This is a genomic window from Streptosporangium sp. NPDC006930, from assembly GCF_040635605.1.
Taxonomy (GTDB): Bacteria; Actinomycetota; Actinomycetes; order Streptosporangiales; family Streptosporangiaceae; genus Streptosporangium.
This window is the reverse complement of record NZ_JBEYID010000014.1, coordinates 1-57,671: the sequence shown is the minus strand read 5'-3', so window position 1 is coordinate 57,671 and position 57,671 is coordinate 1. Positions and strand designations below refer to the sequence as shown.

The window sequence follows — 57,671 nt, the reverse complement described above, 5'->3', positions numbered from 1 at the left end:
TACGCACGCCGCCCTCGGCCGCGAAAGGCATTTACCATGAAGCTGACACTAAAATGTCATCTTTCCCCGGGAGAGGCCGAGGCCGCGCACCCCGACCTCTCCCGGGGAGGACTGTGGTCCCACGGAGAAACCGAAAAGTGCGACCTCCCCGCTTCGGGACCCCTGAGCGATCTCGAAACGGGAAGGTCGCGTGATGGGGTTCAGCTCGGGGATGCCGTCGCCATCACGCCCACGGCCAGCCTGGCTTCCACCACGCCGGGGTCCTCGGTGTAGTTCAGGGTCGCGCCGAGCGAGACCAGGAGCCTGCGCATGCGGATGTTGTCGGACAGCAGCGTCGCCCTGACCTCGGCGAAGCCCAGGTCGCGGGCCTGGCGGACGAGCATTCCCGCCAGGGCCGTCCCCAGGCCCCTGCCCTGCCAGCGGTCCTCGATCAGGAACGCCATCTCGGCGGTGCCCGGGTCGGAGGTGAACATCAGGTTGGCGAGACCGACGACCTGGCCGTCGTGTCCGGCGACGATCGACTGGCCCCGGGCGCGGTCGCAGAGCCGCTCGAAGACCTTCGGCGGCAGCACCGGCGCCGAGGTGAAGTAGCGGAACCTGCGGGCCTCGGGCGAGCAGCGGTCGTGCAGGTCGCGTACGGCCTCGCGGTAGAGGCGGGTGAGCGGGCGGACGTTGACCTCGACGCCGTCGGAGAGCGTGATGTCGCGGTCGGCCCCGGACTCCTCGACGGGGGGCTGCGCCAGGCGGACGAAGGAGGCCGCGCGGGCGGCCTCGGTCAGGGTGAAGGGCAGCTCGGCCCTGCGGACCCTGATCGCGCGGCGCGGGGCCACGGGTACGGTCAGCAGGGTCGGGTCCGGAAGATCACTCATCTCCGAACCGTAGACCCAGCGGGAGTCGTCGGCGCGCAGCAGCTCTCCCAGCAGCTCCGGCAGGCGCCAGGGCGTCATGCGCAGCCGGGAGGCGAGCAGCAGGACGCGGGTGGGCTCGTCGGTCAGCTCGTGGGCGGTGGCGGCGACGACCTGGACCTGCCGTCCCCCGGCGGCCTCCAGCGCCTCGCGTACCGCCTCGGCTCCCGCGGGGATGTCCGTGACGAACTCGTCGACCGTGCCGTCCACGTCGGTCTGCACGCTCAGGCCCAGAATGTTGCCACCCTTGGCGGCGAGCGCGGCGGTCAGCGAGGCCAGCCGTCCCGGCCTCTCGTCAACGGTCGTACGAATCCTCAGAAACCCCATCAGAATGCCCCTTCCGTCAGGGCATAGCCTGTCCCGGAGCTGTTACGGGACTGCTACACATGAGTGAGCCCATCGTTACGTTTGAGAAGATCGCTCATTACGCGGCCGGACGGCGTTTCTACAACGGTTTCCGTTGACAGGTACACCCATATAGACGGATACAGCAGAATGTGAGGCCATGAGCACGCGCGTTCCCCTGGCCGGGGACTTCGTCAACGGAGACGTCTCCTTCTGGTACCGCTCCCTCGGCATCCCCTCCCCCGGCGCCCCTCTCACCGGAGACCTCGACGCCGACGTCGCCATCGTCGGCGCCGGATACACGGGCCTGTGGACCGCCTACTACCTGAAGAAGGCGAGCCCTGACCTGCGGATCGTCGTGCTGGAGAAGGAGTTCGCCGGATACGGCGCCTCCGGACGCAACGGCGGCTGGCTGGTCGGCGAGCTGGCCGGCACCCCCGAGCGCTACGCCAGGACGCACGGCGTGGACGCGGCCAGGCGGCTGCAGCGGGTGATGTTCGACACGATCGACGAGGTCGTCGCCGTCGCCCAGGACGAGAACATCGACGCCGAGATCGTCAAGGGCGGCGTCACCACGGTCGCCACCAACGCCGCCCAGGACCGGCGGCTGCACCGGCTGCTCGCCCACGAGCGCCACTGGGGCTGGACCGAGGAGGACGTGCGGCTGCTCGACCCCGCCGAGCGGGAGGGACGCCTGCGGGTGAACGGCGCGGTCAGCGCGATCTGGAGCCCGCACTGCGCCAGGATCCAGCCCGCCAAGCTGGCCAGGGGCCTGGCAGAGACCGTGCGAAACCTCGGGGTGGAGATCTTCGAGCGCACCCCGGTCACCGAGATCGCCCCTCGCGAGGCCCGCACGCCGCACGGGACAGTCCGCGCCGAATACGTCATCCGCGCCACCGAGGGCTTCACCGCCGAGCTGAGGCAGTATCACCGGACGTGGCTGCCGATGAACAGCTCCATGATCGTCACCGAGCCGCTGGGCGCGCTGTGGGACGAGATCGGCTGGGAGGGCAACGAGCTGCTCGGCGACATGGCGCACTACTACATGTACGCCCAGCGCACCGCCGACGGCCGGATCGCGTTCGGCGGGCGCGGCAAGCCCTACCTGTACGGATCCCGCGTGGACGACCGGGGCCGCACCCACGAGTGGACGATCGAGGCGCTCTGGGAGCTGCTCACCGGGATGTTCCCCGCGGTCAGGGCCTCCCGCGTGGCGCATGCCTGGTCCGGCGTACTCGGCGTGCCCCGCGACTGGTGCGCCACCGTGCACGTCGACCACGCCACCGGCATCGGCTGGGCGGGCGGCTACACCGGCCACGGGGTGACCACGACCAACCTCGCCGGCCGTACCCTGCGCGACCTCGTCCTGCGCGAGGACACCGACCTGACCTCCCTGCCCTGGGTGGACCGCAAGGTGCGCGGCTGGGAGGTGGAACCGCTGCGGTGGATCGGCGTGCACGCCATGTACGACCTCTACCGCCGGGCCGACGCCAGGGAGAAGGCCGGGCTCGGCCGCACCTCGGTGCTGGCCCGCGTCGCCGACTCCATCACCGGACGCTGAGCGCCGGGGAGAGGTCCCCGGACGGCACCGCCCGTCGAACGCCCGACGCCGGCGTACGGGCGATGGACGTCGGCGGACGTCGGCGAGTGTCGGCGGACGTCTCCGGGTCTCGGCCGACACCCGGGGAAAACTCACGCTGGACCTCGGCCGGTCGAGCGTGCAATGTAGGTGATCAAGCGGCATCTCGGGGCGCCAGCGGCCTCCGGGACATCGGCAGAAGGATGGTACGAAAGTGAGCGACCTGCTCTTCCGGGGCGGCCGGGCCTTCCTCGCCGCGGACGCCTTCGCCGAGGCGGTGCTGGTCCGTGACGGCCGGATCGCCGCCGTCGGCACGGAGGCCGACGTCATGCGGCTCGCCGCCCCCGGCCACGAGGTGGTCGACCTGGACGGCCGCCTGCTCACCCCGGCGTTCACCGACGCGCACATCCACCCGGTCCAGGCGGGCCTGGAGCGGGCCAGGTGCGACCTGTCCGGGGTCTACGGCCTGCCGGAGTATCTGGAGCGGATCACCACCTACGCCGCCTCCCACCCCGGCCACGAGTGGATCGACGGCGGCGGCTGGGACATGTCGGCCTTCCCCGGCGGCCTGCCGCACCGCTCCCAGCTCGACGTCGTCGACCGCCCGGTCTACCTGATCCAGCGCGACCACCACGCCGCCTGGGTGAACAGCCGGGCCCTGGAACTGGCCGGGATCACCCGCGACACCCCCGACCCCGCCGACGGCAGGATCGAGCGCGACGCCGACGGCACGCCGAGCGGCGTGCTGCACGAGGGCGCGATGGACCTGGTCGGCCTGCTCACCCCCCGCCCCAGCGCCCAGGACATGCACGAGGCACTGCTGACGGCCCAGGACCACCTGTTCTCCCTCGGCGTCACCGGCTGGCAGGACGCCATCGTCGGCTCCTACGCGGGCTACGACGACCAGCTGCCCACGTACGTCTCGGCGGCGGCCTCCGGCGCGCTGCGCGCCCGCGTCGTGGGCGCGCTGTGGTGGGACCGGGCGCGCGGCGCCGAGCAGATCCCCGAACTGCTGGAGCGGCGCCGCTCCGCCGAGGGCCTGGAGCGGTTCCGCGCGACCTCGGTGAAGATCATGCAGGACGGCATCGCCGAGAACTTCACCGCGGCGGTGATCGAGCCCTACTGCCGCTGCGGCGGTACCGGCCTGTCGTACGTGGACCCCGTGCTCTTGAAGGAGTGCGTCGCCGAGCTGGACCGGCACGGCTTCCAGGTGCACTTCCACGCCATCGGCGAGCGGGCCGTCCGCGAGGCGCTGGACAGCTTCGAGGGGACCGACCCGGCCAACCGGCACCACATCGCGCACCTGCAGATCGTCGAGCCGTCCGACGTGCCGCGCTTCGCCAAGCTCGGCGTGACCGCCAACCTGCAGCCGCTCTGGGCCACCCACCACGCCCAGATGGACGAGCTCACCCTCCCCTTCCTGGGCGAGGAGCGCTCCACCTGGCAGTACCCGTTCGCCGACCTGCTGCGCAACGGCACGCTGTTCTGCGCGGGCAGCGACTGGCCTGTCTCCGAGGCCGACCCGATCCAGGGCATGCACGTGGCCGTCAACCGCACCGAACCCGGCGGCTCACTGCACGCGGGCTACCCGACGGCGCAGACCCCGTTCCTGCCCGGCCAGAGACTCACCCTCGCCACCGCGCTCACCGCCTACACCGTGGGCTCGGCCAGGATCAACCGCGACGACGACGCCGGCACCATCGTTCCCGGCAACCGCGCCGACCTCGTCGTCCTTGACCGCGACCCGTTCACCGAGCCGGAGTCCGACATCTGGCGCACCAAGGTCGCGATGACCTTCCTCGACGGCGAACAGGTCTACCAGCGCTGACCTCGTCCGACGGCCAACGGTCCGGCTCCCGGCGCCCTCGGACCTTCCTGCGGGAACGATGCGCGCCGGACCGGAGGACACCTCCTCAGGAGACGAGCTCGCTGTCCAGGTAGGCGCCCCGGACCTGAACGGTGTCGTGCGGCTCAAGGCGGCCGGATAACGCGACACCCCTCCCCCGCGACACACGGAGCGGCGTAACGACGGCGGCTGTCACAGGAGGACGCCGTACCATTCCCGAACAGCCGGGTCGTACCACTCCCGAACAGCCGGTCGGCGGAGGACATCGTGAACGATCTGCCCATCTGCGTCACCTGCGGGGTCCAGTACGCCGAGGCGCGGGACGACTGCCCGATCTGCGAGGACGAGCGACAGTACGTCGGCTGGGAGGGCCAGCGCTGGACCTCCCTCAACGAGTTGCGCGAGAGCCGGCACAGGACGCACCTCGCCGAGGAGGGCACCGGGGTCGTCGGCATCGGCACCGATCCCGCCACCGCCATCGGGCAGCGCGCCCTGCTGGTCCGCACCCCCACGGGCAACGTGCTGTGGGACATGGTCACCCACCTCGACGACGACCTGATCAGGCAGGTCGGCGAGCTTGGCGGGATCGACGCCATCGCGATCAGCCACCCGCACTTCTACGGCTCCATGGTCGAGTGGGCCCACGCCTTCGACGCGCCGATCCACATCCACGCGGCCGACCGCGACTGGGTGGCCCGCCCCGACGAGTCGGTGCTCTTCTGGGAGGGCGACTCCCACGAGATCCTGGAAGGGGTGACGCTGGTCAACGCGGGCGTGCACTTCGACGGCGGCCAGGTCATGCACTGGCGCGACGCCGAGGACGGCCGGGGCGCCCTGTTCTCCGGCGACATCCTCCAGGTCGTCCAGGACCGCCGCTGGGTCAGCTTCATGTACAGCTATCCGAACCTGATCCCCGAGCGTCCGGCGACCATCCGCCGCGCCCTGTCGCTGCTGGAGCCGTACGCCTTCGACCGCGTCTACGGCGGCTGGTGGAAGCGGATCGTACGCGCCGACGGCGCCGAAGCCGTCCGCCGCTCCGCCGACCGCTACCTCTCCTACGCCCTGGACGACTCCCCTTAGCCCTGCGCTTCTGCAAGAGGTTCAGCCTCAAGCCGCACCTGCGGGAATCCTTCAACTCTCCACCGATCCATTGAGCCGGTACGACTCCGGCACTGCGGATGTGCATCGCAGCGCCAGGTGAGGAGCGGGTCCGCTCTACGGACCGTTCCTCGTCCGGACACGGTCAAAGGGCGGTGAAGAGCAAAGAGACGTTCTGGCCGCCGAACCCGAAGGAGTTGCACACCGCCGCGCCGAGATGCTGCTTGCGGGGCTCGCCACTGACGACCTCAAGCTCGACTTCGGGGGATTTCCGGTCAAGGTTGAGGGTGGGCGGGATGACGCTGTTGGCGACCGACAGCAGGGTGATGATCGCCTCGACCGCGCCTGCGGCGCCGACGAGGTGACCGAGGCCGGACTTGGGTGCGGTGAGGACGACGTCGTTCCCGAGCGCCCGCTGGATCGCGGAGGCTTCACCGACGTCGCCCACGACGGTGGACGTGGCGTGACAGTTGACGTGATCGACGTCCGCCGGTCGGAGTCCGGCGGACGAGACGGCCCTGAGAATCGCCCGGGTTTGGCCGGAGCCCGCCGGGTCCGGGCCGGTGATGTGATGGGCGTCCGAGGTGATGCCGAACCCGGCCAACCGGCCGATCGGGCGGGCGCCCCGCGCGGCCGCGAAGTCCGCCCGCTCCAGGATCATGACACCGGCGCCCTCACCGAGTACGAAGCCGTCACGGTCGACGTCGAACGGCCGTGAGGCGCGCTCGGGGTCGTCGTCGCGCTTCGACAGCGTGCGCACCTGGGCGAAACCGGCGATGGTCAACGGCGTGATGGCGGCTTCCGTGCCGCCGGCAATGACGACGTCGACCTCGCCGGATCGAATGAGCCGGGCGGCGAAGGCGAGGGCTTCGGCGCCCGACGCGCACGCCGAGACAGGTGTGTACGCACCGGCGCGGGCACCGTACTCCAGGCTGATCCAGGCGGCCGGTCCGTTCGGCATCAGCATGGGGACCGCGAGGGGAGAGATCCGCTGAGGCCCCTTCTCCTCGATCAGATCGTCCTGGTCCAGGAGGGTGTTGATGCCGCCGATGCCGGTGCCGATCACCACCGCGAGGCGGTCCGGATCGACCTCGGGCGTGGCGGCGTCGGCCCAGGCCTGCTGGGCGGCGACGAGCGCGGCCTGCTGGCAGCGGTCCATGCGCCGGGTCGTGACACGGGGCAGCACCTCGTCGGGGGAGACCGCCATGGGAGCGGCGATCTTCACGGGCAGTTCGCCAGCGTGGGCGAACGGAGCCACGAGGTCGTCGATCCGGCGGACACCGGAGCGCCCGGCGAGGAGCCCCTCCCACAGAGAGGCGACGTCCCCGCCGAGAGGTGTGGTCGCTCCCAGGCCGGTGACAACGATGTCCTGAACGCTCATGTCGATCTCCTCACCACGGAAACGGTGTCCGAGCTTGATCTCGCGGAGTTGTATCGCATACAAATATAGGGTGTCCACGAGCGATCCCCCCCGAAGCCGCGGTCGACGCACCCGGGCGCAGCTTCTCGAACAGGCCGTGACGATCTTCTCCGGACGGCACTTCGGCTCCGTGAGCGTGGCCGAGATCGCGGCCGCGGCCGGCGCCCACCCGAACCAGATCACCTACTACTTCGGTTCCAAGGACGCCTTGTTCGTCCACGCGGCGTTCCTGATGCTGCTCCGCGACGCCGAACGCCTCAAGCCGGTCGGACACCGGCAGCGCACCCCCAGGGCGTTCCGCGAGGCGATGGCACGCACCGCGCTGGCGCTGCCGGCCGTACCGATCGCCGTCCAGGCGATGTCGATCACACGGCATCGACCCGAGTTGCAGCCGCTGGCGCAGCACGACCTCGATCTGCTCTTCCGTCTGGCGGAGCGTTACCTCACCGCGGTCCTGGAGCGCCATGACTGGGTCATCGATCGCCCTGCCCTCGTGGAGGCACGGACCTTCTGGAGCGCCGTCCTGGGGGCTCGGCTGATCTCGGAGTCCGGTTTCGGCGGCCGCTCCAGCGACATCGATCTCGCCGGGGTCCTGACGGTTCGCACGAGGTAGACCCCGGGAAATCCACCGTTCACAACCACGAACATCACGTCACCCACCGAGGTGGAATGCGAGGGTGTCGCGCTGCCGATAGCGCTCCGGATCGAAGACGAGGAAACGACCGGATAGCCGCCACCGGCGGATACGGCTCGACCAACGCCCGCTCGGCATCCGTCACCTCAAGGCGCGCCACATCCGGGTTCCACCGGCCACGGCCGGATCGCCACCGGGCCTCACCCAGATCCACACCCAGGAACAGCTCCCAAATGATCCTTTAATCACTGGAAAGGCCCGCCCGAGATGAGCGATAGTCGCTTCGTGGCACAGGCAGGGGGGCCGGGGAGCGGGGGCGGGCGCCCGCTGTGGCGCGATCGCAACTTCAACGTCTTCTGGGTCTCGCAGACGCTCTCCGTCGCCGGGGACTCGTTCGCCTACATCGCCATCCCGCTGCTGGTGCTGAACGTGACCGGGTCGGTCGCGCAGATGGGCCTGCTGACCGGTGTGGCCGGTGCCGCGTCGGTCTTCGCCGGGATCTTCGCCGGCATCCTGGCCGACCGGCTCGACCGGCGGACCCTGCTCATCTGCTGCGATCTCGCCCGCCTGGCGCTGTACGGGCTCATCCCGCTCGTCTGGGCGTTCGGCCCGCAGGTCTGGCTGCTGTACGTGGTGCTGCCGCTCAGCGAGGCGATCGGGATGGTCTTCCAGGTCACCTACGTGACCGCGGTGCGCAACCTGGTCGAGGGCGACCGCATCACCGAGGCGAACGGGCGGCTCTACGCGACCGCGGCGGCGGCCGGTGTCGGCGGCCCGCTGCTCGCCGGCGTGGTCTCCGGACAGTTCGGTCCGACCGCGGCGATCGCCATCAACGCGGCGAGCTTCGCGCTGTCGGCGGCGGCCCTGTACTTCGTCCGGTTCAAGCGGCCCGAGGCCGGTGCGACGGCGCCGCCGCGCCAGCGGCCCTGGCAGGAGATGCTGGCCGGTGCCCGGTTCCTCTGGCGGCACCCGGTGCTGCGCTCCCTGACGATCCTGCTCTCCTTCTTCATCTTCTTCACGCTCGGCATGACCGATGTGCTGATCTACCACCTGAAGCACGACCTGGGCCGCTCCGACGGCACCGTCGGCACGGTCCTCGCGGTCGCCGCGGTGGGCACGATCGCCGGGGCCGTGCTCGTGGCGCCCGTCCGCCGCAGGCTCGGTTTCGGCGTCACCTGGATCGGCGCCCTCGCGACGAGCGGGCTCGCGATGGCGGGCGTCGGCCTCTCGGGCCGCGTCCCGGTGATCGCCGCCCTGATGGCCGTCTATCTCTGCGGCGTCAGCGTGGCCGGGATCTGCTCGATGTCCCTGCGCCAGCAGGTGACCCCCGACCATCTGCTCGGCCGCGTCACCTCGGCGTTCTGGACGATCCACTTCTCCCTGGGCCCGGTGGGCGCGGCCGTCCTGACCTGGGGTGCGGGCGGCTACGGCGTCACCGTGATCTGCCTGCTCGCGGGCACCGCCTGCCTCCTGCTCGCAACGGTCGCGCTCTTCACTCCCATCCGCCGGTCCGCCCCCGAACACCCGGGGCCCGCCACCTCATGAGGCATGCTCCCGTCGACAGGGCGGGCCGCCCTGTCGACGGGAGCGACGGATCAGCCGTTCGCCGCGGTGAACGAGGCCGCCCCGCCGACGAGCGGCAGCGTGACCGTGCTCTTCGTCGTGTCGAGGTGCAGCTTCGCCCCGGGGGTGGGCCGGATGGTGTACTCGTAGTCGCTCGACAGCAGCACGACGCCGATGCGGTGCCCCGCCGCGAACACGTAGTCGTGCGGCTGCATGTCGAAGTCGAGGCGGTACGGGCTGCCCGGCTTGACCGGCTCGGTCTTCGAGATCGACTTACGGTTCTGCGGGTCCGTCCAGCCGCGAGTGATGATCTTCGCCTTGCCGTTCTGGTCGTAGTCGACGAGCAGCGCCGTGACGTTGGCGGCCGGCTGGCCGAAGGACATCCGCAGTGACACCTGCGGCGTGCCGCTGAGCCGGACCGCGTCGGTCAGCGCCCCCGACTTGTAGGCCAGGCGGTTGGGGGACGTCACCGCGTCGGCGAGGGCCAGTGCCCGCTTCGAGGCGTCGTCGACGATCGTCTCGGTCACCGGCTTGCCCTGGCGGGTCTTGTCGGCGGTGAGGGCACCCGCGGTGCCGTCCGTGCTGGGCGCCAGGTTGAGCTCGGTGTCCGCCGCGGTCGGTTCCGGCCACTCGGGGTATTCCACCAGCGTCCTGTTCTCGCGCTGGATCAGCGCCCGCTGGTCGTTCTCCACGCCGTTCTGCTGGCCCCACAGGTAGCGGGTGAACCAGCGGTTGAGCACGTTGACGCTCGGGGAGCCGCCGTGCCCGCCCTGGTGCAGATAGATCTTGTGCGGCACTCCGCGCGCCTTGAGCGCCTCGTACCACTGCGCGGCGTGCTTGGTCTTGACGTTCCAGTCGTTGAGCCCGTGCGCGACCAGCGTCGCGGCGCGGACCTTGTCGACGTCGTTCAGGTAGTTGCGCTCGTCCCAGAAGGCGCTGTAGTCGCCGGTGACCCGGTCCTGCTCCTTGGCGAGCCCTTCGATGACGCTCCGGCAGACCTGCCTGTCCGCGCGGGTGTAGACGTACTCCGCGAGCACGTCGGCGTCCTCGCCCTGGTAGCCGCCTGGGGCGACGACGGCGCCGTTCGCGCGGTAGTAGTCGTACCAGCTGGAGATCGCCGAGATCGGCACGATCGCCTCAAGTCCCTCGACGCCGGTGCTCGCGACCGCGTTGGGCAGGGTGCCGTTGTACGACGTGCCGATCATGCCGACCTTGCCGGTCGTCCAGGTGGCGCTGACCTCCCTGCCCGCGGCGTCGTACGCCTTCGCGCGACCGTTCAGCCAGTCGACGACCGCTTTCGCGCCGATGGTCTCGTTGCGCCCACCGGTGGTGGGACAGCCGTCGGACTTACCGCTGCCCAGCGACTCGGCGTGTACCACCGCGAAACCGCGAGGCAGCCAGTTGGCCTCGTGGCTGGTGCTGATGACGGGCTGCGGCCCGGTGCCCGTGACGGCCTCGTCATCCCTGGCCGCCTCGGCCACACCGGCGGCGGCGAGCCGCTCGTCGGCCGCCGGATCCTTCACCGAACCACCGCGGTTCATCCAGCCCTTGCCGGGGCGGAGCGCCTCGTGGAGCTCGTGATCGACGTTGTGGTTCGCGACCGCGTTGCCGCCCGCGTAGTAGGGGCTCACCTCGTACACGACGGGCGATTTCAGACCCGCCGTCTCCGTCTCCCGCAGTCGGGTGACCTCGGCGTGTACCCGATCGTTCCGCCCGTCGCCGTCACTGTCGATCGAGGTCTCGACCCACATCTCCTCGCGGATCCAGTCGTTGCGGTTCGACGAGAACACCGGCTGGGCCATGCCGTCCACGAAGACCGGTCCGACGGAGGGGTCGGCGACCGCGCCGACGGAGACCGAGGGCGCCGCGACCCCGGCCAGGGTCATGGCGACGGCGAGACCCAACGCCGCCGCGCCGCGACGCACCGATCTCGAACTACGGAGGGTGGCCGGCGCCTCAGGGCCCGTCACCAGAGGTGGTACAGACATCAAAAACCTTCCAGAACGATCAGTTCGGGGCGGGAAAAAACCCCGACCAAAGTTCAAGGGACAGTAAAGACTGCCCCAAGAAGGCTTGATGTTATGGGCAGGAAGTACGAAATGTCTATGGATGGGCACCCTGTCTTGATCAAGATAATTTCGATACATATCGAGCTAGATATCAGCGAATCGGCCACCCCGTGGAGATCAGGAACCGAGCGCGCCCGAGGTTGAGCGGGCCGTCGCCTTCGAGGCGCCCGCGGCCCGTGCCGCGGCCGTGAGCTCCCGGGAGAACGAGGTCGCGCCGGCGGGAACGGGAGCGGCGGTGACCATCACCGCCGCCGCGATCCCGGTTACGCGCTTGAACATGAGATGCCCTTCCTGTCGCGTGAGGATCAGCGGGACGTGCCGCCCCGCCGTCACGCACACCGTCCTGCACACCACTCACCCGATGGCCACCTGACGATTACTCAGAGTTACGATCAACCTTCGCCGGAGCCCGTCCCGCCAAGCGATTGCCGCGCACCCAAGGCGCATTTGACGTACACCCCTGATCGCGAACAGCGATTTTATGATTACATTGAGTAATGGAAACGGGAGGCTCGGATCTCGAGTTCAGGATTCTGGGGCCGTTCGAGGTGCTGCGGGACGGCGTCCCGGTGCCGATCCGGGCGGCCAAGCTGCGGACGTTGCTCGTCTCGCTGTTGCTCGACGCCAACAAGACGGTCTCCGTCGAGACGTTGACGAACCATCTGTGGGGAGACGACCCGCCGGGCGGGGCGAGAAACACCCTGCAGAACTACGTGCTGCGGATCAGACGCCTGCTGGGGTGTGCCGGGGACGAGGGCCCGCTGCTCACCTGCCCGCGAGGTTATCTGCTCAAGGTGGCCGACGACCGGCTCGACCTGCACCGCTTCGAGACCCTCACCCTCCGCGCCAGAGCCGCCTCCGCCGCGGACGCGACGGAGCGGGCCGCCGCGCTGCTGGCCGAGGCACTGCGGTTGTGGCGCGGGGAGCCGCTGCAGGACGTGCCGTCCGAGACCCTGCGGCGAGAGGTCGCGCCCGTGCTGGCCGAGCGCGGGCTGGACGCGCTCCAGTCCCGCATCGAGGCCGACCTCGCACTGGGCCGCCACGAGGAGGTGCTCGCCGAGTTGCGCCGGCTGACCGCCGCGTATCCGCTCAGGGAGCGGTTCTGGGCGCAGCGGATGCTCGCGCTGTGCAGGTCGGGACGCCAGGCCGAGGCTCTGCGCTGCTACCACTCCCTCAGCGAGGTCCTCGTCGAGGAGCTCGGCGTCGACCCCGGCGCGGAGGTACGGAAACTGCATCAGCGGATTCTCGACAACGATCCCGCGCTCACCGCCAGGAGATCTTCCGGCAACCTCCCCGGCGAGATGACCACGTTCGTGGGCCGACAGCGGCAGCTCGACGACGCCGCGCGGCTGCTGGAGACCAGCCGCCTGGTCACGCTGACCGGGGTGGGCGGGGTGGGCAAGACCCGGCTGGCGCTGCGACTGGCCGCGCGGGTGTCGCCCGCCTTCCCCGACGGGGCGTGGATCGCCGACCTCGCCCCGCTGACCGACCCCGCTCTGCTCGACCGGACCGTGGCCCAGGCTCTCGGAATCCGCGACCAGTCCGCGCGCCCCTGTCTGGACATCCTCGTCGAGCACCTGAGCGACGGCAGGGCGCTGCTGGTGCTGGACAACTGCGAGCATCTGGTGAACGCCGCCGCGACACTGGTGACCGCGCTCCTGCGCGCGGCGCCCGGTCTGCGGGTGCTCGCCACCAGCCGACAGCGGCTCGGCGTCCAGGGCGAGCACGTCCTGCCGGTGCCGCCCCTCTCCGTACCGCCCATGACGCCGGCGGACGCGGACCCCGAGCCGGCGCTGACCCGCTACGAGGCGGTAAAGCTGCTCGCCGACCGCGCCGCGGCCTCGGCACCGGACTTCCGGATCACGCGGCACAACCGCGACGTCGTCGCACAGCTGTGCGGACGGCTGGACGGCGTGCCACTCGCGATCGAACTGGCCGCGGTCCGGCTGGGAACGCTCTCCGCCCAGGAGATACTCGACCGGCTGGACGACCGGTTCCGGCTGCTCGCCGACACCGACGCCGAGAGCTCCCCCCGCCACCACCGGACCCTGGGCGGCGTCGTCGACTGGAGCCACGACCTGTGCACCGAGCACGAACGGCTGCTGTGGGCCCGGCTGTCGGTCTTCGCCGGCGAGTTCGACCTGGAGGCGGCCGAGGCGGTGTGCTCGGGGACGGGCGTCGACCGCCACGAAGTCCTCGACATCCTCACGGGCCTGGCGAACAAGTCGATTCTCGTCGTGAACGGCCAGGACGGCAGCACGCGCTACAGCCTGCTGGAGACCATCCGCCAGTACGGCAGGCGGCGTCTCATCGACCTCGGCCAGGAGACCGTGATGCGACGGCGTCACCGTGACCACTACCGGAGCACCGCCGCACGGGCCGCGGCCGACTGGTGCGGCCCCCGCGAGGTCGGGTGGCTGTCGCGGCTGCGGCAGGAGCTCCCCAACCTGCGGGCCGCGCTGGATTTCTGCCTCACCGAGCCCGGCGAGGCGCGGAGCGGGCTGGAGATCACCGTCAACCTCACCCGGACCCGGTTCTGGTTCTTCAGCAGCACCATCGGCGAGGGCCGCCACTGGCTGGAGCGCGGGCTCGCGCTCTCTCCTCGCCGGCCGGACCCCCTCCAGGTCGGCGCGGTGGCCATGGTCGCCTGGATCGCCCTCTGCCAGGGCGACAGGCAGGGTGCCGACGCCTTCATGGCCCGCTGCCGCCGCCTCGCCACACAGCTTCCCGACACCGACGTCCCGGCCGCCGTCACCTGTGTCGAGGGCGCCCACGCGATGCTCGTCCACGGCAGCCCTCGCTCCATCCCGCTGCTGGCGCAGGCGAGAGACCGGTTCCTCGCCGACGGCGCGATCGGTGACGCCCACATGGCGACCATGCTCTGGGCGATGGCCTGCGCCTTCCTCGGAGACCGGGAGCTCGCCGTCACCGCCGCCGAGGCCTACCTCGCCGACGCCGAAGCCCTCGGCGGGACCTGGGCCCACTCCTGGGCATTGTGGGGCCTTGGTCTCGCCGAGTCGCGCCACGGCGACCCGGTACGTGCCGCCACCCTGTTCCGCGACTCGCTGCGCCGCCAGTACGACATCGACGACCGCTGGGGACCGGTGTGGGGCCTTGAGACACTCGCCTGGACCATCGCCGCCACCGGCCGTCACGACCGCGCCGCCGAACTACTCGGCGCCGCGCACCGGCTACGGCGCACGACCGGGGTGGCGCTCATCGGCCTGCGGCCGTTTCACGACGCCCACGCCGAGGCCGAACGGCTGATGAAGAACGCGCTCGGGGCGTGCGGATACTCCCTGGCCTTCGAACGGGGGGCGAGGAACACCGATGTCATCGGCCTCGCGTGCGCGTCCCCGTGAGCCGGCACGGCCGACGACCACCACGGTGATGAGCGGTGTCGTCTCCGCCCTGGATCGATGTACGACGAGCGGCGGGTCCTCCGCTCAGCCCTTCCGGACCGGTTTCGGCTCAGACGAGTCCGCCGTTGACCCGCAGCACCTGACCGTTGACCCAGCGGGCGGGGCCGGCGAGGAAGGCAACCGCCTCGGCGATGTCCGCAGGTCGGCCCAGCCGCTCCAGCGGCGGCTGGGCGGCCAGCCTGGCGACGGTCTCCTCGTCCTTGCCCTCCAGGAAGAGGTCGGTGGCGGTGGGCCCGGGGGCGACCGTGTTGACCGTGACGTCCCTGCCGCGCAGCTCGCGGGCGAGGATGAGGGTCAGCCCCTCGACGGCGCCCTTGGATGCGGCGTAGGCGCCGTAACCGGGAGCGGCCAGTCCGATCACCGAGGTGGAGAAGGTGATCAGCGCGCCGCCCTCGCGCAGCCTCCTGGCGGCCTGCTGGGCCACGGCGAAGGTGCCGCGTACGTTGACGCGGAGCACGCGGTCCAGCACGTCCAGGTCGAGTTCGGCGACCGGGGTGGGCGGGTTCATGATCCCGGCGGCGTGCACGACGACGTCGACGCCGCCGAAGGTCTGCTCGGCCGTGTCGAAGAGCTCCGCGACCGCCCGCTCGTCGCCGACGTCGGCTCGGACCGCGATCGCCTGGCCACCCTTGTCGGCGACCTCCGCGACGACGGCCTTGCCCTCGGTGTCGTTGCTCGCGTAGTTGACCACGACCGCGTAGCCGTCGGCGGCGAGCCTGCCCACGACCTGACGCCCGATGCCGCGTGAGCCTCCGGTGACGACGGCGACGCGGGCTGCTGTGCTGCTCATGATCGGTCACTCCTCCAAGAGTTTGTGTACACTATGTATATATATGGATATAAACACAATGTCCATATCTCGTGGAGGTAGATGGTGACGCAGCAATCCCCCGCACCCGCACGTCGCGGACGCGGACGCCGTCCGGCCGCCGAGGTTCGCCGCGAGATCCTGCGGGCGGCCGGCGAACTCCTGCTCACCGAGGGGATGGCCGCCTTCACCATCGAACGGGTCGCGGCGCTGGCGGGCGCGAGCAGGGTGACGCTCTACAAGTGGTGGCCCTCCAAGGGGGCGCTCGCGTTGGACGGCTACTTCGACGCCGTCGGCCCAACCCTGGCCTTCCCCGACACCGGCGACATCGCCGCCGACCTCACCGCGCAGTTGCGGGCCTTCGTCCACCTGATGCGCGAAACCCAGGCCGGGCGCGTGATGCCCGAGCTCGTCGGCCACGCCCAGACCGACCCCGAGCTGTCGGCGCTCCTTCGCGAGCGCTACTCGGCACCGCGCAGAGCACTCGCCGTCGAGGCGCTGGAGCGCGCCAAGCGGCGCGGGCAACTCCGCGAGGACGTCGACCCCGAGGTGGTCGTCGACCAGCTCTGGGGCGCCTGCTACCACCGTCTCCTCATCCCCGACCAGCCCCTTACCGACGAGTTCGCCGAGGCCCTCGTCCGGAACCTGCTGGCCGGGATCGGTGGTGCCCGATAAAACGACTTACAGGAAACATCAGCCCGATAATGTACGTTTTGCGGCCCCGATAATGAGTCCAGGCAACCGAGCGGCATGGGCGCTTCAGCGGGCTGACCCGCCATCCGCAAGTGTGTGACAAGTGGGGACCGTCAGGCTGGGCACCGGTCGCAGGCGGAAGAGGGGCATATGTTTGGAATCGTTCGCCCATGCAGGCACGGGATGTGCGGCGGGCTGTTCAAGGAGTGGATGGCGCACCTGTGCGGGCTCTGCCTGGCCCTGCGGGATGAGCACGGGCACGCCTCCCGGCTGGTGACCAACTACGACGGTCTGCTGGTGTCCGTACTCACCGAGGCACAGGCACCGGCCCCCTCACCGTACCGACGTGCGGCCGCCTGCGCGCTGCGCGGGTTCAAGGGCGCGGACGTCGCCCAGGCCGAGGGGGTACGGCTGGCCGCCGCGGTCTCGCTGATCCTGGCCGCGGGAAAGGTCAAAGACCACGTCGAGGACGGCGACGGCATCTACGCCCGCCGGTTGGTGGCGGCCGGTGCGGGGCGGGTGGCCGCCCGCTGGTCGGCCGCCGGATCGGGTACGGCCGCCGCCCTCGGATTCGATCCCACCCCACTCCTCACCGCGGTCGAGGAGCAGACCCGGCTGGAGCGCCTGCCGAACCCGAGCCTGCTCCAGCTCACCGCCCCCACCGAGGCCGCGGTCGCCGCCGCCTTCGGGCACACCGCCGTACTGGCCGGCAAGCCGCACAACCGGGAGACCCTGGAGGAGGCCGGACGCTACTTCGGCCGCCTGGCACACCTGCTGGACGCCGTCGAGGACCTCGCCCGCGATCGCGAGCGCGGAGCCTACAACCCGCTGACGGCCTCGGGCACCGACCTGGCCGCCGCGCGGCGGCACTGCGACGACGCCGCGCACGGACTGCGCCTCGCGGTGGCCGAACTGGACCTGGAACGACGTCGCCTCGTCAACGCCCTGCTGGTCGCCGAGACCGGCCGTGCCGTCGACCGGGTCTTCGGCGAGGCCGAGCGGGAGAGCCCCGAGGCACCCCCTCGCGACCCGCGGCTGAAGCCGGATCCCGGCGGGTTGCTGTCGCTGCTGTGCATGTCGGCGGCCTGCTGCACCTGCGGACTGTACCGGCCGCCGTGGGACGAGGACCGCTACAGGTCGTGCGGCGAGCGCTGCGACGGCAGCGGCTGCGACGCCTGCGGGCAGTGTTGCAACGGCTGCTCCGGGTGCTGCGAGTGCTGCAACTGCAGTTGCGACTGCTGACAGACGCCTCCACCCGCTCGGTCCGCCAGACCGGCGCGCTGCTTTCTGGACCCGGGGCGGTGTTTTAGCCGTCCCGGTCGTGTCCGGTTGCGGCAGAGGGGTCCGTCAGCAGGAGACGGGCTGAGTGGCGGCCCAGGCGGAGGAGGGGCGGGCAGGTCAGGCGAGTTCCCGCAGGGGTGGGGAGGGCGAAGGCGATGGCCTTGGCGGGGGTGTTGGCGATGAAGGTCGTGGTGGCGAAGGAGTTCCACGCTTATCTAAACAGCGAACTCATCTCCTGAACGGTTCCTTAAAATACCGTTTGGATCCCTCTCGGAGGCGACGAGGACAGGCCAAGCCAGGTCACCTCCTTCGCTTCGCCTGCGGAGTCCTGATCTCCCCAGGAGGGGTCACAACGTGCTTCCCAGGGCCATGTACTCGTTGTACTCGTTCAGCTTCGGCCAGGGTCCTCATCGCCCCTGAGAGGGGTCGCAACGTCGGTTCCCGGAGCGCCGCCGATACCCGGTCCATGGGTGTAAGACCGGAACAGCGCGCCTGAGGACTACTTCGGATCTCCGTAACCTAAGGATTTCATTATCTAGATTTGTAGCCATTTGGGCTGTTTGGAGCTTATGTCGGGTATATCGGTAGGAGTTCGCTTTCACAGCGGATCGTATTTCGCGTGAAACCGGAAGGGGGCATGGGTCATGACGAGACCCGCAAGCCTGGAACATCACCCCGATCTCATCGAGATGCGGGAGAGGTACGAACGAGCGGGCTCCAGTTCGGTGGCCCAGGCCATCGAAGGACTGGGCCTTCTGGCGGGCCTGTATCTGGCGATCTCACCCTGGGTGGTCGGCTTCAACGGCCTGTCCAGGCTCTCCGTGAGCAACCTCGTCACCGGTATCGTGGTCGCCGCGCTGGCCCTGGCCTTCGCGTCCGCCTACGGCCGGACCTACGGGGTCAGCTGGGTCGCGCCGGTCATCGGAATCTGGACCATCATCGCTCCCTGGATCACCGGCTCGGCGACGAGGGGGAGCATCTGGAACAACGTCGTCACCGGCATCGTCATCCTCCTGCTCGGCCTGGGAGCGGTGGCGATGGGTACCAAGAAGATGGCCGGAATGTCACACAAGGGAAACACCTCCCACCGAGGAGACACCTCCCACAGGACAGACATGCCCGGTCGGGCGGACATGCCCAACAGGCCGGACTTCCCCAACAGGCCATAAACAGATGGATGTGAGATCAGCGCGACGGCTGCTCAACCCGGCCAGGGACCGGGTTGAGAGCACCGTCTCCGGATAAGCCCGGCCTCGGCCGGGCTTCCGTCGTCTTCGGGCTCATCCGTCCCCGGCCGCGAACCCACCAAGAAGGCCCACCAAGAAGGCGGGGAGCCCGGCGAAAAGGCCGGGGCGGACGGTTCACTCGAACAGAGTGTGCCGCTCACCGCGTCGGCGCCTGCGGACGATCCTGATCCCGACCACCACGATGTCCACCACCGCGACGGCCGCCAGGACGGCGAGGGCCACGGTGAGCAGGGTGAATCCGCCCTGTGCCGCGAACACCGCCAGAACCGTGCAGACCACCAGGCCGAAGATCGCCAGAATGAGCCGCAGGTTCAGCGCGCTCTTCGGATGGTCGTGCGTACCTGGCTGCTCCTTCATGGGACCACCTCCGGGGCGATGTCGACCCCCCCACCTGCCCATATCTGCGCAAGGGGGTATCTCTTTCAGGCCCTACCCAGGACATCCCTGACCATCCACGGCACCAGAGCTCGCCGAGAAAACGCGGCGGCCGGCCCGGCAGCCGGTTTCCGGCGATCGTGAAAGCCACCCGGAACGCAAAAAGACCTCCGCGGGTGATTTCACCCGCGGAGGTCTTTCCGCGTGCTCGCCGTCGAGCCGTACCCGAGGGTCCGGCTAGTAGATCGGGCGTGAGGAGGAGCGCAGCCGCTCCAGGGCCTCGGCGAGGATCTGCGCACCATCCTTGTCGCTGCGGCGTTCCTTCACGTACGCGAGGTGCGTCTTGTAAGGCTCGTTACGCGGCGGGGCGGGCGGGTTCGCCTCGTCCTGACCGGCGGGGAGACCACACCGGGGGCAGTCCCAGAACTCGGGGACGGCCGCGTCGCTGGCGAAACTGGGGCGCGTCTCGTGCATGTTCGCGCACCAGAAAGGCACCCGCACACGGGGGGCCGCCTCGCCGCGCTCCGCCTCCCCCATCGGGCCGGCACCGACACGGCTGCCACGGATCGCGTTGCCACTACCCACGGATGAACTCCTTGCTCGATGGCCCCGCCGCTTGGGGATGCGGGGACTGAACCACTGTCACGCCTGTCGAAGCCAGGTCAGGGCCGCAGAAGCAGGCCCAGCGCGATGATGCAGACGAACCAGACGACACCGGTGATGACGGTGAGTCTGTCAAGGTTGCGCTCCACCACCGAGGAGCCTCCGAACGACGACGAGAAACCGCCACCGAACAGATCCGAGAGGCCACCGCCCTTGCCCTTGTGGAGCAGGACGAGCAGCATCATCAGCAAGCTCGACAGGATGAGGGCGATGGAGATTCCGATTGTCACCGTTGACCTGTTCCCTATGTGCGCGTGACCCGCGTCCGGGCACGACCCTTGTGTACGCCGATGGCGTGACGATTCAAACCTGCTCTAAGAGGGTATGACGTGCTGTCAAGTCGCACCCACCGAATGGCTCAGTCAGTTCGACAATTCGCCAAAACGGCAAATCTTGACGAACTCCCCGGGGTCGAGGCTCGCGCCACCGATCAGGGCACCGTCGACATCAGGCTGCGCCATGATGCCCGCGATGTTGTCAGACTTGACCGACCCACCGTAAAGGATACGGACACCGGCGGCCACTTCTGCGTCGTACAGCTCGGCGAGTCGCGCCCGGAGTGCCCCGCAGACCTCCTGCGCGTCGTCCGGGGTGGCCACCTCGCCGGTGCCGATCGCCCACACCGGCTCGTAGGCGAGCACGATGGAGGCGACCTGCTCGGCGCTCACCTTGCGGAGCGCGCCGTCGAGCTGCGCGACGCTGTGGGCCACCTGGTCGCCCGCCCTGCGCACCTCCAGGCCCTCACCCACGCACAGAATGGGGGTGAGCGAGTGCCGGTAGGCCGCCTGCACCTTGGCGTTGACGACGTCGTCGTCCTCGCGGTGATACTGGCGGCGCTCGGAGTGACCGGCGAGCACGAAGGTGCAGCCGATCTTGGAGAGCATCGCCCCGGAGATCTCGCCGGTGTAGGCGCCGCCGTCGTACTGCGACAGGTCCTGCGCACCGTAGACGATCCGCAGCTTGTCGCCGTCCACCAGGGTCTGCACGCTGCGCAGGTCGGTGAACGGCGGCAGCACGGCCACCTCGACCCGGTCGAAGTCCTTGTCGTTCAGCGCGAAGGCGAGCTTCTGGGTGTGCGCGATGGCCTCAAGGTGGTTGAGGTTCATCTTCCAGTTGCCGGCCATGAGCGGCTTACGAGGTGTGCTCATCGTTCGCTCACCACTCCTTGTTCACTGGGCGGGCGGCGTCGGTCGTCGACCGGCCGCTCCGCTCGTCGCGTGGGTTCACTTTCTACCGCTCCAGCGCCACGAGTCCGGGGAGGGTCTTGCCCTCCAGGTATTCGAGGCTGGCCCCGCCACCGGTGGAGATGTGGGAGAACCCGTCCTCCGCCAGGCCGAGCCTGCGCACGGCCGCGGCCGAGTCTCCCCCGCCGACGACGGTGAAGGCCTCAGAGGCGATCAACGCCTCGGCGACCGCGCGAGTTCCCCCGGAGAAGGCCTCGAACTCGAAGACGCCCATCGGGCCGTTCCAGAACACCGTCCTGGCGTCGGCCAGCCTGCCCGCGAACAGCTCGCGGGTGCGCGGGCCGATGTCGAGCCCCTCGCGGTCGGCCGGGATCGCGGTGGCGTCGACCACCTCGTACTCGGCGTCCTCGGCGAACTCGACGGCCGCGAGCACGTCGACCGGCAGGACGATCTCGACCTCGCGCTTGCGCGCCTCGTCGAGGAAGCCCCGCACCTTGTCGAGCTGGTCCTCCTGGAGCAGCGACCTGCCGACCTCGTAGCCCTGGGCCTTGAGGAAGGTGTAGGCCATGCCGCCGCCGATGAGGAGCCGGTCGACCTTGGTGAGCAGGTTGCCGATCACGCCGAGCTTGTCGGAGACCTTGGCGCCGCCGAGCACCACGGCGTACGGCCGCTCGGTCTCGTCGGTCAGCTTCCTGAGCACCTCGACCTCGGCCAGGACGAGCCGGCCCGCGGCGTGCGGCAGCAGGCCGGGCACGTCGTAGACGCTGGCGTGCTTGCGGTGCACCGCGCCGAAGCCGTCGCCCACGTAGACGTCGGCGAAGGCGGCGAGCTTGGCGGCGAAGGCGGCCCGCTCCTCGTCGTCCTTGGACTCCTCGCCCGGCTCGAAGCGCAGATTCTCCAGAAGGGCCACCTGACCGTCCTGGAGGGCCTCCACGACGGCCTGGGCGGACTCGCCGACCACGTCGGTCGCGAAGGCGACGTCGGCACCCAGGAGCTCACCCAGCCGCTTGGCGACCGGGGCGAGGGAGTATTCCGGGTTCGGCTTGCCCTTGGGGCGTCCCAGGTGCGCGACGACGACCACGCGGGCCCCCCGGCCCGCGAGCTCCTTGATCGTCGGCACCGAGGCGCGGATGCGGCCGTCGTCGGTGATGACGTCCCCCTCCAGGGGGACGTTGAGGTCGGCGCGCACCAGGACGCGCCGGCCGTCCACGTCGAACTCGGAGATGTCCTTCATCAGAGGTCGGCGCCGACCAGCTCGATGAGGTCGACGAGGCGGTTGGAGTAACCCCACTCGTTGTCGTACCAGCCGACGACCTTGACCTGGTTGCCGATCACCTTGGTGAGGGGCGCGTCGAAGATGCAGGACGCCGGGTCGGTCACGATGTCGGAGGAGACGATCGGGTCCTCGTTGTAGGTGAGGTAGCCCTTGAGCTCGCCCTCGGCCGCGGCCTTGAGCGCGGCGTTGACCTCCTCGACGGTGGTCTCGCGGCCGACCTCGACGGTGAGGTCGGTGGCCGAGCCCGTGGGGATCGGCACGCGCAGCGCGAAGCCGTCGAGCTTGCCCTTGAGCTCGGGCAGCACCAGGCCGATGGCCTTGGCGGCGCCGGTCGAGGTCGGCACGATGTTGATCGCGGCGGCGCGGGCGCGACGCAGGTCGCTGTGCGGGGCGTCCTGCAGGTTCTGGTCCTGCGTGTAGGCGTGGATCGTGGTCATCAGACCCTTCTCGATACCGAAGGTGTCGTTGAGGACCTTGGCCATCGGCGCCAGGCAGTTGGTGGTGCAGGAGGCGTTGGAGATGACCGTGTGGTTCGCCGGGTCGTACTTGTCGTGGTTGACGCCCATCACGACGGTGACGTCCTCGTTCTTGGCCGGAGCCGAGATGATGACCTTCTTCGCGCCGTTCTCGGCGTGCACGCGGGCCTTGTTGGCGTCGGTGAAGAAGCCGGTCGACTCGACGACGACGTCCACGCCCAGGTCGCCCCAGGGCAGCTTGGCGGGGTCGCGCTCGGCGAACGCCTTGATGGTCTTGCCGTCGACGATGATCTCGTCGGCGGTGCTCTTGACCTCGTACGGCAGACGGCCGAGGATGCTGTCGTACTTCAGCAGGTGGGCGAGCGTGGCGTTGTCGGTCAGGTCGTTGACCGCCACGATCTCGATGTCCTTGCCGCTGGCAGCGACCGCGCGCCAGAAGTTGCGGCCGATGCGGCCAAATCCGTTGACGCCTACGCGGATGGTCACGGTGCCGATCTCCTCGTACATCGATGCGCCGGTCTCTCGGATCCGGCGACTTGGTGCTGGCTGAAACCTCAACCACGAACCTTATCGGACCCAAATTGGCCTAGACCACTTGAGGGGGTGCTCCGTTATTCGCTAACCCACGAACAGGTATCGCACCATTCAAGTAAAGTGCCCGACTCGTCACTACAAACACCACAACCCCGGGAGAACCCGCTGTGACAGATAACGACCCACACCTGGCGAACGGGCTTCTACCCGGCATCCTCACCGGTCTGCTGGGCACCGCCGTCGGCGCCGCGGCCTACGGCGCGCTCATCGCCTTCAGCGGGTACGAGATCGGCTTCGCCGCCATCGGCGTCGGTCTCCTCGTCGGCCTCGCCATGATCGCGGTGAAGCCGACCAGCCCGGTACTGCCGCCGCTCGCCGCCTTCTTCTCCCTCGCCGGCGCCGCGCTCGGCCAGGTCGTCGGATCCACCATCGCCTGGGCGCAGGTGTCCGGCGAGGACTACGGCCCCGCCCTCGCCCGGGTGCTCGACGCCTTCCCCGAGCTTCTGCGCCAGGACCCCATCTCGCTGCTGTTCTGGGTGGTCGCCGCCTACGCGGGCTTCAGCTTCGTGAACAGGCGCGTCAAGGCCGCCCGAGAGGCCCACGACGCCCGCGCCGCCTCGCCCGTCCCGCAGCCGGGCGAGGCCGCCGACCACACGAACTACTTCGAGCCCAGGAAGCAGCCCTGAGCCACGGGCCTTCCGGCCGAACGACCGCTGCCGCCGGCGCGATCCCGACGACCTAGGGGGCCAGCATGTCGACGGTGAGATTGGCCTCGGTGTTGGGAACGCCGATGTCCTGGGCCCGCTTGTCGGCCATGGCCAGCAGGCGGCGGATGCGACCGGCGATGGCGTCCTTGGTCAGGGGCGGGTCGGCGAGCTGACCCAGTTCCTCCAGGGACGCCTGCTTGTGCTCCACCCTCAGGCGACCGGCGATCACCAGATGCTCGGGGGCCTCCTCCCCGAGGATCTCCAGGGCCCGCTGGACCCTCGCCCCCGCCGCGACCGCGGCACGGGCCGAACGGCGCAGGTTGGCGTCGTCGAAGTTGGCGAGCCGGTTCGCCGTCGCGCGAACCTCGCGGCGCATCCGCCGCTCCTCCCAGGCGAGCACGCTGTCGTGGGCGCCCAGCCGGGTCAGCAGCGCGCCGATGGCGTCGCCGTCGCGGACCACCACCCGGTCGACGCCGCGCACCTCCCTCGCCTTGGCGTGGATCTTCAACCTCCGCGCGGACCCGACCAGCGCGAGCGCCGCCTCGGGCCCCGGACAGGTGACCTCGAGCGACATCGAGCGCCCCGGCTCGGTCAGCGAGCCGTGCGCCAGGAACGCCCCCCGCCAGGCCGCCTCGGCGTCACAGGTCGCCCCCGCGACGACCTGGCGGGGCAGGCCCCTGACCGGGCGCCCGTGGTTGTCGATCAGACCGGTCTGGCGGGCGAGCGCCTCCCCGTCGCGGTAGACCCGCACGAGGTAGCGCGAGCCCTTGCGCAGCCCGGCCGGGGCCAGGACGAGCACCTCGGCCTTGTGCCCGAAGACCTCGCCGATGTCCTTGATCAGCCGCCGAGCGGTGACGTTGGTGTCGAGCTCGGCCTCGATCACGATCCGGCCGCTCACCAGGTGCAACCCGCTCGCGAACCGCAACAGCGTCGACACCTCGGCCTTACGGCAGCAAGGCTTCAGGATCTGCAGCCTGCTCAGCTCGTCCTTGACCACACCTGTCATCGCCATGCGTGTTCGTCCTCCCCCATACAGACCCCTTGCGACCCGAGATAAATCGGGCTCACAGAAGTTTCTCGCACTCCTGAGCACCGCTGACCAGGATCAACGCTTCTCACGGAAAATCTCGTCCAGGACGGAGGCAAGACGTTGTGCATCGTGTCGCGGGGAGCCGTCCTCGTCCGCCACGGAGGCGAGGACCAGCCTCCCCCCGAGATCGGCCGCGGCCTTGTCCAGCTCATCACGGTCGTCGATCACCCCGGTGTCGGCGACGACGACGTCGATCTCCAGGGAGGGCGCGTGCTCGCGCAGCACCTCCAGGTGCTTCTGGGGGGAGAATCCGTCGGTCTCCCCCGCCTGCGGGGCGAGGTTCAGCGCGACCAGGCGGCGGGCGCGGGTGGCGTGCAACGCCTCGGCCAGCTCGGGCACCTTCAGGTGGGGCAGCACGCTGGTGAACCAGGAACCGGGACCGAACACCACCCAGTCGGCGTCCAGGACCGCACGGACGGCCTCGGGGCACGCCGGCGGGTCCTCGGGGAGCAGCGAGATGGCCCGGACCCTGCCGGGCGTGAGCGCGCAGGCCACCTGACCGCGTACCGTGCTCACCTCGCCGTCCAACTCGACCTCGGCGGCGATGTCGAGCGGCACCGAGGCCATCGGCAGCACCCGCCCGTGCGCGCCGAGCAGCCGCCCGAGCCAGTCGAGTCCCAGCACCGTGTCGCCGAGCCGCTCCCACAGCGCCACGATCAGCAGGTTGCCGATCGCGTGGCCGTGCAGGTCGCCCTCGCTGCGGAAGCGGTGCTGGACGACCTCGCTCCAGGTGCGCCCCCACTCGTCGTCACCGCACAGGGCCGCCAGGGCCATCCTCAAATCCCCCGGGGGGAGCACACCGAGCTCGCGGCGAAGACGGCCGCTGGAGCCCCCGTCGTCGGCGACGGTCACCACCGCCGTCAGCCGGGAGGTGACCCTCCGCAGCGCCGACAGCGAGGCGTACAGCCCGTGTCCCCCACCCAGCGCGACGATCTTGAGACCTTCGTTCACTCCCGGCCCACATCCCGATGGCTCACCTGCACCTCCATGCCACCCCTGTCGCGCAGCCGCCCGCCGATCTGCTCGGCCATGGCGACGCTGCGGTGCTTGCCGCCGGTGCAGCCAACGGCGAGCGTGGCATAGCTCTTGCCCTCGCGGGTGTAGCCGGAGGCGATGATGGTGAACACCTCCTCGTAGGCGTCGAGGAGCTCCTTCGCACCCGCTTGGTTGAGAACGTACTCCCGTACGGGAGCGTCCAGTCCGTTCATCGGGCGGAGTTCGGGGACCCAGTGGGGATTGGGCAGGAACCGGCAGTCGACGACCAGGTCGGCGTCGACGGGCAGGCCGTACTTGTAGCCGAAGGAGACGACGTTGACCCGCAGCCCTGGGCGGTCCTCGCCGCCGAAGAAGGCGACGATCTTCCCCCGGAGCTCGTGGACGTTGAGGTTGGAGGTGTCGATCACCAGGTCGGCGTTCGCCCGCACCTCGCGCAGTATGCCGCGTTCGCGGGCGATCCCGTCGACCAGGCGGCCGTCGCCCTGCAGCGGGTGCGGGCGGCGGACGTTCTCGAACCTGCGGACCAGCTCCTCGTCACTCGCCTCCAGGAACACCACGCGCACTGCGACGCCGCGCCCCTCCAACTCCTCGATCGCACTGTTGAGGTCGCTGGTGAAGGCGAGGCTGCGCACGTCGACCACCGCGGCCACCTTGTCCGCGGCCAGCTTGACCCGCCCCGCCTCCTCGGCCATGGCGAACAGCAACCCGGGCGGCAGGTTGTCGATGACAAACCACCCCAGGTCCTCCAGGGCCTTGGCGGCGGTGCTCCGCCCCGCCCCCGACATTCCGGTGACGAGGACGAACGCGGGCTCTCTTTCGCTCATGGGTTCTGCCCCTTCAAGGCCGACACGATCGTCTCGGCCGTCGAGGGGCCGATCCCGGGAACCTCGCAGATCTGTGCCGCGGTCGCCTCCCGCAGCCGCTTCACCGATCCGAAATGCTTGATCAACGCCTGCCTGCGGGCCGGGCCGAGACCGGGGACCTCGTCCAGAGCGCTTTCCTTGACACTCTTCGACCGTTTGGATCGATGGTAGGTGATGGCGAAGCGGTGGGCCTCGTCGCGTACCCGCTGGAGCAGGTACAGGGCCTCGCTGGAGCGGGCGAGGATCACCGGCAGGTCCTCGCCGGGCAGCCAGACCTCCTCCAGTCGCTTGGCCAGCCCGCACACCGCCACGTCGTCCACGCCCAGCTCGTCGAGCGCCCTGCGGGCCGCCGCGGCCTGGGCTGGACCTCCGTCGACGACGACGAGGTTGGGCGGGTAGGCGAACTTGCGCGGCTTGCCGGTCTCCGGGTCGATGCCCGGTGACGTGCGGGTCGGCGGCCCGTCGCCCGCGCCCGGCCCTCCGCTCGCGCCCTCGGCCGCCTCCTCGGCAGGGCCTGCGGCCGGCCCGTCGGCGGGATCGGCCCCGGTGTCCGTGTCGAGCTCTCCGGTGGCCGAGCGCTCCTCCAGGTAGCGCTTGAACCGGCGGGAGATCACCTCGTAGATGGAGGCGACATCGCCCTCGGTGGAGCGCACGGAGAACCTGCGGTATTCGCTCTTGCGTGCCAGGCCGTCCTCGAAGACCACCATGGAGGCCACCACGTCGGTGCCCTGGATGTGGGAGACGTCGTAGCACTCGATGCGGAGCGGCACCTGGTCCAGGTCGAGGGCGTCGGCGACCTCCTGCAGCGCCCTGCTGCGCGCGGTCAGGTCGCTGGCCCGCCTCAGCTTGTGCTGCTTCAGGGACTCGACGGCGTTGCGCTCGACGGTCTCCATCAGCGATCTCTTGTCGCCGCGCTGGGGGACCCTGATCTCCACCCGCGCCCCGCGGTGCTCGCCGAGCAGCTCGGTGACCGCTCCGGCGTCGGGGGGCAGGACCGGAACCAGCACCTCCCTGGGCAGCGCCTCGGCGGCCGCCTCGCCGTACATCTGCAGCAGGAACTGCTCGACCAGCTCGCCCGGCGCGGCATCCTCGACCTTGTCGACCACCCAGCCGCGCTGGCCCCTGATGCGCCCGCCGCGGACGTAGAACACCTGGACGGCGGCCTCCAGCGGATCCTCCGCGAGGGCGACCACGTCGCAGTCGGTGTTGTCGCCGAGGACCACGGCCTGCTTCTCCATCGCCTGCCGCAGCGCCTGGATGTCGTCGCGCAGCCTGGCGGCCCGCTCGTACTCCTGCTCGACGGCGGCCTCGCGCATCTCACGCTCCAGCCGCTTGATGAACCGGCCGGTGTTGCCCGCCATGAACTCACAGAAGTCGTCGGCCAGCGCCCGGTGCTCCTCGGCCGTGACCCGGCTCACGCAGGGGGCCGAGCACTTGTCGATATAGCCGAGCAGGCAGGGGCGGCCGATCTGCGCGGCCCGTTTGAAGACCCCGCCCGAGCAGCTCCTGATCGGGAAGACCCGCAGCAGCAGGTCGACGGTCTCCCTGATCGCCCAGGCGTGGGAGTAGGGGCCGAAGTAGCGGGTGCCCTTGCGCTTGGCGCCTCGCAGCACCTGGACCCGGGGGAACTCCTCCCCCATCGTGACCGCGAGGTAGGGGTAGGACTTGTCGTCGCGGTATTTGACGTTGAACCGCGGGTCGTACTCCTTGATCCAGGAGTATTCGAGCTGGAGTGCCTCGACCTCGGTGCCGACGACCGTCCAGTCGACGTCCACGGCGGTGGTGAGCATGGTCTGGGTGCGCGGATGCAGGCCCGCGAAGTCGGCGAAGTAGGAGTTGAGCCGCTGGCGCAGGCTTTTGGCCTTGCCGACATAGATGACCCGGCCTTCCGCGTCCTTGAACCGGTAGACGCCGGGGGACTCGGGGATGGACCCCGGCTTCGGCCGGAAACTCACCGGACCACCCACAGATCTCGCCACACGGAAAGCCTATCGGCCCGGACCGACACGTTTCCTTACAGCTTTCCGCTCAGACAAGGTCGGTGGCCGGGCCGTACCCCGGCCCCCGCCCGGGACCGGGGTACGGCCTCACGCGACGCCCGTCGCTTCCTACAGGTGCTCCTGGCCGTACTGGAACCGCCGCGTGAGACGCCCGCCACCGCCGGGACGTTCCCCGGCGGCAGGCTCGCGGCGGACGGGGATCAGGCGAGGACGATGGAGTCGCCGTCCACCTTGATCGCCTTCTCCTCCAGGGGGTCGGTGGCCGGGCCGTTCGCCACGGAACCATCGGTGATCTTGAACTTGCTGCCGTGGCAGGGGCAGTCGATGGTGTCGCCCTCGATCTTGTCGACGTCGCACCCCTGGTGGGTGCAGACGGAGCTGAACGCCTTGAACTCGCCCGCGGCCGGCTGGGTGATCACGATCTTCTGGTCCTTGAAGATCTTGCCGCCTCCCTCGGGGATGTCCGAGGTCTTGGCCAGGGCGTTCGCGGAGCCGCCCGAGTCGGCACCCGCGCTCGTCTCGGCCGCCTCCGGCGCCTGCGACGCGGAGGTCGCGGAGGTGTCCCCGCCGCTCTCCGCCGGCTCCCCGTAGCCCCCGCACGCGGTCAACACCGCGGCCATCCCGGCCCCACCGGCGCTGAATATCACCGTACGACGTGTCGTCTCAGTCATCTATATCCTCCAGAATCATCATCTTCAGGTACGGCTCGCACCCCGATGACGGTTCAGCTTGCCGCACATCGTGTCAGGAGACTGTGAAGAATTACTCCCTCGGCCCTCTTCATGGACCATCCGGAGAACCCCCTCCAAACCCTCGGCACGGGCCTCGGCCCCGGCGAACCAGGCCCGACCCGGCGGATCCGCGCCTCCCCGGAGGAGAGGTCGGCACGAACCGTCAGAGCACGATGATTCCGTCGCCCTCGACCTTCAGCGCGTACTGGACCAGCGGCGCCTCAGCCGGGCCCTTGAGGCATTCTCCGGAGTCGACCGCGAACTCACTGCCGTGACAGGGGCAGCGGATGACGCCGTCCCCGATCCTTCCGACCGCGCACCCCCGGTGCGGGCAGCTCGCCGTGAACGCCCTGAACACCCCCGAGGTCGGCTGGGTGATCACGATCTTCCACTTGGTGATCACCTTGCCACCGCCCACCGGGATGTCGGCGGTCCGCGCGATGACCTTCCCCTTGATCCCCGGCGGCACGATGGCGGCGGCGGACTCCCCGCTCGCGCACCCCGCCAGCGCCGCACCGCACGCCACGGCCCCCGCGGCGGCGATCACCTGCCTGCGCGCGGGCATGGCGGAGGTTTCCTGCATGCTCATCGCGGCCCTTCTCGCAATGTCATCCCCGATCGGAACCGGGCTCCCTCGTCCAGGGTATTGACGGGGGAACCCGGTCCCGAATCCGGCCCTCAGCTGCCGAGGATCTTGCGCAGGAAGCGGCCGGTGTGGCTCTCGTCGACGAGGGCGACCTCCTCGGGCGTCCCGGTGGCGAGCACGCTGCCGCCCCGCGAGCCGCCCTCGGGCCCCATGTCGATCAGCCAGTCGGCGGTCTTGATCACGTCGAGGTTGTGCTCGATGACGATGACCGTGTTGCCCCCGTCGACGAGCTTGCCCAGGACGCCCAGCAGCCTGCGGATGTCCTCGAAGTGCAGGCCGGTGGTGGGCTCGTCGAGCACGTAGATCGTGCGGCCGGTGGAGCGGCGCTGCAGCTCCGAGGCGAGCTTGACGCGCTGTGCCTCGCCGCCGGACAGAGTCGTGGCGGGCTGGCCGAGCCTGACGTATCCCAGGCCGACGTCGTTGAGCGTCTTCAGGTAGCGCTTGATCGCCGGAATGGAGTCGAAGAAGTCCAGGGCCTCCTCGATCGGCATGTCGAGCACCTCGGAGATCGTCTTGCCCTTGTAGTGAACCTCCAGGGTCTCCCGGTTGTAGCGCGCCCCGTGGCAGACCTCGCAGGGCACGTAGACGTCCGGCAGGAAGTTCATCTCGATCTTGAGGGTGCCGTCTCCCGAGCAGGCCTCGCACCGGCCGCCCTTGACATTGAAGCTGAAGCGGCCCTTCTGGTAGCCGCGGACCTTGGCCTCGGTGGTCTGCGCGAACAGGTCGCGGACCTTGTCGAAGACGCCGGTGTAGGTCGCCGGGTTGGACCGGGGCGTGCGGCCGATCGCCGACTGGTCGACATGCACGACCTTGTCGACCAGGTCCATCCCGTTGACCCGGGCGTGGCGGCCCGGGACGGTGCGCGCACCGTTCAATTCCTTGGCGAGCGCGTTGTAGAGGATGTCGTTGACCAGGGTGGACTTGCCTGAGCCCGAGACACCGGTGACCGCGGTCAGCAGTCCGAGCGGGAACTCCACGTCGACGCCCTTGAGGTTGTGCTCACGGGCACCCTTCACGGTGATCTGCCGCTTCCTGTCGCGCTTGCGGCGGGTGGCGGGAATCGCGATCGTCCTGCGACCCGACAGGTAGGCACCGGTCATCGAGTCTTCCGAGGCGAGCAGGTCGGCCACGGTGCCGGAGACGACGACCTGGCCGCCGTGCTCCCCCGCCCCGGGGCCGATGTCGACCACCCAGTCGGCTGCGGCGATGGTGTCCTCGTCGTGCTCGACCACGATGAGCGTGTTGCCCATGTCGCGCAGCCTGATCAGGGTCTCCAGCAGCCGCTGGTTGTCACGCTGGTGCAGGCCGATGGAGGGCTCGTCCAGCACGTACAGCACCCCGACCAGTCCCGAGCCGATCTGGGTGGCGAGCCGGATGCGCTGCGCCTCGCCACCGGCGAGGGTGCCGGAGGCCCGGTCCATGGTGAGGTAGTCGAGGCCCACGTCGAGCAGGAAGCCCATCCGGGCGTTGATCTCCTTGACCACCCGCTCGGCGATGTGCATGTCGCGCTCCGACAGCTTCAGCCCCGCCAGGAACGTCGCGCAGTCGCCGATCGACATCGACGAGACGTCGGCGATCGAGCGGCCGTCGACCGTGACGGCCAGCGAGACCGGCTTGAGCCTCGCCCCCTTGCAGGCCGGGCACGGGATCTCCCGCATGTAACCTTCGTACTTCTCGCGCATGCCGTCGCTGTCGGACTCGCCGTGGCGGCGCTGCACCCAGGGGATGACCCCCTCGAAAGTGGTGTAGTAGGAGCGCTGGCGGCCGTAGCGGTTGCTGTAGCGGACGTGGACCTGCTCGTCGTGGCCGTACAGCAGGGCCTTCTGCGCCTTCTTGGGGAGGCGCTCCCACGGGGTGTCGAGGCCGAACCCCATGGTCAGGCCGAGCGCCTCGACGAGGCGCTCGAAGTAGTCGCTGGTGTGGCCCCCGGCCCACGGCGAGAGCGCGCCCTCGCCCAGCGGCCTCTCCGGGTCGGGCACGATCAGGTCGGGGTCGACCTCCATCCGGACGCCCAGGCCCGTGCACTCGGGACAGGCGCCGAAGGGTGAGTTGAACGAGAACGAGCGGGGCTCCAGCTCCTCGAACGACAGGTCGTCGTAGGGGCAGTAGAGGTGCTCCGAGTAGAAACGCTCGCGGTTGGGGTCGTCCTCGGGCAGGTCGACGAACTCCAGGGTGATCGTCCCGCCCGACAGACCCAGGGCGGTCTCCACCGAGCCGGTCAGGCGGCTGGCCGCGCCCTCCTTCACCGCCAGACGGTCGACGATCACCTCGATGTCGTGCTTTTCCTGCTTCTTCAGCGTCGGCGGCTCGTCCAGGCGGACCACGGTGCCGTCGACGCGGGCGCGGGCGAACCCCTTGGCCTGGAGCTGGCTGAACAGCTCGGCGTACTCGCCCTTGCGGCCGCGGACCACCGGGGCGAGCACCTGGAAGCGGGTGCCCTCCTCCAACTCCATCACCCGGTCGACGATCTGCTCGGGGCTCTGCCTCGCGATCGCCCGCCCGCACTGCGGGCAGTGCGGCTTTCCGATGCGCGCCCACAGCAGGCGCAGGTAGTCGTACACCTCGGTGATCGTGCCGACGGTGGAACGGGGGTTGCGGCTCGTCGACTTCTGGTCGATCGACACCGCGGGTGAGAGTCCTTCGATGAAGTCGACGTCGGGCTTGTCCATCTGCCCGAGGAACTGCCGCGCGTACGCCGACAGCGATTCGACGTAGCGGCGCTGACCTTCGGCGAAGATCGTGTCGAAGGCCAGGCTTGACTTGCCCGAGCCGGACAGCCCGGTGAAGACGATCAGAGCGTCTCGCGGAAGATCCAGCGAGACGTCCTTGAGGTTGTGTTCACGTGCACCACGCACGATGAGGCGGTCAGCCACAGCAGTCCCGACGTCGTTGATAGAGGGTTGGAAGTAGTCGCGGGAAGACTAGCGAGAGGGGCCGACAATTTTCCGGACCGGCGTTCGGAGTCTTTCCGGACCGGCGTCCGGAGTCGTTTTCCCGCCGCCTCCAGAGTACGGTCTCCCCCCGGATATGGCAGGTGGCCCACGATTTCAACGACGTGAACACCCCCCTTATGCCCCGTCCCGCCCGCCGGGCGCGATGATGATGGTGACGAGGGCGGAGCGCGTGCCGCCCCGCCTTCCCGCGACCCCGTCCGAGGAGAATCCGTGACGTACACCGGTGATGTACAGGTCGGCGGCCCCGCCGACCTGCGCGAACTGCCCGCCCTGACGATCGCCAAACTGGCCGTCGGCCCGTTCGACAACAACGCCTACCTGATCCGGTGCACCCAGACCGGTGACGGCGCCCTCATCGACGCGGCCGCCGAGCCCGACCGGCTGCTTGAGCTCATCGGCGACCAGCCGATCAGCAAGATCGTCACCACCCACCAGCACGGCGACCACTGGCAGGCCCTGGAGGAGGTCGCCAGGGCGACCGGTGCCTCGGTGATCGCCCACCCGCTCGACGCGGGGGCACTGCCGGTGCCGGTGGATCTGGAGGTGGAGAACGGCGACGGGGTCACCGTCGGCGTGGTCAGCCTGGAGGTGATCCACCTGCGCGGGCACACCCCCGGTTCGATCGCCCTTTACTACCCCGGCCACCTGTTCACCGGCGACTCGCTCTTCCCCGGCGGCGTCGGCAACACCAACAAGGATCCCGAGCGGTTCGCCCAGCTCTTCGCCGACGTGTCGGAGCGGATCTTCGACAGGCTGCCGGACGACACCTGGGTCTACCCGGGCCACGGCAAGGACACCACGCTCGGCGCCGAACGCCCCTCGCTGCCCGAGTGGCGCGAACGCGGCTGGTGACCGTCTCGCCACGCTCCCTCACCCGGTGCCACCGGACGCGGGCGTGGCAGGCCTCCGCGTGATCGGCCCCTCGGCACCGCCCGGACACGGCCGGTGACCGCCACCGGAGGCCGAGACCGACGCCCGCCCGGCGGGAAGACCGTGGCCGCTCCCTCCGGGCTTCCGGGCGTCAGCCGCCGAAGACCCGGAGGATCCGATCCGCGGCCTTGGAGGGGTCCTCCACCCGCTCGACCAGATCGCCCCATGACCAGCGGTAGAACCAGCCCTCGGCGAGCGGTACGCAGTCGAGGGTCTCGCTGAACATCGCGGCCTCGGGATCGGTGACCCGCAACGACGGCGGGCTCCGCCTGAGCGTCACGTTCATGCCTCTCAGCTCCAACTCGCGAGCGAGCATGCCGAGGAAATAGGTGCGTGTGTGCTCATGTGGCTCGGTTGCCATGAGGCAATTGAACGCACCCGCGCCGGACGGGGAAAGCAGATCGGGACATTCCAGGGCGAGAACGGGTCGCGGCATGGGGTGTCCGCGACCATCGCCCCACCGCCCGGGTGAACATCCTCCGGGCGGCCTCAGGCCTCAGCCGACCCCGGCGGACGCCTTGCGCTGCTCCTTGCGCTTCTCCCGCTTGAACATCAGAACCCGCAGCGGGATCGCCGCCACGATCGTCATCTGCATGACGGCCCCGACCTTGATCAGCGTGTCGCCGCCCGCCAGGCCCGCGACCCAGATGGTGAGGCAGGCAACATTGATCATCATCCAGGCGAGCACGGCGGCGGCGAGGTTGCCCTTGGGCTTGGGGTACTCGATCCGGCTCACCATGAGGTACGCCACGCCGAAGACCGGCAGAATCGTCCAGACCGACGGGGGGAAGAGCAGCACGACCGAGACCACGGTCATCGCGCCCATCGGGATGGGCAACCCCATGAAGTCACCGCTCTTGGTCTTCACCGAGGCGAAGCGCGCGAGCCGGATGACGCCGGCCAGCAGCACCGACGACGCCGCCGCCATCACGAGCAGAAAGGGGATCTGCTGGTTGAACCCCGCCCAGATGACCACCATGAAGGCGGGAGCGAAGCCGAAACTGATCACATCGGCGAGGTTGTCCAGCTCCGCGCCCATCGCCGAGGCGCGGAATTTCCTCGCCACCAGGCCGTCGAACAGGTCGCAGGTGGCGCCGATCAGCAGGAGCACCACGGCGGTGCCGAAGAACCGGGGGTCCGCCGCGAAGGGCTTGGCCTCCTGCAGCGAGCTGATGGCCGACCAGGCGAGCACGCAGACCGCGAGGAAGCCGCAGAGAGCGTTGCCCAGGGAGAGGGAGTCGGCGGCCGAGAGGCGAAACGCCTTACCTACCGGTCCTCGCGGCTCGTCGTCCGTCTCGTCCATCGGCCAGCTCGCGTCAGCCGTGGTCAAGGCTCGTCACCCCCGCGACCGTCTTCTCGCCCACGGAGACAGCGGGCGCGACTCCTTCGGGAAGGTAGACGTCGACCCGAGAGCCGAGCCTGATCAGGCCGATCCGCTCGGCCTTGGCCACCTTCGCCCCCTCGGCCACGTAGGGCACGATGCGGCGCGCGACCGCGCCGGCGATCTGGACCATCTCGATGTCGCCGAGAGCGGTGTCCAGGTGCCAGACGACCCGCTCGTTGGTGTCGCTGTCCTTGTTGAACGCGGGCAGGTATCCCCCGGACACGTGCTCCACCGAGGTGACCGTGCCGGCGAGCGGCGCCCGGTTGACGTGCACGTCGAGCGGGCTCATGAAGATCGCTACCCGGGTGCGGCCGTCCGGCCACGGGTCGATGCTCTGCACCACGCCGTCCGCGGGCGACAGGATCCGCCCGGTGCCCGGAGTGCGATCTGGATCGCGGAAGAACCAGAGCATCCCACCGCTGAGCGCGGTCAGCGGAACCGCAGCTAGCGCCCAGCGCCGGTCACGGCGGCTGAGCAGTGAGGTCACGGCGGCGGCGGCGACGGTCGGGAGCAACCACGGGGAGACGCCACGTGCCAGGCCCAACGGACCTGGTATGTGGCTTGCTGAATCGTGGGACACAGGGAACCTTTGTGATGTCTTGCGGCATTAGACCGGTATGTCTACCCGCTCTGGGGCAGGATGTTACCCATCTCTTAGCCTTTATAAGGCGCAATGAGACAAGCAAAGCGCCTCACACGCCGATTCGCTAGCCTTGCTCGACACTCGCCGGGGCGGTGTTTTCCTTGCCCGCGCGGGCGTCACGCCGGACCTTGATCAAGCTGATCACCGTGGTGACGGCCATCGTGACGACGATCACCGACAGCGACACCCAGATCGGCACCTCGGGGGCCCAGGAGACACCACTGGAGTGCAGCGCCTCGAGGATCAGCTTAACCCCGATGAAACCGAGGATGAACGCAAGACCGAAGCTGAGGTAGACCAGCTTCTGAAGCAGTCCACCCAGCAGGAAGTAAAGCTGGCGCAATCCCATGAGGGCGAACGCGTTCGCGGTGAAGACGATGAAGGCGTCGGTGGTGAGGCCGAAGATCGCCGGAATCGAGTCGAGCGCGAACAGCAGGTCGGTGGTGCCGATCGCGATCATGACGATCAGCAGCGGGGTGACCAGGCGCTTGCCGTCGACCTTGACGGTGATCCTCGCGCCCACGTAGTCGTCGGTGTGCGGGAGCACCCGCCGGGCCCAGCGCAGCACCGCGTTCTCCTCAAGGTGCTCCTCCTCGCCGAACTGACGGACGAGCTGGACGGCGGTGTAGATCAGGAACGCACCGAAGACGTAGAAGAGCCAGCCGAAGTTGGCCAGCGCCGCGGCACCGATCGCGATGAAGATGCCGCGCATGACCAGCGCCATCACGATGCCGATCAGCAGCACCTTGTGCTGGTATATCTTCGGCACCGCGAAGCGGGTCATGATGATGTAGAAGACGAAGAGGTTGTCGACGCTCAGGCTGTACTCGGTGAGATACCCGGCGATGAACTGGCCCGCGGGGGTGGGACCCGCGATCACCCACAGCCCGATGCCGAAGAGCACCGCGAGTGTGACGTAGAAACCGACCCAGAACCCGGCCTGTCTGAGGGAGAACTCCCGGGGCTCGCCTCGGTCGACTATCCACAGGTCGAAGGCGAGGACGACCAGGAGGCCGCCGATCACGGCGAGCCAGACCCAGACAGGAACATTCACGGTTGATAAACCTCCGGCGGCGCGCATGACAGACTGCCGGAGGTCTCTCCCGCCCGCGTGGAACCAGGTCGATGTGAAGCGGATCGACGATGCGGACCGACAGCCCCGGGGGCCTCGTGGAGCGAGACAACACCGTGATGACGAGACTGCCGCGAAGGGATACTCCCCCCCTAACCACGCCAGTATAGGCGTCTGGCATGGTGTCGCCTAATCCAACCTCGCGCCCCCCCCGCTTGTTCCATCGGCCCCGAAATCGCCTGTAGGCGGCCCCTTCCGGCTCTTTCGGCTCCCTCCCAGGACCGGGCGCACGCCTTTTTCTCCCCGCGGAACCGAGTGCCCTCCTTCTGCGGTTCTCTGATCGAACGAGCCACGCGAAACCCCGCGCGCTCTCAGCCGGAGAGCCCCGCGTAGACCGCGAGCACCGCCCCAAGCGCCTCTGCCGCGCCCGGCAGCTCGCGGCCCCGCAGGGCGGCGGCCCCGGCCAGTTCCCCGGCGAGCTCGTCGTCGGCGAGCACCCTCGCGACCGCGTCGCGCATCGCGGCGACATCCCCGTACGGCACCAACAGCCCGGCCTCTCCCACCATCGCGGGGACGCCCCCCACGGCGGTGGCGACGACCGCCGTTCCCGCCCGCAGGGCCTCCTGCACGGTGAGGGGTTGCCCCTCCCAGCGGCTCGGCACCACCAGCGCCCTCGCCACCCCGAGCAGATCCCCCACGTCGGCGCGGTCGCCGAGCAACCGCACCGGCAGGTTCTCCCGGTCGATCCGCCCCTGCAACTCCCCCCTCAGCGGCCCCTCCCCCGCCACCAGGAACACGACTTCGGGCGCACGCTCCCGGGCGATCCGGCCGTACCCAGGCTCGACGAGGGTCGCTCCCCGCGTAGGTTCCGCCTCCTGAGCCCCGCGCAGGGTCTTCGCGACGTCGAGCAGGGTCTCCAGGCCCTTCTGCTGGGCGAGCCTCGCGACCGTGAGGAAGATCACCCGATCTCCCACCCCGAGCTCTCGTCGCATGTCGCCGGGCTCGCGTCCCGAAGGGGGCAACGGGGGTGCGGGTACGACCGCGGCCTCGACACGCGTGGCCCCCAGGCGGGCCATCCGCTCCCCCAGGTCGGGGGAGACGACCAGGATCCGGTCGGCGCGGCGGGCCACGATCCGTTCCAGGAGGCCGTAGACCGCGCCGACGGCACCGCCCGCGGTGGCGGCGTTGTGCAGGGTCACCACCAGGCCTGTCCCGGTCCCTGCCAGCGCGATCGCCGCCAGAGCCCCGGCCCGCAACCCGTGGGCGTGCACGACGTGCGCCCCGCGCAACGCGCGAAGCGCCAGGACCGCCCGCAGGTCGCCGGCCGGGCGAGGCCGGTCGGAGATCGGCACGGGCACGAAGCGCGCACCGAGCGCGGCGAAGCCGAAGGCCCGCTCCGTACTCGGCGGGCCCGCCACGACCACCCGGTGGCCGCCGCGCACCAACCCTCCGGCCAGCATCGCCACGTGCCGGCCGACCCCTCCCGCGCTCGTCCCCAGTACGAGTGCCACCCGTCTGCCCTGATCAGCCATCGGAAAGGCCCCCCTCCTTCGCTGCCCCTCGGCGGAGCCTCGCCGCCAGCGCCTGGACGTCCTGTCTGTCGATCATCACGGCCACGGCCGCGAAAGCGACCACACCTGCCACACCGGCGGCCAGGCCCGCCGCCACGAACTCCCACGTGGACACCGCACCCAAGGCGTTGACCAGGGTGAGCCCCGCTCCCCAGGCGGCGGCACCGCCGGCCACGGTCGCGAGGAGAGTGCGTGGCGCCCCCGCCAGCGCGGCCGCTCCCCTGGTGCGAAGCACCGCGACGACCAGGAGCAGCCCGCCGACGGTCATACCGACGGTGCTGCCCAGCCCGAGCAGCCCGACCACGTCGGCCGGATTCCCCGCGGTGCGGGCGAGCGCGATCTGGGCCACCAGTGCGACGGCCCACCCGGTCACCGAGGCCACAGCCGCCGACCGGCCCCGCCCGCAGGCGTACAGGACGCGGGCGAGGTGCAGCATGAGCGCGTAGCCGGCCAGGCCCGGCGCGAACAGCGCGACACCCCTCGCCATCTCGGCGGGGTCGCCGCCCGGGGTCCCCTCAAGGAACACGCTCGACACCGGTACGGCGACCGCCGCCATCACCCCGGCCGCGAGCCCCGTGACCAGGAGCACGGCCCGGGTGGTGGAGGCGGTCAGGGTGTCGAAACCCGGCGCGTCCCCCTCGGCCGCGCGGGTGGACAGCACGGGGAACGAGCTGGTGGCGATCGGCATCACGAGCACCGCGTACGGCAGCTGGTACAGCGCCCAGGCGTAGGTGTAGGCGGCGATCGCACCCTCGCCGCCCAGTTCGTTGGCGAGGCGGATCACGACGATCAGCGCGATCTGCTGCGCGATCAGCACGGCGAGACCCGCGGTGGCGAGACTCCGCGCTCTGGCCGCGACGCCCGGCGGGAACGACAGCGAGGGCCGCAACCTCAGCCGCAGCCGGGCCACCGGGCCGATCACGGTGAGCACCATCGCGGCGGCGGCGACGGTCGCGCCGAGGGAGAGCGACAACTGCCCGGCGCCGCTGAGCTGCGACAGGTCCCTCGCGGCCTCCTCGTTGACCGCCTCGAACAACAGGTTGGAGGCGACGATGAGCAGGCTGGAGACCAGCGGCGCCAGGGCCGGGCCCATGAACCGCTGGTGGGCCTGGAGCACCCCGTACAGCACCACGGCCAGGCCGAAGAAGATCATCCGGGGGGCGAAGACGACGAGCAGGCCGGTGCCGGCCTCGACGACGTCCGCCAGGTCGCACGGGGCCGGATTCGCCACGAGCAGAGCGACGATCGGCCCCGCGAACGCGACGATGAGCAGCGTGAGCGGCACCAGGACGAGCATCGACCAGGTGAGCAGCGCCGAGGTGGTCCTGCTCACCTCCGCCCTGGCCTCGGGGTCGTCATCGGACCTGGAGGCCGCCGAGGCCAGCACCGGCACCACCATCCCGGCCAGTACACCGCCCGCGACCAGCTCGAAGACGATGTTGGGCACGTAGTTGGCGGTGTTGTAGGCGGTGCCCAGGCAACTGTTGCCGACGCTCTGCGACTGGACGAGATAGCGGCCGAAACCGACGAGCCTGGCCAGGACGGTCACGACTCCGATGAGGAGCGCCGCTCCCGCGACCCCTCGTGCGATCCTCGTGCTCATCGGGTGGCGGGTGCCTGCTCCACAGGGCGACGGCCGAGCATGTCGAGGCGGTGCAGGACGGGGTTGCCCGCGATCACCTTGGTGAAGCTGATCTTCTCCGAGGCCGCGGTCAGCGCGACCACGGTGCCGAGCACGACCAGGCGCCCCGGACGCCCCAGGGTGATGGTCGCGGCCAGCCCGAGCAGCGCGCCCAGCGCGTTGGCCCCCGCGTCACCGAGCATCGCCCGCTCGCCGAGGTCCTCGGGCAGCAACGCGGCGGCGGCCCCCATGGGAAGCGCGACCACGGTGGCCGAAACCGGATCGTTTCCGAGCAGCCCCGCGGCGAGCAGGGGCGCTCCGGCCAGGAGGCCCACCTTGACGGCGCGACCTGGCCGCAGGTCGAAGAGGTTGGCCAGGTTCGCGCTCCCCGCGATCAACACGCCGTTGACGGCGACGTCGAGGGGATGACGGGAGGTGAGGGCGGCCGCGGCCAGGCCGGTCGCACCGATACCGAGGAGCTTCACGGCCCCGCTGGTGACCTCGCCCTTGGCCAGGGCGCTCAGATGCCCCTTGAACCCCTTGGACGAGGTCGCGCCGTACAGGTCGTCGTAGGCGCCGAGCCCACCACCGCCAGCCACCGCCAGCAGCGCCGCCACGCGGACCCTGCCGGGCAGCCCGGGGATCGCCGCCGCGGCGGCACCGGCACCGGCGACGAACGCCGGGCCCTCAAGCAGGGTGATCGGCTCACCCCTGTGGTTCGTGCGGGCCCAGGTCTCCGTGTCGCCGACCGGAGGCCTGCGGGTGAAGGCGGCGTACGCGGCGCGCGCGGCGACCGCGCCGAGGAACGCGCCGGCGAGGGCACCCGCGAGGGCGCGGGGAAAAGCGCGACGAGCCATTCGGATCATCCTCCGGAGGTGGCCGTGGGGACCGTGGGGGTCGGCGTCGCGCTGGGCTCGATGCCGGAGACACCGGAGCCGATGCCGTACTGGCCGGCCAGCCCGGTGAGTTGCTCTCGGAGAGCGTAGACCACCACGACCCGTCCCGCGGGCATATCGGCGGTGTCGACGCTGGAGACCTTCTCCGTGAAGGCCGCGTCCTCGCGGAGCGCGGCGATCACCCCGCCGGGCGCGACGGAGGTCTGCGTGCCGGCCAGCACGGTGCCCTGGCCCGCGTCGTCGAGGCCGAGCGCCAGCGTCACGAGCGTGCCCGCCTGCGCACTCGCGGTCTCCCCCGCGTACGCCTCCGCCGGGGCGATCATCAGGGCCGTCTCCGCGCGCCTGGCGGGCTCGCCGGTGACGGTGAGCAGACCGGCACGCTGGAACGCGTCGAGGATGCCGGCTCCGGACGGGTGCTCCTTGCCCACCTGGCTGGAGTCACTGGTCAGGATCGCGCCGGCGAGCACCTCCGCCGCCTTGTCGTGCGCCGTGTCCTCGACGGAGAAGACGGTCTCGGCGGCCTTGGCCCCGACGGCCAGCTTGTCGACGAAGCCCGCCTGGGCGGGGTCGGTGTATCGCTCGGTGAGAGTGATCCGGCCGGTCACGCTCCCCCCGGCCTCCTCGATCACCTGCTGCGCCGCCTCGCGCACGCTCGCGGTGCTGCCCGGGGCCTCGACGATCACGACGCTCCTGCCGACGAGCGCGTCCTGGACCATCCGGGCGGTGCCGCCGGTCACGAAGGCGTCGTTGGCGGCCTCGCGCTTCTGCAGGGCGTCCACCTGGTCGCGAAGCTCGTTGTTGCCCTCGCGAAGCTGGTTGGCCAGCGACTCGCTCGCCTTGATGACGGGATCTTCGAGCAGGGTGGTGCCGAGCACGATCCCGACCGACAACGCGAGGAAGATCGCGACGATGGAGACGAGGTGATAGCGGAAATCGATCACGAGAAGAGTCCGACCAGCCAGAAGATGAAGCCACTCCAGACGTCGCGGACGCTGTCCAGCCAGATCTTGCCCACCGGGGAGACGACGATCGCCACTCCCATGGTGATCAGCGTGGTGGCGACGAGCAGGAGCAGGGACGGTGTGGAGATCCGGCTGCGATAGAGCCGGCTGACGCCTTTCGCGTCGACGAGCTTGCTGCCCACCCGCAGGCGGGTGAGGAAGGTGCTGGCCATGCCGGAGCGGCCCTTGTCGAGAAACTCCACCAGGGTCGCGTGAGTGCCGACGGCGACGATGAGATCGGCGCCCTTGTCGTCGGCGAGCAGCATCGCGATGTCCTCGCTGGTGCCGATCGCCGGGAAGAGCACCGCGGTGCGGCCCAGCTGCTGGACCCGCTCCAGTCCGGGCGCCCTGCCGTCGCGGTAGGCGTGCACGACCAGCTCGGCACCGGTGGTGAGCGCCTTGGTGGAGACGGAGTCGAAGTCGCCGACGATGATGTCGGGCAGGTAGCCGGCCTCCAGCAGCGCGTCGGCGCCGCCGTCCACCCCGATCATGATCGGGCGGTATTCGCGGATGTAGGGGCGGAGGGCGGCGATGTCCTCCTTGTAGTGGTAACCGCGCACCACGATGAGGACGTGCCTGCCCTCCATCACGGTCCGGACGTCGGGAACGCCGATCCCGTCGATGAGGAGGTCGCGCTCGCGGCGGACGTACTCCATGGTGTTGGCCGCGAACGCCTCGATCTGCACCGTCAGCCCTGCACGGGCCTCGCTCATCGCGGCCTCGATGGACTCGGCCGTCTGCACATCGCCCTTGCCGACCACCTCGTCGTCGAGGTGAAGGACGCCCTCGTGCAACCTGACCAGGTCACCGTCCTTGATCCGCTCGAACAGCTCGGGGGTGGCGTTGTCGACGAACGGCACCCCGGCCTCGACGATGATCTGCGGGCCGAGGTTGGGGTAGCGGCCGCTGATGCCGGAGGCGATGTTGACGACACCCGCCGCACCGCACGCGACAAGAGCCTCCGCGCTCACCCGGTCAACGTCAACGTGATCGATAATCGCGATTTCCCCGGCCCTGAGGCGCTTGGTCAGCCTCTTGGTCCGCCGATCGATTCTCGCCACTGCCGTCACCCCGGGAAGGTCCGTGACCTTCCTGCGGCGGAGGTACCTTGCGAGCCTGTCTTGAAGCTCTTCAGTCGGCACCTTCATCACGCCCATCCTGCCAGAGTGAACGACCGGGAGAGCCAAACAGGCGGCAGCGTGTTAGATACGTCACCCGATACTCCTGAGACCTGCTCCCCTGGAACGCGAGGATTACTCCTTCAATCCCTCACGTACTGCCTCGCTTCTCGAATCCGGCGTGTTCGGCCTGTTTCGGGTCACGCCTTGTCGGCGGCGGCGATCGAGAGGAGCTCCTGCGCGTGCGCGCGGCCCAGCTCGGAGTCCTCAAGCCCGGCGAGCATGCGGGAGAGCTCCCTCGCCCGGCCGTCCTTGTCGAGGGCGATCACGCCGCTGCGCACCACGCTCCCGTCGTCGGCCTTCTCCACGACGAGATGCTGGTCGGCGAAGGCCGCGACCTGCGGGAGGTGAGTGACGACGATCACCTGGGAGGTGCGGGCCAGCCGTGCCAGCCTGCGGCCGATCTCCACCGCGGCCTTGCCGCCCACGCCCGCGTCGACCTCGTCGAAGACGAACGTCGGAACCGGGTCGGCGCCGGCGAAGACCACCTCGATGGCGAGCATCACCCGGCTCAGCTCACCGCCGGAGGCGCCCTTGTTCAGCGGCAGGAGCGGCGAGGCCGGGTGCGGCGCCATGCGCAGCTCGACCTCGTCGACGCCGTGCGGGCCGAATTCGGAGGCGGCGGTGATCGTGACCGCGACCCTGGCGTGCGGCATGGCCAGCGCGGTGAGCTCCTCGGTCACGGCCTGCCCGAACCGCTCCGCGGTCGCCGTCCTGACCCGGGTCAGCTCGGCGGCCAGCTCGGTGAGGCGCGCGGTGAGCTCCTCGTGCTCGCGGGTGAGCTCGCCGATGCGGTCGTCGTCACCGTCGAGCTCCGCCACCCGGGCGGCGGCCCGGGCGGCCCAGGCGAGCACCTCCGCGGTGTCCTGGCCGTATCTGCGGATGACGTGGATGAGCGCGGCCCGTCGCTCCTGCACCACCGCGAGCCTGCCCGGGTCGGCGTCGACCGACTCGGCGTACGCGGCCAGCTCGGTGGCGACGTCGGAGATCAGATAGCCCGCCTCCGCGAGCCGGTCGGCGATCCCGGCGAGCGAGGGGTCGAAGTCGCGCACCGCCTCGATGGCCCCGCGGGCCTCGCCGACCAGCGCGATGGCGTCCGGCATGGCCTGCTCACCCGACATCGGATCGCCGAGCAGCGCCCGGTGCGCCGTCTCCGCGGCGCTCCTGAGGGAGTCCGCGTGGGAGAGCCGCTCCTCCTCCTCGCGCAGCTCGATCTCCTCGCCGGGCTTGGGGTCGGCCTTCTCCACCTCGCCGAGCCCGAACCTGAGCTGGTCGGCCTCCTGGGCACGCTCCCTCGCCTTGGTGGTCAGCTCGGCCAGCCTCTCCGCGGTCTCCCTGTGCCGCTTGTACGCCTGCTCGTAGGCACGCAGCGGCTTGACCAGTTCCTCACCGGCGTAGCGGTCGAGGGCGGCCCGCTGACGGCCCGGCTGCAGCAGCCGCTGCTGGTCCATCTGGCCGTGCACGGCGACGAGGTCCTCGGCCAGGTAGGTGAGCGTGCCGACGGGAACCGTCCGCCCGCCCAGCCAGGCGCGGCTGCGCCCCTCGACGGAGACCGTGCGCGAGATGATCAGCTCGCCGTCCTCGACCACGCCTCCCACGTCCTGCACCTGCTGGGCGACCCGCCCGGCGGGGTCGACGATCAGCGTGCCCTCGATGGTCGTCTTGCCGGAGCCTGGACGGACGCGGGCGGGGTCGGCACGGCCACCGAACAGCAGCCCCAGGCCGGTCACCACCATGGTCTTACCCGCGCCCGTCTCGCCCGTGACCACGGTGAATCCCGGCGCCAGCTCCAGGACGGCCTCATCGATCACGCCGAGCCCCTGGATACGGACCTCCTCGACTCCAGGTCGCACTGGTCCCTCCCGTCACATCGAATTCACCGAACATCAGTGCGGTGCGAGGGCACGATCCTACGCGCTTGAGGCGTCGCCCGCCCGGACGAACTAGGGCCTCACGCGACCCCGCCACCCCTGTACGGGGAGATCGAACTTCGCGACCAGCCTGTCGGTGAACGGCGCCCCGGTGTCCTCCAGACCGTGCAACCGCGCCAGCCGTACCGGTAGCTCCGCCCGCCGCAGTTCCACCCTCGCACCGGCCGGCAGGTCGAACCTGCGGCGGCCGTCGCACCACAGCACCGCGCCCGCCGTCTCCGGCTGGACCTCCAGTGCCAGCTTGGAGCGGGGAGAGACGACCAGGGGCCTGGCGAACAGGGCGTGGGCGCTGATCGGCACGAGCAGCAGCGCCTCCACCTCCGGCCACACGACCGGGCCTCCGGCGGAGAAGGCGTACGCGGTCGAACCGGTCGGCGTGGCACAGATCACCCCGTCGCACCCCCAGCGTGACAGCGGGCGCCCGTCGATCTCGGCGACCACCTCGAGCATCCGCTCGCTCTTCTCGACGGTGACCTCGTTCAGCGCCCAGCTGTCGGCGAGCAGCTTGCCGTTGAGGCGGGCGGTGACCTCGATGGTCATCCGCTCCTCGACGTCGTAACGGCCGTCCACCACGCTGTCGACCGCCTCCGCCAGGTCCTCCACCTCGGCCTCCGCCAGGAAGCCCACGTGGCCGAGGTTCACCCCCAGCAGCGGCACTCCCGCCGGGCGGGCGAGCTCGGCCGCCCGCAGGAGGCTGCCGTCGCCACCCAGCACGATCATCATCTCGACGGCGTCGACCGCCGCCGGACCCGCGGGTACCACGTCGGTCCCCGCGCAGGCGATCTCCTCGGCCTCGACGCTGAGGACCCGCACGGTCAGCCCGGCGTCCACGAGCCGCTGGATCACCATCCGGGCGCTGTCGACGGCCGCCGTCCGCCCGGTGTGCGCGGTGACCAGCACGGTGCGCTTGGCAGTCATCGACTCTCCTTGAACGTGGAGATCCTCGCCCCGGGGCGGGGGGAGGAAGCTGAGGTCTGGGTGGCAGAGGATTTGGGAGTTGAGGTCTGGATGGCCAGGAGGTTTCCGAGTGGTGGAGGTCTGGAGGGCCGAGGCCGGGTTCTGAAAGGCTGGGAGCCGGAGGGCTGAGGAGCGCGGCTACCGGGGGCCTTCCGCCACCGCTCGATCGATCTCCGCGTCAAGGTCGGGGACCGGCGGAGCGCCCTCTCCCTTGCCCAGCCAGATGACGTACTCGACGTTGCCGGACGGGCCCGGCAGAGGGCTCGCGGTGACCCCTCGAACGGTCAGGCCGAGCGTTCGCGCGGCTTCGGCCACGCCCCTTACCGCCCCGGCGCGAAGCTCCGGATCACGGACGACCCCTCCGGCGCCGACCCGCTCCCTGCCGACCTCGAACTGGGGTTTGACCAGCATCGCGAAGTCGGCCCGTTCCGCGGCGCACAGGGCGAGGGCCGGCAGCACCAGGCGCAGGGAGATGAAGGAGAGGTCACCGACGATCAGCGTGGGTGCCTCGCCGAGCATGTCGGGTTTCAGATCCCTGACGTTGACCCGCTCCATGACCGTGACCCTGTCGTCGGTCCGCAGCGACCACGCGAGCTGGCCGTACCCGACGTCGACGGCCAGGACGTGGGCCGCTCCCGCCCGTAGCAGTACGTCGGTGAAACCCCCGGTCGAGGCTCCCGCGTCCAGGCAACGGCGTCCCTCCACGGTGAGGCCGAGGGGACCGAAGGCCTCCAGCGCGCCGAGGAGCTTGTGCGCGCCCCGCGAGACATAGTCTGGTCCCTCGGCCGCCTCCGCGACCACGATCGCCGAGGCCGTGTCGACCTGGGTCGCGGCCTTAGCCGCCACCTGGCCGCCGACGCTGACCCGGCCTGCCTCGATGAGATGGGCCGCCTGCTCGCGGGATCGCGCCAGCTTCCGGCGGACGAGCTCGCTGTCGAGGCGTGTCCGCCGGCTCACGGGCACCGGTCCCGGGTGCCGTCCACCGAGGCGCGCCCCTGCCAGGGAAGAGCGTGTGCCAGGGCCGGTCCCGGCCTTGGCACACCACCCGGTGAGGTCGGTTCCCGCTCCGGGGCACCGTGCGCCGGGACGGTGGCCCGCTCCGAAGGGCTGTCCTGCGAGGCGGACTCCCGCCCCGAGGTACCGTTCACCGCGGCGAGCGCCTGCTCCAGTCCGGTGAACACCTCCTCGAAGACGTCCGCGTGCGCGGAGACGGGCAGAGCGCCGAGACGGGTGAGCCCGCCCAGCGCGGCGTCCGCCCGCTCGTCGCCCGTCTCCTCCAGCAGGTCCGTCATGCGCCCCCTCCGGAACCGCTCCTGGCCGCTTCGGCCGTCATGGTCGTCTTCGCGGCCCTTGCCGCCGTACGAATGCGGCTTCCACCGTACGAGCACGACGCTCACCGGCGCCGCGCCCGTGGATTCCCCGACCGTATCGGAAGCCGCGCCCCTCGTCGCCTTGGCGGGCTTTCCCGCCTTTCCGGCTTTCCTCCGCCCATACGCGGGTTCCCCTCCTCGACAGGCTCTCCCCACGCCATGAATCCGGCCCCCGTCTTCCCCTCAAACGCAGGGGGAGCCGCGAGGGCCGATCCGCACAGACGCGGGGCATTCGCAGCGGCCGATCCACACAGACACGGGGGGATCCGCAGCGGCCGATCCACACAGGTCGGTCCAGCGCGGGCGAGGAAGGGAGAGATCTTCCAAAGATGGGTAAACCGCGAACTATCGCGGGAACCTCGATCGTTGTCATCCCATTAAGGTCGGCGACCGTCGGCGCATAACCCTGCGATGTTTTGAACGCCATTGCGGAAGCCTCTTTCTCCGGTGCCCCCGCGCCGGATTGCATGCCGTACTCATGTGGAACGCTACCGTCCGTACCTGAAAGGGATTCGGATCGGTCAGGGAGAAGAGAAGGGAGCGCCACGCGATGGCGACCGTCGACGAGTGCCGGGTGGCACTGCGCAAACTCGGCGAGCAGTTCGACGAGGTTGACCGGGAGAGCCGCGACAAGCACGTGGTCGAACGCAGTATCAGCTGCCACATCAAGGATCTCGGCGTCACCTTCTACGGCCACATCCACCACGGCGGCCTCGGCCCCTTCGAGGATCTTTCCTCGGACGACCGCAGACAGGCCGAGGTGAAACTGACCATCGGCAGCGATGATCTCATCTCGCTGGTCAACGGGGACCTCGACATGGGACGGGCCGTTTTCGGCGGCCGGATCAAGGTCGACGCCAGCTTCGGTGACCTTCTTCGCCTGCGCAAGCTCCTTTGAGGATCCCGCCCGAGGGCGGGATCACACGGGCGGAGAGGGTCACGGGGGGCGACGGCCCGCTCGGCACCGGCCTCCCGGCCTGGGCGCGGCATCAGGCGGAAGCACGTGAGGTCGCGACGAGGGGGGATGACGAGGGCTGGGCGGCCGTTGAGGCCCGGGGCCGAGCGGCCGTCTCAGCCGGAGCGCGAGGCCCGCGGCGAGAGCGCGGAGTCGAGTGCCGCCTTCACCGCGTCCTCGTCCGCCCGCCCCTCGCCCACGGCCTCCCAGGTTGCCGCGGAAGCCGCGCGGAGCCCGTCAAGCGACTCACCCCCGCCTTCGAGGGTGAGCGCGCCCTCCTCCCAGCGGGCCTTCCACCCCTCGCAGGCCCACCCGTCTGCGATCCTCCGCACCTCGGGGTAGGGCCGGTGCAGGTCGGACAGATCAGCGGCGACGTAGGTGGGCCGGTGCCGGGGAGCGGCGGTCAGCATGTCGAGCGGGCCCGCCACCCCCGTCAGGACCAGCAGGCTGTCCACTCCCGCGTTGGTCGCTCCCTCGATGTCGGTGTCGAGCCGGTCACCGACCACCAGAGGCCGCTGCGATCCGGTACGGAGCATCGACTCGCGGTGCAGGGGCGGCTCGGGCTTTCCCGCGACGATCGGCTCCACCCCGGTCGCCGTGGCGATGACCCTGACCATCGAGCCGTTGCCGGGAAGCTCCCCCCTGCCCGTCGGCATGGTCGAGTCGGCGTTCGCGGCAACGAAGAGGGCTCCCCCTCTCACCGCGAGCGTGCCCTCGGCCAACAGGCCGTAGGAGAGATCGGGAGCGATGCCCTGGACGACCGCGACCGGACCCTCCAGGGCGGTGCTGACCGGGCGCAGTCCGTGGACGCGCAGTGCGGAGCGCAGCCCCATCCCACCGACCACCAGCACCGCGGCGCCCGGTTCGACCCGCTCGGCCACGACCCGCGCGGCGGCCTGGGCGGAGGTCACGACGTCCTCGGGTTCCGCTGGGGCGCCCAGCGCGCGCAGGTGCTGGGCGATGGCCGCGGGGGTGCGTGAGGCGTTGTTGGTGACGTAGGCGAGACGTACACCACGCTCCGCCGCCCGGCGCAGGGACTCCGGGGCCGCCGGTACGGCGTTGCGCCCGAGGTACACCACCCCGTCAAGGTCAAGGAGAAGGGTGTCATACGGGTCGATCAGTGTATTCGTGTCCACCGACCCATTTCATCACCCACGTTCCATCGCCCGCACCGCTCCCATGCGGCGGAACCGCCTGGATCACGTCCTGCGAACCCACACGGATCAACCGGGCGAGCATTCTCGGGGCGTATCGGCAGGGCACCCACCGGTCGCGCCGGCGGCAGGTACCGATCACGCCGGCAAGGTCGGCACCGATCACATCCTGCGGGCGTTCGGGATCACAGCGGCGAACTCGTCCGGATCACATCCTGCGGGCGCGCAACGTGGCGCGAACACTTTTCAGCGCGGAAACATAGTGCCGCAGGTCGGGCCGCATCGCGACGGCGATCGCCAGTGGCTCCTGAGCCCCTTCCATGTCCCCGGTGCGCCACAGGGCGAGCCCAAGACCGAAATACGCGTAGTCCTCAGCCGGATTGGCGTCGATGATCCATCGAAAGCTGTCGACGGCGTCGGCGTACTGCCGGGAGTTGAACTGCGCTCGGGCGAGGGCCTCCCGGATGCTCCGCGACTCCGGCTCCGCGTCGGCCGCCCGCTCCAGCAGCGCGACCGCCGCCGCCGGACTGCCCTCGGCCAGCAGCTTCGTCCCTCGTTGGAACCATTCGTAGACGTCCCCGGCCGGAGCGCCCGTCTCGGGGCTGGGGGAATCAGACGGACCGCCACGTCCTTGGACCATTGTGTGAGGCCTCCTTCATCGACAGACGACAGATCTGGCCGATTCCCTGACGGACCAGGCACCATCGCAGACTCGAAGCGGCCCCCGGCCGTTTCAGGCCTTTATGGCAGCATGCCCTCTATGGCGAATCCTGAACTGCCGATACCCGGCGGGCTGGTGCTGCGCCCGTTTCACGGCGTGCGGTTCACGGTCGACGATCTGGCCGGAGTCACCTCGCCGCCGTACGACCTCATCGACGAGGCCGAGGTGCGGAAGCTGCTCGACCTTCACCCCAACAATGTGGTGCGTTTGATCCTTCCCGGCACCGACCATCACAAATACGCCGAGGCGCGGGAGACGCTTCACCAGTGGCTGTCCTACGGGGTGCTGACCGCCGACGAGACACCCGCGGTCTACGTCTACGAGCAGTCGGGTCCTGGCATCCTGCAGCGCGGGATCATCGGCGACGTGGGCCTGGCCGGTCCGGAGCTGGGCATCATCCTTCCTCACGAGAACGTGATGCCCGGACCGGTCGCCGATCGGCTCGCGCTGATGCGCACCACGCAGGCCAACCTGGAACCCATCTTCCTGCTCTACGACGGTTCGGGCGGCGCCACCACACACCTCGTCGACCGCATCGCCGCGTCCCGGCCCCCTCTGGCGGAGACGGAGACCGAGGACGGGGTCAGGCATCGGCTGTGGGCCGTCACCGACACCGGCGAGCTCGCCTCCATCGATGCCGACCTCCGCCCCCGCCAGGCCCTCATCGCCGACGGGCACCACCGCTACGCCACCTACCTCGCGCTCCAGCGGGAACACCGCGCCTCCGTCACGGGTGACGCCGCGACAACCACGTCCATGGAACCCACGACAGCCGTGGAATCGATGACGCCCATGGCGGGCGTCACCCCCGTGGAGTCGGTGGAAGCCGCGAGTCCTGAGGAACCCGCGGAAGCCGCAGCCCCGGGGAGCCCGGTGGAGTCCACGAAAGTGGTGATCCCGATGAGTCCCCCGGAGCCCGGTCCGTGGGATTTCGGTCTCGCGCTCCTGGTGGACTCCAGCGCCTACCCACCGGATCTGAAGGCCATCCACCGGGTCATTCCCGAACTGCCGCTTGAGGAGGCGGTGGCCAAGGCGAGGGGCTCGTGGCAGGTGCACGACCACGCGGACCTGGCCGAAGGTCTGGCCGCGCTGGAGGAGACCAGCGGACCGGCCTACCTGCTGTCCGCCGGCGGGCCCACCCACCTTCTCACCGACCCCGACCCCGACCAGCTCGAACACGCCATGCCGTCCGAGCACTCGGCCAGGTGGCGGGCGCTGAACACCTCTATTCTCGCGGAGTTCCTTCTGCCGAAGGTGTGGGGGATGCGGGACGACGAACAGTCGGTGCGCGTCGTCCACCACGACCCTGAGGCCGCCGTACGGCTCGCGCGGACATCCGGTGGAACCGCGGTGCTTCTGCGCCCGCTCGCGGTCGACGAGGTGCTCGCGGTCGCGGCCCAGGGAGAACGAGTGCCTCGCAAGTCCACCTCCTTCGGTCCGAAGCCCAGAACCGGTCTGGTTCTGCGCACGCTCCCCCCGGGACGGACACCTTCCGGAGAAAACCCGCCCTCCGCGAAGTCAGGGTCCTGAAAAATCAGGGGAGCCGGAACCCTGAGAAGAGCCGGATCCCTCGGAAACTCCGAAATCGTGCGTTTCCCAGGTCTTGGAAGTCGGTCCGAGATCTCGGAAAATCAGTCTGACATTTCGGAATCCGGCATGCCCTGAAAGTAGGTAGGGCGTCAGTTACCCGACCTCGCCTGGATGAGCCGCGGCCCCCCTCCCCGTACCGTGGCCCTCTTTCTCACAGGCAGGAGTGAGCGCACCGGCCGAGGCGGGACGGGCGCAGGAGCCTCCTCGTCGCAGGCCAGGATCGTGATGACCTTGCGCTCAAGACGTCTCACCGAACGCACTTCGACCTCGTAGCCGGACGATTTGGCCCCTTCGCTTCCCCACCATCTCCGACGCAGCGAACCCGTCACCTCGACGATGTCATCGGGAAGCCAACTGGCCACGGCCTCGATGACATCGGTCTCGAACGACGCGCACGGAATGGTGTCGACCCGGGCGCCACGCCCGCGATGTCGCCGCCGGACGATGAGCCGCCAGGTGCCGAGCGTGCCTCCGCTCTGCAACGGCCTGATGTGGACCACCTCAGGTAGGCGGCCCACGAGAATGACCTCGTTACGATCCATGCGATCCTCCCTCGATCCTGCCTGTCGAGGACGACTCTCTACGATGTGAGCTGCGACGGAATGGCCGAATACTGTTCTGTGGATACCGGTTCCAGTTATGAGGTGGCCTGTGGACAACATCACCGCCCTCGGTGGGGACGTCTATGAGATCGATACGAGGATGGCCGGGTACTCCAGCATCACGGCCGGATACCTGATCCTCGGAGACCGTCCCTGCCTGGTTGAGACCGGTACCTCCACCTCCGCTCCCGTGGTGCGTGATGCCCTCACCTCGCTGGGCGTCGGACCCGGAGATCTCGCCACGGTCGTCGTCACGCACATCCATTTGGATCACGCGGGCGGGGTCGGCGACATCGCCGGTTTCTACCCGAATGCGGAGATCGTGGTTCACGAGAAGGGTGCCCGTCATCTCGCCGATCCATCCAGGCTGATGGCGAGCGCGCGAATGGTCTGGGGCGACAAGCTCGACACCCTGTTCGGCGAACTCTCCCCGACGGAAGCCTCACGGATCCGCGCGCTCGACGACACCGACACGATCGACCTCGGCAACGGGCGTACCCTGAACAGCCACTACTCGCCGGGGCACGCCAAACACCATGTCGGACTCATCGACTCCGGCACCGGAGACCTCTACGTCGGCGACGCGGCCGGGGTCTACCTCCCTGAGACGGGCGACCTGCGTCCCGCCACGCCTCCGCCGGACTTCGACCTGCGGACCGCGTTGGACTCGATCGCCCTGTTCAAAGCACTGGGCCCGCAAAGGCTGCTCTTCAGTCACTACGGACCGGTCACGGATGTGGAGGAGATCCTGGGACGCTCCGCCGAGGAGCTTCGTGTCTGGGTCGACCTGACCCGTCAGGCCCACACGGAGGGCATGGACCTGGATCACGCCGTTGCCATGGTCAGAGAGCGCACCCGCGACCGTTACACGGCTTTGAAGGCGGACGAGGCGACCGCTGAACAATTCGAGCTGCTGAGCGGCGCCCCGTCCAACGTGGCCGGAATCCTGCACTGGCTGGATCGAATCCAGCCGTGAAAACGTGCCCTGCAAAGCTCGGGGCCGTTGTGACTCCTCCGCTCCTCGAAAGGAGCGGCTTCTCGCCTCCCTCTGTGGAGGTAGGCGACGGCCAAGCCCTGACCGTTTCAAACATAGGAACGGTGACAGGGAAGCGATTCACCCGCCAGGTAAACCTGGCATTCCCCTCGCTAAGAACGATGGAGACACCTCCCGCATTCCGGGCGCCCAGCTCGTCCACCCGGAATGCGGTGAAGGTCCCCTGGACTTACTTCTTCTCGGCCTTGCCCTGGCCCTGCTCGTCGTCCTCGCGCGGATCCTCGTCCTCATCTGAGTCGGCGTCGGAGACGTCACTCAGAATGTCGCCGAAGTCGGGCTCGATGAAGGCAGGACCGACGGCGTGCTCAACCTTGCCCGGCTTCTCCTCCGTCTTCCGCTCGGCGTCGACCGCCTCGCCCTCGGAAGAGACCTTCTCAGGGGAGCTCTTCTCGGCAGAGTGCTCTTCGTCGATGGAACCGTTGTCCGGAGCGTCATCGGCAGTGGGGGGATTCGCGTCGAAGTCGTCGTCAAAGAGATCGTCTTCGGCCTCGATCTCCTCGTCCAGAGCCGCGACGTCGTCGATGTCGGCGATGTCGGCGATGTCGGCGTCATCGTCGACATCGACATCGACATCGACGTCGTCATCGCCCTCGGCACCGGCACCGGTACCGGCGTCATCGTTGGCGCGGGTGTCGCCGTCGACGAAGATTTCCCCGTCCTCGATGTCGTCCTCTTCGATGTCCTCGATGACAGCGCCCGTCAGCTCCGCGTAACGCTCGGCCGCGTCGGTCTCGCCGTCCTCGTCGAAGGTCATCGCCCGGCCGAACCACTCCGTGGCCGGCCCCTCGTGACCCGCCGCGGACAGCGCGTCGGCGTAAGCGAAGGCGAGGCGGGCCGACCAGGGCTGGGGACGGGTGTCACGCAGCTCGGGAAGGCGCTGGAGGGTGATGACCGCGGCGTCGTTCTGGCCGAGGTCTCTCCGGGCGCCGGACTCCACGATGGCGAGTTCGATCTTGCCGACGCGGTCGAGCCGCTCGGCCTCCTTGGAACGGACCAGGTCAAGCGCACGTTCGGGGCGGCCAAGACCGCGCTCGCAGTCCGCCATGATCGGCAGGAACGAGTCGGAACCTGTCATCCGGCGAGCCGCGCGCAGATCGCTGAGCGCCTCGGAGAAGTGACCGGCGCGGTAGGCCGCGATACCGACGGCCTCACGGATCACTCCGATCCTGGCCGCGAAGCGGCGTGCGACCTTCGTGTGCTCGTAGGCCCGCTCCGCGTCGTCCTCGCCAAGAGCCCTCTCGGCCGCCACGAGATGACGGGCGATCAGATCCGCGAGGTCGAGCGGAAGAGAACGCAGCTCTTCGCGGATCTCCTTGTCGAGCTCCTCCGCGGTGATGTCCGGCGCGAGCTCGGGCAACTCCTCACGCTGGCCGCTGGGAGCCTCGTCGCGCCCCCCGAACCGGTCGTCCCGGCCATAGCGAGTGCGGGAACCCTCACCGTCGCGGTCGCGGTTCCCGAAGGGAGGACCACCGCCCGGACGGTCGTCCCGGTTGAACGGCCTGCGCTCACCGCGGTCATCGCGGTTGAACGGAGGACGGTCACCACCGCGATCGTCGCGGTTGAACGCGGGACGATCCCCGCGATACCCGCCGCCCGGACGGTCATCACGGTTGAACGGCCTGCGCTCACCATCCGGCCGCGAACCGTAGCGGCTACGAGTCTGGTCGCGATCACCGTACGAACGACGCTCGCCACCACGATCATCACGGCTGGACGACGGCCGATCATCACGGTTGAACGGAGGACGATCCCCCCCGCGGCTGTCACGGTTGAACGACGGTCGATCGCCGCGATACCCACCCCCCGGCCGGTCGTCCCGGTTGAACGGCCTGCGCTCACCGCGGTCATCGCGGTTGAACGGAGGACGGCCACCACCGCGATCGTCGCGGTTGAAGGGGGGACGGCCACCACCGGGGCGATCGTCGCGGTTGAACGCGGGACGATCCCCGCGATAGCCACCGCCCGGACGGTCGTCCCGGTTGAACGGCCTGCGCTCACCACCATCGGGACGCGAACCGTACTGACCACGCGACTGGTCACGGTCACCGTACGAACGACGCTCGCCACCACGATCATCACGGCTGGACGACGGCCGATCATCACGGTTGAACGGCCTACGCTCGCCACCGCGATCGTCGCGGTTGAACGGGGGACGGTCACCACCGCGGTTGTCGCGGTTAGACGACGGCCGATCGCCGCGATACCCACCACCAGGACGATCACCGTACGAACGACGCTCGCCACCGCGGTCATCGCGGTTGAAGGGGGGACGGCCACCACCGGGGCGATCGTCGCGGTTGAACGCGGGACGATCCCCGCGATAGCCACCGCCCGGACGGTCATCACGGTTGAACGGCCTGCGCTCACCACCATCGGGACGCGAACCGTACTGACCACGCGACTGGTCACGGTCACCGTACGAACGACGCTCGCCACCACGATCATCACGGCTGGACGACGGCCGATCATCACGGTTGAACGGCCTACGCTCGCCACCGCGATCATCGCGGTTGAAGGGGGGACGGCCACCACCACCGCGATCGTCGCGGTTGAACGCGGGACGATCCCCGCGATAGCCACCGCCCGGACGGTCATCACGGTTGAACGGCCTGCGCTCACCACCGCGATCATCGCGGTTGAACGGAGGACGACCGGAACCGCGGTCGTCACGGTTGTAGGACGGCCGGTCGCCACGATCACGAGAGCCGTAGGAGCCACCGCGAGACTCGCGGTCACCATAAGAACGCTGGCCCTCGCCGCGCGGCCCTGAGGGCCTCTGCCCGCCCCCTACGCGGTCGTCACGGTTGAACGGAGGACGACCGGAACCGCGGTCGTCACGGTTGTAGGACGGCCGGTCGCCACGATCACGAGAGCCGTAAGAACCACTCGGGCGCCCTTCTCGGCGCTCACCATACCGGGGACCGTCACCCGGACGTCCCCTGTCACCACCTGCGCGATCGCTGCGGCGGCCTCCCTGGCCACCGGATCCGCGGTTTTCGCTCTCTTCGCGACGGCCCGCGCCCTCAGGCCCGTTGTCACTGTTCACTTCTGGTCCATTCGTTGGGTCACTCTGCGAGCGCGTCCCATCTCCTCGTTCGGATGAGACGTTCGCTATCCGGGCGGTCTCCGGCCGCGGGGTGCGCCCCGTTCGCTATCGCTGCCCCGCCCTATCGTGGTCTGGCGCGACGAAGGCCACCCGCTGGTGGGGTGGCCCGGCCCTTCCAGCCTAGCAAGCCCCTGAAAGTCCATACGCCCTTCCCTTGCACCCATGAATGATCATGGACATCGCGACGGACCCTTTGCGGATGGCCTTTGAGAGAATCCCGGAGTCGTCCCAGCTGCCGGCCGGCACCTTGCCGTGGGAGCTGAAGATCGCTTAGTTGAGACTCCCCATAACGCAAAAAGGGCCCCCTCAGCGGAAGCCCATTCGCCGAAACCTCGAGCCCCGACTTTCTAATGCCCCGAGCGTCCCTTGGACGGTCCTGAGACATCGCTTGAAAAAAAGGGGGCAGTGAAAGCACGAAAGGGCCCCCACCAAACAGTGGGAGCCCTTTTCGTAAAAGATTGTCCGGCGGTGACCTACTCTCCCACACCGTCCCCGGTGCAGTACCATCGGCGCTGAAGAGCTTAACTTCC

At 69.6% G+C, this 57,671-nt stretch carries 49 protein-coding genes; 15 read left to right on the top strand and 34 right to left on the bottom strand.

Translation table 11 applies throughout. From position 1 onward, the window contains the following. Positions 1 to 200: 200 nt before the first annotated feature. The gene (locus ABZ664_RS23955; protein WP_362513937.1) at positions 201 to 1,232 is read right to left on the bottom strand and encodes a GNAT family N-acetyltransferase; all 1,032 of its coding nucleotides are present in this window, start codon (positions 1,230 to 1,232) and stop codon (positions 201 to 203) included. A gap of 178 nt (positions 1,233 to 1,410) precedes the next feature. Here ABZ664_RS23955 and ABZ664_RS23950 point away from each other — a divergent pair, with 178 nt between their 5' ends. The 3 genes from ABZ664_RS23950 (at position 1,411) to ABZ664_RS23940 (ending at position 5,755) form a co-directional block, all read left to right on the top strand. Continuing rightward, the gene (locus ABZ664_RS23950; RefSeq protein WP_362513934.1) at positions 1,411 to 2,811 is read left to right on the top strand and encodes an FAD-dependent oxidoreductase; all 1,401 of its coding nucleotides are present in this window, start codon (positions 1,411 to 1,413) and stop codon (positions 2,809 to 2,811) included. 232 nt (positions 2,812 to 3,043) lie between these two features. Next, positions 3,044 to 4,657, top strand: coding sequence for an amidohydrolase (locus tag ABZ664_RS23945; protein ID WP_362513931.1), 1,614 nt, complete (start codon positions 3,044 to 3,046; stop codon positions 4,655 to 4,657). Positions 4,658 to 4,942: 285 nt separating this feature from the next. After that, positions 4,943 to 5,755, top strand: coding sequence for an MBL fold metallo-hydrolase (locus tag ABZ664_RS23940; protein ID WP_362513928.1), 813 nt, complete (start codon positions 4,943 to 4,945; stop codon positions 5,753 to 5,755). Between the two features lie 163 nt (positions 5,756 to 5,918). On the opposite strand, the gene ABZ664_RS23935 is transcribed toward ABZ664_RS23940, so the two are convergent. Next, the gene (locus tag ABZ664_RS23935; protein WP_362513925.1) at positions 5,919 to 7,154 is read right to left on the bottom strand and encodes a beta-ketoacyl-[acyl-carrier-protein] synthase family protein; all 1,236 of its coding nucleotides are present in this window, start codon (positions 7,152 to 7,154) and stop codon (positions 5,919 to 5,921) included. On the opposite strand from ABZ664_RS23935, the gene ABZ664_RS23930 reads away from it, so the two are divergent. Together ABZ664_RS23930 and ABZ664_RS23925 are read left to right on the top strand one after the other, a co-directional pair. Next, positions 7,153 to 7,806: a TetR/AcrR family transcriptional regulator C-terminal domain-containing protein gene (locus ABZ664_RS23930; RefSeq protein WP_362513922.1), complete on the top strand. Its 654-nt coding sequence runs from the start codon at positions 7,153 to 7,155 to the stop codon at positions 7,804 to 7,806. The two genes, ABZ664_RS23935 and ABZ664_RS23930, sit on opposite strands and share 2 nt — an antisense overlap. 306 nt (positions 7,807 to 8,112) lie before the next feature. Beyond that, positions 8,113 to 9,372, top strand: a complete 1,260-nt coding sequence (locus tag ABZ664_RS23925; protein WP_362513918.1) for an MFS transporter — start codon at positions 8,113 to 8,115, stop codon at positions 9,370 to 9,372. Between the two features lie 50 nt (positions 9,373 to 9,422). Here the strand turns inward: ABZ664_RS23925 and ABZ664_RS23920 are convergent, their stop codons facing one another. Together ABZ664_RS23920 and ABZ664_RS23915 are read right to left on the bottom strand one after the other, a co-directional pair. After that, on the bottom strand, positions 9,423 to 11,378 hold the full coding sequence (locus ABZ664_RS23920; protein ID WP_362513913.1) for a Xaa-Pro dipeptidyl-peptidase: 1,956 nt from the start codon (positions 11,376 to 11,378) through the stop codon (positions 9,423 to 9,425). Positions 11,379 to 11,576: 198 nt separating this feature from the next. Continuing rightward, positions 11,577 to 11,738 carry a hypothetical protein gene (locus ABZ664_RS23915; protein WP_362513909.1) on the bottom strand — a complete coding sequence of 54 codons (162 nt, stop codon included), beginning with the start codon at positions 11,736 to 11,738 and terminating at the stop codon, positions 11,577 to 11,579. 218 nt (positions 11,739 to 11,956) lie between these two features. Here ABZ664_RS23915 and ABZ664_RS23910 point away from each other — a divergent pair, with 218 nt between their 5' ends. Then, positions 11,957 to 14,821, top strand: a complete 2,865-nt coding sequence (locus ABZ664_RS23910; protein ID WP_362513904.1) for a BTAD domain-containing putative transcriptional regulator — start codon at positions 11,957 to 11,959, stop codon at positions 14,819 to 14,821. A gap of 109 nt (positions 14,822 to 14,930) precedes the next feature. On the opposite strand, the gene ABZ664_RS23905 is transcribed toward ABZ664_RS23910, so the two are convergent. Further along, on the bottom strand, positions 14,931 to 15,671 hold the full coding sequence (locus ABZ664_RS23905; RefSeq protein ID WP_362513899.1) for an SDR family oxidoreductase: 741 nt from the start codon (positions 15,669 to 15,671) through the stop codon (positions 14,931 to 14,933). Between the two features lie 81 nt (positions 15,672 to 15,752). Here ABZ664_RS23905 and ABZ664_RS23900 point away from each other — a divergent pair, with 81 nt between their 5' ends. From ABZ664_RS23900 to ABZ664_RS23890, 3 genes are all read left to right on the top strand, one after another. Beyond that, positions 15,753 to 16,364, top strand: coding sequence for a TetR/AcrR family transcriptional regulator (locus tag ABZ664_RS23900; protein ID WP_362513894.1), 612 nt, complete (start codon positions 15,753 to 15,755; stop codon positions 16,362 to 16,364). 168 nt (positions 16,365 to 16,532) lie between these two features. After that, positions 16,533 to 17,624, top strand: coding sequence for a DUF5685 family protein (locus ABZ664_RS23895; RefSeq protein ID WP_362513888.1), 1,092 nt, complete (start codon positions 16,533 to 16,535; stop codon positions 17,622 to 17,624). 683 nt (positions 17,625 to 18,307) lie between these two features. After that, entirely contained in the window at positions 18,308 to 18,832 is a 525-nt protein-coding gene (locus ABZ664_RS23890; protein ID WP_362513883.1) for an SPW repeat protein, read from the top strand. Positions 18,833 to 19,024: 192 nt separating this feature from the next. On the opposite strand, the gene ABZ664_RS23885 is transcribed toward ABZ664_RS23890, so the two are convergent. The 6 genes from ABZ664_RS23885 to gap form a co-directional block, all read right to left on the bottom strand. Continuing rightward, a complete protein-coding gene (locus ABZ664_RS23885) occupies positions 19,025 to 19,267 on the bottom strand; it encodes a DUF6343 family protein (RefSeq protein ID WP_362513878.1) in 243 nt (80 codons plus the stop codon). A gap of 255 nt (positions 19,268 to 19,522) precedes the next feature. Continuing rightward, positions 19,523 to 19,870, bottom strand: a complete 348-nt coding sequence (locus ABZ664_RS23880; protein ID WP_012892502.1) for an RNA polymerase-binding protein RbpA — start codon at positions 19,868 to 19,870, stop codon at positions 19,523 to 19,525. Between the two features lie 77 nt (positions 19,871 to 19,947). Next, on the bottom strand, positions 19,948 to 20,178 hold the full coding sequence (gene secG, locus ABZ664_RS23875) for a preprotein translocase subunit SecG (RefSeq protein ID WP_030905020.1): 231 nt from the start codon (positions 20,176 to 20,178) through the stop codon (positions 19,948 to 19,950). Between the two features lie 132 nt (positions 20,179 to 20,310). After that, positions 20,311 to 21,096, bottom strand: coding sequence for a triose-phosphate isomerase (tpiA, locus tag ABZ664_RS23870; protein ID WP_362513869.1), 786 nt, complete (start codon positions 21,094 to 21,096; stop codon positions 20,311 to 20,313). An 82-nt stretch (positions 21,097 to 21,178) separates the two neighbouring features. Continuing rightward, a complete protein-coding gene (locus ABZ664_RS23865) occupies positions 21,179 to 22,366 on the bottom strand; it encodes a phosphoglycerate kinase (RefSeq protein WP_362513864.1) in 1,188 nt (395 codons plus the stop codon). Then, positions 22,366 to 23,370 (bottom strand): type I glyceraldehyde-3-phosphate dehydrogenase, encoded by a 1,005-nt coding sequence (gene gap, locus ABZ664_RS23860; protein ID WP_362513859.1) that lies wholly within the window; start codon positions 23,368 to 23,370, stop codon positions 22,366 to 22,368. Before gap ends, ABZ664_RS23865 begins: the two co-directional genes overlap by 1 nt. A 215-nt stretch (positions 23,371 to 23,585) precedes the next feature. Between gap and ABZ664_RS23855 the strand changes: the two genes are divergently transcribed. Beyond that, positions 23,586 to 24,104 carry a hypothetical protein gene (locus ABZ664_RS23855; RefSeq protein ID WP_362513856.1) on the top strand — a complete coding sequence of 173 codons (519 nt, stop codon included), beginning with the start codon at positions 23,586 to 23,588 and terminating at the stop codon, positions 24,102 to 24,104. Positions 24,105 to 24,156: 52 nt separating this feature from the next. Here the strand turns inward: ABZ664_RS23855 and whiA are convergent, their stop codons facing one another. The 7 genes from whiA to uvrA all read right to left on the bottom strand — a co-directional run bounded on the left by whiA (position 24,157) and on the right by uvrA (position 33,324). After that, positions 24,157 to 25,137 carry a DNA-binding protein WhiA gene (gene whiA / locus ABZ664_RS23850; protein ID WP_362513853.1) on the bottom strand — a complete coding sequence of 327 codons (981 nt, stop codon included), beginning with the start codon at positions 25,135 to 25,137 and terminating at the stop codon, positions 24,157 to 24,159. A 93-nt stretch (positions 25,138 to 25,230) separates the two neighbouring features. Further along, entirely contained in the window at positions 25,231 to 26,148 is a 918-nt protein-coding gene (gene yvcK / locus ABZ664_RS23845) for a uridine diphosphate-N-acetylglucosamine-binding protein YvcK (RefSeq protein ID WP_362514361.1), read from the bottom strand. 14 nt (positions 26,149 to 26,162) lie between these two features. Then, complete coding sequence (gene rapZ, locus ABZ664_RS23840) at positions 26,163 to 27,035, bottom strand: RNase adapter RapZ (RefSeq protein WP_362513850.1); 873 nt, start codon at positions 27,033 to 27,035, stop codon at positions 26,163 to 26,165. Continuing rightward, positions 27,032 to 29,041, bottom strand: a complete 2,010-nt coding sequence (uvrC, locus tag ABZ664_RS23835) for an excinuclease ABC subunit UvrC (RefSeq protein ID WP_362514358.1) — start codon at positions 29,039 to 29,041, stop codon at positions 27,032 to 27,034. The genes rapZ and uvrC overlap by 4 nt, the downstream gene beginning before the upstream one ends. A gap of 233 nt (positions 29,042 to 29,274) precedes the next feature. Continuing rightward, positions 29,275 to 29,745, bottom strand: a complete 471-nt coding sequence (locus ABZ664_RS23830) for a Rieske (2Fe-2S) protein (protein ID WP_362513847.1) — start codon at positions 29,743 to 29,745, stop codon at positions 29,275 to 29,277. 223 nt (positions 29,746 to 29,968) lie between these two features. Beyond that, the gene (locus ABZ664_RS23825) at positions 29,969 to 30,394 is read right to left on the bottom strand and encodes a Rieske (2Fe-2S) protein (protein ID WP_362513844.1); all 426 of its coding nucleotides are present in this window, start codon (positions 30,392 to 30,394) and stop codon (positions 29,969 to 29,971) included. Positions 30,395 to 30,483: 89 nt separating this feature from the next. Beyond that, positions 30,484 to 33,324, bottom strand: coding sequence for an excinuclease ABC subunit UvrA (uvrA, locus tag ABZ664_RS23820; RefSeq protein WP_350947791.1), 2,841 nt, complete (start codon positions 33,322 to 33,324; stop codon positions 30,484 to 30,486). A gap of 291 nt (positions 33,325 to 33,615) precedes the next feature. Between uvrA and ABZ664_RS23815 the strand changes: the two genes are divergently transcribed. Then, on the top strand, positions 33,616 to 34,257 hold the full coding sequence (locus tag ABZ664_RS23815; protein WP_350947792.1) for an MBL fold metallo-hydrolase: 642 nt from the start codon (positions 33,616 to 33,618) through the stop codon (positions 34,255 to 34,257). 169 nt (positions 34,258 to 34,426) lie between these two features. Here the strand turns inward: ABZ664_RS23815 and ABZ664_RS23810 are convergent, their stop codons facing one another. The 13 genes from ABZ664_RS23810 to ABZ664_RS23750 all read right to left on the bottom strand — a co-directional run bounded on the left by ABZ664_RS23810 (position 34,427) and on the right by ABZ664_RS23750 (position 47,881). After that, on the bottom strand, positions 34,427 to 34,696 hold the full coding sequence (locus tag ABZ664_RS23810) for a hypothetical protein (protein ID WP_362513839.1): 270 nt from the start codon (positions 34,694 to 34,696) through the stop codon (positions 34,427 to 34,429). A 135-nt stretch (positions 34,697 to 34,831) separates the two neighbouring features. Continuing rightward, positions 34,832 to 35,665 carry a CDP-diacylglycerol--serine O-phosphatidyltransferase gene (gene pssA, locus ABZ664_RS23805; protein WP_350947794.1) on the bottom strand — a complete coding sequence of 278 codons (834 nt, stop codon included), beginning with the start codon at positions 35,663 to 35,665 and terminating at the stop codon, positions 34,832 to 34,834. Further along, the gene (locus ABZ664_RS23800) at positions 35,652 to 36,257 is read right to left on the bottom strand and encodes a phosphatidylserine decarboxylase (protein WP_350947822.1); all 606 of its coding nucleotides are present in this window, start codon (positions 36,255 to 36,257) and stop codon (positions 35,652 to 35,654) included. The genes pssA and ABZ664_RS23800 overlap by 14 nt, the downstream gene beginning before the upstream one ends. A gap of 169 nt (positions 36,258 to 36,426) precedes the next feature. Next, on the bottom strand, positions 36,427 to 37,416 hold the full coding sequence (locus ABZ664_RS23795; protein ID WP_362513834.1) for a TerC family protein: 990 nt from the start codon (positions 37,414 to 37,416) through the stop codon (positions 36,427 to 36,429). Between the two features lie 389 nt (positions 37,417 to 37,805). Further along, positions 37,806 to 38,966, bottom strand: coding sequence for a glycosyltransferase family 4 protein (locus ABZ664_RS23790; RefSeq protein WP_362513831.1), 1,161 nt, complete (start codon positions 38,964 to 38,966; stop codon positions 37,806 to 37,808). After that, on the bottom strand, positions 38,959 to 40,608 hold the full coding sequence (locus tag ABZ664_RS23785; protein ID WP_362513828.1) for a lipid II flippase MurJ: 1,650 nt from the start codon (positions 40,606 to 40,608) through the stop codon (positions 38,959 to 38,961). The genes ABZ664_RS23790 and ABZ664_RS23785 overlap by 8 nt, the downstream gene beginning before the upstream one ends. Next, positions 40,605 to 41,483 carry a hypothetical protein gene (locus ABZ664_RS23780; protein ID WP_362513825.1) on the bottom strand — a complete coding sequence of 293 codons (879 nt, stop codon included), beginning with the start codon at positions 41,481 to 41,483 and terminating at the stop codon, positions 40,605 to 40,607. The genes ABZ664_RS23785 and ABZ664_RS23780 overlap by 4 nt, the downstream gene beginning before the upstream one ends. A 5-nt stretch (positions 41,484 to 41,488) precedes the next feature. Next, the gene (locus ABZ664_RS23775; RefSeq protein ID WP_362513822.1) at positions 41,489 to 42,463 is read right to left on the bottom strand and encodes a copper transporter; all 975 of its coding nucleotides are present in this window, start codon (positions 42,461 to 42,463) and stop codon (positions 41,489 to 41,491) included. Further along, on the bottom strand, positions 42,460 to 43,671 hold the full coding sequence (steA, locus tag ABZ664_RS23770; RefSeq protein WP_362513819.1) for a putative cytokinetic ring protein SteA: 1,212 nt from the start codon (positions 43,669 to 43,671) through the stop codon (positions 42,460 to 42,462). The genes ABZ664_RS23775 and steA overlap by 4 nt, the downstream gene beginning before the upstream one ends. Before the next feature lie 170 nt (positions 43,672 to 43,841). Then, positions 43,842 to 45,554: a DNA repair protein RecN gene (recN, locus tag ABZ664_RS23765; RefSeq protein WP_362513816.1), complete on the bottom strand. Its 1,713-nt coding sequence runs from the start codon at positions 45,552 to 45,554 to the stop codon at positions 43,842 to 43,844. A 90-nt stretch (positions 45,555 to 45,644) separates the two neighbouring features. After that, the gene (locus ABZ664_RS23760; RefSeq protein ID WP_362513813.1) at positions 45,645 to 46,550 is read right to left on the bottom strand and encodes an NAD kinase; all 906 of its coding nucleotides are present in this window, start codon (positions 46,548 to 46,550) and stop codon (positions 45,645 to 45,647) included. 177 nt (positions 46,551 to 46,727) lie between these two features. Further along, positions 46,728 to 47,546 carry a TlyA family RNA methyltransferase gene (locus ABZ664_RS23755; protein WP_362513808.1) on the bottom strand — a complete coding sequence of 273 codons (819 nt, stop codon included), beginning with the start codon at positions 47,544 to 47,546 and terminating at the stop codon, positions 46,728 to 46,730. Further along, positions 47,543 to 47,881, bottom strand: coding sequence for a hypothetical protein (locus ABZ664_RS23750; RefSeq protein ID WP_362513804.1), 339 nt, complete (start codon positions 47,879 to 47,881; stop codon positions 47,543 to 47,545). The genes ABZ664_RS23755 and ABZ664_RS23750 overlap by 4 nt, the downstream gene beginning before the upstream one ends. 628 nt (positions 47,882 to 48,509) lie before the next feature. Between ABZ664_RS23750 and ABZ664_RS23745 the strand changes: the two genes are divergently transcribed. Beyond that, positions 48,510 to 48,857 (top strand): SCP2 sterol-binding domain-containing protein, encoded by a 348-nt coding sequence (locus ABZ664_RS23745; RefSeq protein ID WP_362513801.1) that lies wholly within the window; start codon positions 48,510 to 48,512, stop codon positions 48,855 to 48,857. A 173-nt stretch (positions 48,858 to 49,030) separates the two neighbouring features. Here the strand turns inward: ABZ664_RS23745 and ABZ664_RS23740 are convergent, their stop codons facing one another. Both ABZ664_RS23740 and ABZ664_RS23735 read right to left on the bottom strand, forming a co-directional pair. Then, positions 49,031 to 50,050, bottom strand: coding sequence for an HAD-IIA family hydrolase (locus ABZ664_RS23740; RefSeq protein ID WP_362513798.1), 1,020 nt, complete (start codon positions 50,048 to 50,050; stop codon positions 49,031 to 49,033). A gap of 226 nt (positions 50,051 to 50,276) precedes the next feature. Continuing rightward, positions 50,277 to 50,708, bottom strand: a complete 432-nt coding sequence (locus ABZ664_RS23735) for a tetratricopeptide repeat protein (RefSeq protein WP_362513795.1) — start codon at positions 50,706 to 50,708, stop codon at positions 50,277 to 50,279. A 111-nt stretch (positions 50,709 to 50,819) separates the two neighbouring features. On the opposite strand from ABZ664_RS23735, the gene ABZ664_RS23730 reads away from it, so the two are divergent. Beyond that, entirely contained in the window at positions 50,820 to 52,319 is a 1,500-nt protein-coding gene (locus ABZ664_RS23730; RefSeq protein ID WP_362513792.1) for a DUF1015 domain-containing protein, read from the top strand. 149 nt (positions 52,320 to 52,468) lie between these two features. On the opposite strand, the gene ABZ664_RS23725 is transcribed toward ABZ664_RS23730, so the two are convergent. Further along, positions 52,469 to 52,921: a hypothetical protein gene (locus ABZ664_RS23725; RefSeq protein WP_362513788.1), complete on the bottom strand. Its 453-nt coding sequence runs from the start codon at positions 52,919 to 52,921 to the stop codon at positions 52,469 to 52,471. Between the two features lie 109 nt (positions 52,922 to 53,030). Here ABZ664_RS23725 and ABZ664_RS23720 point away from each other — a divergent pair, with 109 nt between their 5' ends. Further along, the gene (locus ABZ664_RS23720) at positions 53,031 to 53,957 is read left to right on the top strand and encodes an MBL fold metallo-hydrolase (protein WP_362513785.1); all 927 of its coding nucleotides are present in this window, start codon (positions 53,031 to 53,033) and stop codon (positions 53,955 to 53,957) included. 379 nt (positions 53,958 to 54,336) lie between these two features. Then, entirely contained in the window at positions 54,337 to 56,805 is a 2,469-nt protein-coding gene (locus ABZ664_RS23715; protein ID WP_362513782.1) for a hypothetical protein, read from the top strand. Positions 56,806 to 57,671 lie beyond the last annotated feature (866 nt).

Excerpts from the sequence above, each read along its gene's own strand:
- ABZ664_RS23865 (WP_362513864.1), bottom strand. The coding sequence starts at position 22,366 with ATGAAGGACATCTCCGAGTTCGACGTGGACGGCCGGCGCGTCCTGGTG.
- ABZ664_RS23830 (WP_362513847.1), bottom strand. The coding sequence starts at position 29,745 with ATGACTGAGACGACACGTCGTACGGTGATATTCAGCGCCGGTGGGGCC.
- ABZ664_RS23935 (WP_362513925.1), bottom strand. The coding sequence starts at position 7,154 with ATGAGCGTTCAGGACATCGTTGTCACCGGCCTGGGAGCGACCACACCT.
- ABZ664_RS23810 (WP_362513839.1), bottom strand. The coding sequence starts at position 34,696 with ATGGCAACCGAGCCACATGAGCACACACGCACCTATTTCCTCGGCATG.
- steA (WP_362513819.1), bottom strand. The coding sequence starts at position 43,671 with ATGAAGGTGCCGACTGAAGAGCTTCAAGACAGGCTCGCAAGGTACCTC.
- ABZ664_RS23825 (WP_362513844.1), bottom strand. The coding sequence starts at position 30,394 with ATGAGCATGCAGGAAACCTCCGCCATGCCCGCGCGCAGGCAGGTGATC.
- whiA (WP_362513853.1), bottom strand. The coding sequence starts at position 25,137 with ATGGCGATGACAGGTGTGGTCAAGGACGAGCTGAGCAGGCTGCAGATC.
- ABZ664_RS23910 (WP_362513904.1), top strand. The coding sequence starts at position 11,957 with ATGGAAACGGGAGGCTCGGATCTCGAGTTCAGGATTCTGGGGCCGTTC.
- ABZ664_RS23750 (WP_362513804.1), bottom strand. The coding sequence starts at position 47,881 with ATGACGGACCTGCTGGAGGAGACGGGCGACGAGCGGGCGGACGCCGCG.
- ABZ664_RS23885 (WP_362513878.1), bottom strand. The coding sequence starts at position 19,267 with ATGAAGGAGCAGCCAGGTACGCACGACCATCCGAAGAGCGCGCTGAAC.
- ABZ664_RS23735 (WP_362513795.1), bottom strand. The coding sequence starts at position 50,708 with ATGGTCCAAGGACGTGGCGGTCCGTCTGATTCCCCCAGCCCCGAGACG.
- ABZ664_RS23790 (WP_362513831.1), bottom strand. The coding sequence starts at position 38,966 with ATGGCTGATCAGGGCAGACGGGTGGCACTCGTACTGGGGACGAGCGCG.
- ABZ664_RS23915 (WP_362513909.1), bottom strand. The coding sequence starts at position 11,738 with ATGTTCAAGCGCGTAACCGGGATCGCGGCGGCGGTGATGGTCACCGCC.
- ABZ664_RS23905 (WP_362513899.1), bottom strand. The coding sequence starts at position 15,671 with ATGAGCAGCACAGCAGCCCGCGTCGCCGTCGTCACCGGAGGCTCACGC.
- ABZ664_RS23780 (WP_362513825.1), bottom strand. The coding sequence starts at position 41,483 with ATGGCTCGTCGCGCTTTTCCCCGCGCCCTCGCGGGTGCCCTCGCCGGC.
- ABZ664_RS23760 (WP_362513813.1), bottom strand. The coding sequence starts at position 46,550 with ATGACTGCCAAGCGCACCGTGCTGGTCACCGCGCACACCGGGCGGACG.
- ABZ664_RS23730 (WP_362513792.1), top strand. The coding sequence starts at position 50,820 with ATGCCCTCTATGGCGAATCCTGAACTGCCGATACCCGGCGGGCTGGTG.
- ABZ664_RS23955 (WP_362513937.1), bottom strand. The coding sequence starts at position 1,232 with ATGGGGTTTCTGAGGATTCGTACGACCGTTGACGAGAGGCCGGGACGG.
- ABZ664_RS23950 (WP_362513934.1), top strand. The coding sequence starts at position 1,411 with ATGAGCACGCGCGTTCCCCTGGCCGGGGACTTCGTCAACGGAGACGTC.
- ABZ664_RS23900 (WP_362513894.1), top strand. The coding sequence starts at position 15,753 with ATGGTGACGCAGCAATCCCCCGCACCCGCACGTCGCGGACGCGGACGC.
- ABZ664_RS23745 (WP_362513801.1), top strand. The coding sequence starts at position 48,510 with ATGGCGACCGTCGACGAGTGCCGGGTGGCACTGCGCAAACTCGGCGAG.
- ABZ664_RS23920 (WP_362513913.1), bottom strand. The coding sequence starts at position 11,378 with ATGTCTGTACCACCTCTGGTGACGGGCCCTGAGGCGCCGGCCACCCTC.
- rapZ (WP_362513850.1), bottom strand. The coding sequence starts at position 27,035 with ATGAGCGAAAGAGAGCCCGCGTTCGTCCTCGTCACCGGAATGTCGGGG.
- ABZ664_RS23785 (WP_362513828.1), bottom strand. The coding sequence starts at position 40,608 with ATGAGCACGAGGATCGCACGAGGGGTCGCGGGAGCGGCGCTCCTCATC.
- ABZ664_RS23725 (WP_362513788.1), bottom strand. The coding sequence starts at position 52,921 with ATGGATCGTAACGAGGTCATTCTCGTGGGCCGCCTACCTGAGGTGGTC.
- ABZ664_RS23930 (WP_362513922.1), top strand. The coding sequence starts at position 7,153 with ATGTCGATCTCCTCACCACGGAAACGGTGTCCGAGCTTGATCTCGCGG.
- ABZ664_RS23895 (WP_362513888.1), top strand. The coding sequence starts at position 16,533 with ATGTTTGGAATCGTTCGCCCATGCAGGCACGGGATGTGCGGCGGGCTG.
- ABZ664_RS23890 (WP_362513883.1), top strand. The coding sequence starts at position 18,308 with ATGACGAGACCCGCAAGCCTGGAACATCACCCCGATCTCATCGAGATG.
- tpiA (WP_362513869.1), bottom strand. The coding sequence starts at position 21,096 with ATGAGCACACCTCGTAAGCCGCTCATGGCCGGCAACTGGAAGATGAAC.